Raw genomic sequence first — 57,671 nt, forward strand, 5'->3', positions numbered from 1 at the left:
GGCGCGGTTCACCAGCGCGCGGAGCTGCGTGTGGCGCGGCGGGTCTCTCGTGACGAGCGACTGTGCCACCGGGTTGGGCCCGAGCCACGGGGGCTCGGCCGTCACCGCGAGCGCCTCGGAGGAGAAGTGCTGCGAGTCCTTCTGAATCGCGCGCACGTCGTCGTAGCGGGCGGCGGCCCAGGCACCGAAGGGCTCGATGCGGCAGAGGCCGGGCTCGGCGCGCATGCGCGCGTACAGGTCCAGGCGCTCGGCGTCGGTGGTGGGGGCGAACAAGTCGTACGTCTGCAACGGTGTCTCCGCGAGAGAAGGGACTCCGTTGGGGATACGGACGATGGAGCGCGGGCTGGCTACGCGGGGTCCGAGTCGATGACCTTCTTCGCGATGCCGAAGGGGAAGCCCGCCCGTGCGAGGGAGGCGAGGTCTTTCTGGCGGTTCTCCTCGCGCGTCTGCGCGTTCTTCCGGAAGGGACCCAGGCGCTTCTTCCTCGCCCAGATGCGCGCGGCGTCCTCGTCGGAGACCTCGGACGTGGCGTCCGCCACCTTCCGGGCGACGAGCTCCGAGGAGACGCCCTTCATCCGGAGCTTCTGGGCAATCATCCGGGTGCTGCGGCCGGAGGCGCGCAGGGATGTGGCCTTCATCCGCGCGTAGGCCTCGTCATTGAGGAGCCCGTTGCGGACGAGCTTGGCCATGAGCGCGTCCATCCACCCGAGCGCCTCCGCGCGGTCTCCGCCGTGGAACTTGAGGGACTTGTCCACCCGGCGCATCAACACACGCTGGAGCTGGCTCTGTGTGGCTGCGTACCGCTTCAGGTAGTGCAGCGCGGCGTTCTCCAGGTACGTGGGCGACACCTTCCGGGGCCGCTTCTGCTTCAGTGGGCGCGCCGCCTTCCTGTCCTGGTCGTCCCGCGACTCGTCCATGACAGCGGGTCTACCACCCGGGTCTGACGGGCTGAAGCGCGGTTGCGAAACCGGGGAGGTGGGCTCGCGAGACGCCCCGTCATCCGCCCGCCCGGCCGCCCGCTCCACTCACGTGTCGGCGTGCCTTCCCGATGCGCGGCGCCGTCTCCACCCATGAGTGCACTCGCACCTTTCGCATCTTGTCGCGCCGCTGGAATGGCCGCTTCCACTCGCGTCCTCCCGGACGCCGCGAAGACGGCCATCCACCGCCACATGTCGGAGAAGGACCCGAAGGCCTCTCACGACTCGTGAACCGGCGTCAGTCCTTCTTCGCCGACTCGAACAGCGCGGACACCGCGCCGGACGGGTCCTCGATGAGGCAGAAGCGGCCCATGCCTCCGGCGGACCGCACCTGGCCGCGCACCTTGCCGCCCATCGCGGTGACGCGCTCCAGGCTGCGGTCCAGGTTCTCCACGGTGATGTAGACCACCCACCCGCCCGGCATGTCCGCGTTGGGGCCCCGCGCGTGGCACACGCCCCCGGCGGGTGTCTCGCTGCCGGCCGGAGTCATCACGAAGTCTTCGTACCCGCCCATGTCCAGGCCGCTCGCCGTCCAGCCCACCACGTCCCGGTAGAAGTCCTTCACCTTCACGGCGTCCTTCACCGTGAGGTCCATCCAACCCACGCTGCCCACCACCGCCGGCTTGCCTGTGTCGCTCATGTGCGTGCTCCTCCCGGCGGCGCACTCTACTTGTCCGCTCATGGAAGCGTAGACGCTGACAGGTCGTCGTCCTGTCAGCTTCGACTGGTATCCCTGGCGTGAGGGCCCGTCCTCCATGGGGGCTCGCGCTGGAGGATGCCAATGACGCTTCGATGGGCCGCGCCGCTGCCCCTGGTGCTCGTCGGCTCCGGCTGTTCGGGCGCTCAAATCGACTTGAGCGCCTCTGGGACTTCCCAGTCGGGCTTCAGCCGGGAGATGACCTTGGCGAGGTTCTCCTTGTCCTGCGCCTTCTCCAGCGCGGCCTCGGGCGTAACCACGTTGTCCTTCACCAGCCGCTCCAAGTGCATGTCCAGGGTCTGCATGCCCTGCCCCTGGCCGGCCTGCATCTTGGACGCAATCTGGAACACCTTGCCCTCGCGAATCATCGAGGCAATGGCGCTGCCACCCACCAGGATTTCCAGCGCCGCCACGCGGCCCTTGCCGTCCGCCGTCTTGAGGAGCTGCTGCGCGACGATGCCCGCGAGGCTCTCCGCCAGCATGCCGCGCACCTGGCCCTGCTCCTCGGCGGGGAAGGCGTTGATGATGCGGTCGATGGTGGCCGGCGCGCTGTTGGTGTGCACCGTGGCGAACACCAACACGCCGAAGCTCGCCAGCTGCAGCGCCAGCTTCATCGTCTCGTTGGTGCGAAGCTCGCCGATGAGGATGACGTTCGGGTCCTCGCGGCCCGCCGAGCGGATGGCCGTGGCGAAGCTGGACGCGTGCGGGCCCACCTCGCGGTGCGTCACCTGCGCCTTCTGCGACTCGTGCACGAATTCAACAGGGTCCTCGATGGTGAGGACGTGCGCCGGGCGCGTGTGGTTGATGTAGTTGATCATCCCCGCCAGCGTCGTGGACTTGCCGCTGCCCGTGGGGCCCGTCACCAGCACCAGCCCGCTGCGCCGGTCCGCCAGCTTGCGCACCACCTCCGGCGTCTTCAAATCCTCCAGCGACAGCACCTTGCTGGGAATGGTGCGGAACACCGCGCCCAGGCCCGTCATCTTGTAGAAGTAGTTGGCGCGGAAGCGGGCCTTGGTGCCGTAGCCGTAGGCGAAGTCCAGGTCCAGGTCCTCGGTAATCTGGCGCTTCTGCTCCGGGTTGATGAGCTCGAAGAGCAGCGACTCCATCTCCGGCACGCTGAGGGGCGCCTCGCGCAGCGGCACCAGCTCGCCGCGGATGCGGCCCAGGGGCGGGTAGCCCACGCTCATGTGCAAGTCACTGCCCTTCTGCTCCAGCAGCGAGTCGAACAGGGAGGCGATTCGGGGGGTGGCGTTCATCTCAGGAGCCCTTCCTGCCCATCAGCGAGCCCATCTTGCTCAACAGCCGCGCGCTGTCCTGCGACGTCTCCGGCGCCGCCACGGTGCCGGGGCGCTTGCCGGTGACGACGGCCTCCAGCTCGTCCGGGTTGTCCGCGAAGCCCTTCGCCACCTCCAGCTTCACCTTGCCGGAGCGCACCAGGTCCGCGAGCGAGTCCTCGAAGCGGACGATGCCCAGGCTCTTGCCGCGCTGCTGCAGCGACGGAATCTGGAACGTCTTGTTGTCGCGGATGAGGTTGCCCAGCGCGACGGAGCCCGGCAGCACCTCCGCCGCGGCCACCATGCCCTTACCGTCCGCGCCCGCCATCAGCCGCTGGCTGACGATGAGGCGCAGGCCGCTGGACAAGGACAGGCGCACCTGCTGCTGGTCCGCGGGCGGGAAGAGGTCGATGAGCCGGTCGATGGTCTTCGCCGCGCTCGGCGTGTTCATGGTGCTGATGAGCAGGTGGCCCGTCTCGCTGGCCGCCAGCGCCATGCGCACCGTCTCCGTGTCGCGCAATTCGCCCACCACGATGACGTCCGGGTCCTCGCGGAGGCTGCCCTTGAGCGCGCTGGCGAAGGTCTTCGTGTGGGAGCCGACCTCACGCTGGCTGATGAGCGCCTTCTTGCGCGGGTGGACGAACTCCACCGGGTCCTCCACGGTGAGCACGTGGTGCGTCGTCTCGCGGTTGATGATGTCCACGAGCGCCGTCAGCGTGCTCGTCTTGCCGTGGCCGGACGGGCCGGTGATGACGATGAGGCCCTGGTGGTGGTGCACCGCCTTGGCGATGTCCCCCGGCAGGCCCAGCGACTCCAGCGTGGGGATGTCGCGGGCAATCACGCGGAAGGTGCCCTTGAGGCCCGTGCGCTGCCGGCCCACGTTGACCCGGAAGCGCCCCATCTCCGGCGACTCCAGCGAGAAGTCACAGCTGCCCTCGCGCTCCAGCACCGCGCGCAGCCGCTCGGGCACCACCGGAAGCAGCAGCTCCTCCACGCGCGCCGCGTCCAGCACGCCACCCCGCGGCACCAGCTCGCCGGCGAGGCGGAAGAGGGGAGGGCGTTCCGCCACCACGTGCACGTCGCTGGCGCCCTGGCTCCGGGCCTCCTCGAGCAGCCCGGCCAGCTCGCGCCACATACCGCCCGACGCGCGGGGCATGGCACGAGCGGGGGGCGGCGCCACCGCTGGCGCCGGGGCCGCTGCTGCCGGGGCCTGCACCGGAGCTGGCCGGGTGGCGGGTGCGGCGGGTGCGGGTGCCGCCGCCGGAGGGACGGGCGCGCGCGCGACGGCGGGCGCTGGCGCTGCGGCGGGCGCTGGCGCTGCGGCGGGCTGCGCTGCGGCGGGCTGCGCTGCGGCGGCGGGCTGCGCGGCGGTGGCCGGCGCGGCGTCCGTCACCCGGGAGAGCCGCAGGTGGAGGAGGTCCCCCCGCCGCATGGCGGCAATGGAGAGCGCGCCAATCCCGTTGGCATTGACGGACCACTGCACCGGCGTCTCCGCCACGCTGGAGGCGCGGGCCAGGCCCACCATGGCCTGCAGCGCGCGGGTGACGTCTTCCGTCGTCACGGCCGCGGGGTCCACCGGTTCGTAGCCGTTGCTTCCACGGATCATCGGCGGGCGGCCGGTCGCCAGGGTCAGCTCCGTGACTCCGGGACGCGACAGGTGCCGCAACAGCTCTGCGAGGGGTTTCATGCGGTGTCGGTTCAGACCGCGACGGGCGCGGGGCGGCGGGGACCGCAGGATAGTCGACAATCCGCCGAAAGCGGTTCACCCCCGGAACGTCTGCCTCCTCGCGCCCGGCGCCGGAGCCGCGGGCGGCCAGGCCCACACCCGGGGTCCGGGCAGGCTTGCGCCCTGGCGCACGCGCCGCCGGCCGGTCCAACCGGGCCGGAAACGGGCGTTCCGATGAAAGGGAGTGAAGCGTGCTCCGGGGCCGGAAGGGGCCCGCGCGGAGCGGGGGGCGGGAGGAGCGACCTCCCGCCCGGGGGGTTGCGGGGCGACTACAGCTCGCGGGACATCAGGAGCCGGAGCTTGCCGGACTTCTTGGAAACCACCGTGGCCACGGTGGTGAAGCCTTCCTTCCGGTAGAAGCTCACCGCGGCCGAGTTGGACGGGTCCACCCGGAGGGCGATGGTCTTCCGGTACATGTCACGGGCCGCCTTGAGCGCCTGCTCCAGCAGCACCTTGCCCAGGCCCTTGCGGCGCACCTCGGGCTTCACCACGATGTTGCGCAGGTACGCCGCGCCCGGCACCGGGCCGTCCCGCTCGACAGTCACGTAGCCGACCAGCTGGTTCTGCACCTTCGCCACATGGACATAGGGCTTCAGCTGGGTGAGGGCCTTGAGGCTGTCCTCCTGCGTCTCACCCCGGCTCTTCCAGGGCTCGGAGCCAGCGCGCAGGGTCGCCACCGCCGTCATGTCCTCATCCGTGGGCAAGGAGAACTTTACCGCCGTCATCAGGTCGTTCGGCAGGCCCGCCACATCCAGCACCGGCGCTGGGGCCATCTCCACGCCCGGGTCCACCTGCTTCATCGTCATCGCCTTGCTCCTCCGTCGCGCTGCGATCCTAACCGCTCCCCCGGCACCCGTGCACGCGGTGATTCCGCGCACATTGTCCTCTCAAGTGAGGAGACTGCCTTCCCCAAGTGTGAGGAGCCGGACCCCGCCAAACCCTCCATGCGTCCGGCCCATTCCTCGAATGAGCCCCGCTTCCACGCCCGGAACCCGACCGGCCTTCCGCGCCGGACCGCTTCCCACTATAAAAACGGGCGTCGTGTGCCAGAGGTCTACCTGCTCACACGAAACGGTCAGCCCGAGCTCCCCCCTTGCAACTCAACCACGCCCAGCGAGAGCTGACGCTCAAGATCGTCTACTACGGGCCCGGGCTGAGCGGGAAGACGACGAACCTGCGCCATCTCCATGCCCGAGCCTCCGCGGAAGTGCGCGGCCGCCTGCTCACCGTGGAGACCCACGACGACCGCACCCTCTTCTTCGACCTGCTGCCCGTCTTCTTCTCCACCTCCTCCGGCTTCAAGGTGAAGGTGAAGCTGTTCACGGTGCCCGGCCAGGTCATCCACAACGCGACGCGCCGCATCGTGCTCCAGGGCGCCGACGCGGTCGCCTTCATCGCCGACAGCCGGCGCAGCGCCACCGCGGACAACAATGCCTACTGGCGCAACCTGCAGGAGAACATGAAGGAGAACGGCCTGGACGTGGACCAGGTGCCGGTGGTCATCCAGTTCAACAAGAGGGACTTGCCGGACGCCCGGTCGGACGCGGAGATGGAAGTGGCGCGCAAGCGGGGGAGCGAGGCGGTGGTGGGGGCGGTGGCGCTCAAGGGCGAAGGCGTGCTGGAGACCTTCCACGCGGTGGCGCAGGCGGCCTACCGACGGCTGGACGCTCGCGCCCACCTGGCGCGCAACGTGGGGCTGACGGAGGAAGAATTCCTGGAGCAGATCTTCCGGAGGATGGACGTCACGGGCACGGAGCTGGAGGCCCGCTATGGGCAGCCGGCCGGCGGTGAGCGCAGCGGCAGCGGGGGCGGACGATGAGCGCCACGAGCGGGCCTCCCGAGGGCTCCCAGCGGCGTGAGTCGGTGCTCCAGCGGCGGCTGTCGCTGGCGGACATGCTGGACCTGCCCTCCTTCACGGAGGTGGTGAAGAGCTTCAGCGAGCTGTACCGCGTGGGCATCAAGGTGCTGGACACGCGGGGCACCAAGCTGGCGGACGTGAAGGTGGGGCACGGGGACTTCTGCTCCTACGTCTTCACCTTCCCGGACGGGCGCTCGCGCTGCACGGCCACGGTGGCGCGGGTGAAGGACGGCCCGGTGGCGCCGGTGCACGGGGCGCGGCCCGCGGTGGGCGAGGGCGTGGAGGAGGCGGGCATCATCGCGCTGCCGTGCTTCACCGGCCTGCGCTACCTGGTGATGCCGGTGCGCTGGGAGGGAGACCCGCTGGGCCGGGTCATCCTGGGTCCCTTCTCGCCGGAGGAGCTGCGGGACTTCCCGCCCACGCTGACGGACATCGCCGGGGTGGACCTGGCGCGGGCTCACGAGCTGGTGGGCAAGGTGCGCCGGGCGCCCGAGCGCACGGCGGCACAGGTGCTCACGCACTTCGGGCAGGTGCTGGGCGCGCTGGTGGCCAGCGGGCAGCGGGCGTACCTGACGACGCAGCTGCACATCGAAGCGATGCTGGACACGCACCGCGAGCTGGAGGCGCACAACGCCCGGCTCGCGCAGGCCAACACGCGGCTGAAGGAGCTGGACCGGCTGAAGTCCACCTTCCTGGGCACGGTGAGCCACGAGCTGCGCACGCCGCTGGCGTCCATCATCGGCTACTCGGAGATGCTGGCCGAGGGGCTGGCCGGGGCGCTCAACCCGGAGCAGCTCCTGTACGTGCGGACGATTGTGGAGAAGGGCGAGTCGCTGCTCAACCTCATCTCCTCCATCCTGGACCTGAGCCAGATTGAAGCGGGCAAGCTGCGGCTGGCGATTGCGCCGGTGGACCTGACCGGCGTCATCCAGACGGCGGTGTCGAGCGTGGCGCCGCAGGCGCAGCGCAAGGGCGTGGAGCTGGAGGTGCGGCTGCCGCACCCGGCGCAGCCCCGGCTGGCGGCGGACGCGGACAAGCTGCGGCAGGTGGTGGTGAACCTGCTGGCCAACGCGGTGAAGTTCACCTCGTCCGGGGGCCGGGTGTCGGTGGTGCTGTCCGAGGCGGGCGCGCAGGCGGAGCTGGGCGCGCAGGGCTACCGCATCAGCGTGGAGGACACGGGCGTGGGCATCCGCCCGGACCAGTTCGAGAACATCTTCCAGAGCTTCTACCAGGTGGACGGCAGCTCCACGCGCGAGCACGGCGGCGCGGGGCTGGGACTGGCCATCGTGAAGAGCCTGGTGGAGGGACACGGCGGGCGCGTGTCCGTGGAGAGCGAGTTCGGCCGGGGCTCGCGCTTCACGGTGGTGCTGCCCCTGCACCCGCCCATGCCCGAGCACGGCGTGCTGTCCGCCGTGGCGCCGCTCCCCGAAGCGCCGTCCGGGCAGGACCGGTTCTGACGGTGCGAGTGCCGGAAGGAAGGTTCCTTCCGGCCCGCTCCACTGGCGTCAGGCCCGACGACGGCGCCCCATCCACGCGCTGAACACCAGCAGCAGCCACGGTGCGCCCATGCTGGTGGCGCCGCATCCGCAGCCACTCTCCGAAGCGTCGGGGCCAGGAAGCGGCGTGCCCGCGTCGGTGGTGACTCCGGCGTCGGCCGTGCCCGCGTCGTCGGCCGTGCCCGCATCGACCGTCGTTCCCGCGTCGACCGCCGAACCCGCGTCGTCGGGCGCTCCGGCGTCGTCGGCTGTGCCAGAGTCAACCGCCGTACCCGCATCGGCCTCGGTGCCGTCAGGCCCCGGGGCCACCAGCGCGGAGACCGGCACCTTCCACAGCTCGAAGCCGAGGGTCCCGTTGTCGGCCCCGAAATACACGTGGTCCCCCAGTCGCGAGAAGCCGTGGGGCGTGGAGCCCGGCGTGCCCGGGTACAGGTCCTGAAGGGGCCGGGTGCCCTCGGGCGTGCCGTCGGACACCCAGGGCTCCACGCCGGACGCGTCCGCCGCCGCGAAGATGAGCCGTCCCTCGGGCTCCACGGCCAGCATCTCCGACAGGGACGAGCGTTCGGGCCACCAGATGCGCGGCAGCTCCTTCACCCGCCACGTCCCCGCCTCCGTGCCATCCGTGCGCCACAGGGCCTGGGTGTCCAGGGGCTCCTCCTCGAAGAAGTACAGCACGCCCCCCATCGCCGTGGGCTGCTCCACCCGCAGCGCGGAGTGCACCTGCAGCGTGCCCTCGGGCGTGCCATCCGTCTTCCAGAGGTGGCCCGACGGAGGGACTCCGTACGTCACGGAGCCCCCCACGAGGAAGTAGAGCGTGGAGCCCACCACCACCGGCTTCATCGCCGTGCCCCGGCCGACGTCCTTCACGACGAGGGTGCCCGCGGGTGTGCCGTCCGACTTCCACAGCCGGCTCCCGTCGAAGAGGTAGAGCGTGTCCCCCACGGCGGCCAGGGGCCACGCGCCGCTCGACGCGGTCCCCGGTGCGAGGTCACCCAGCATGCGCGTCCCCTCGGGCGTTCCATCCGTGAGCCACGGTTCCTGGCCCGCGTCCGCGGTGGTGGCCTGGAAGTACACCGTGTTCCCCACCGCCAGCGCGGGAGGCCACGCCGCTCCGGAGCCCCCGGGCAGGAGCGTCCGCACCGGCCACGTGTTCTCGGGGGTGCCGTCCGTGCGCCACAGCTCGCTCGCGTTGGCCCCCTTCTCCTTGGCCCCGAAGTAGAGCGCGCCCCCCGTGAAGGTGAGCGGCTCCGGCCATGAGTTCCCCACTCCCGGCACGATGTCCTTCACCAGCCGCGTCCCTCCGGCCGTCCCGTCGGTGACCCACAGCTCCTGGCCCACGGCGGCATCCAGTGGCCGGAAGAACACCCGTCCCTCCGTGCCACCGAAGACGGGCAGCGGGACGAGGCGGGAGACCTCGGGATGCAGCGCCACGGTTCCCCCGGCCGTGCCGTCCGTGGTCCACACCCCGTACTGCGTCCCCGACCCGAGCCCGAGGAAGTAGAGGCGCGAGCCGATGACGGCGAGGTTCCTCGGCGCCGAGCTGTTCGTTCCCTGCGCATCCACGAGCGGCAGGGTGCCTTCCTCCGTGCCGTCGCTCCGCCAGGGTCCGAAGCGGTCCTCGGCGTCCCTGCCCCGGAAGACGAGCGTCCCATTCACCTCCGTGACGCTCGGCAGGTAGGGGCCCGTCTCGAAGTCGTCACCGAAAGCCAGGCGTCGCACCAACCGGGTGCCCTCGGCCGTGCCATCCGTCCGCCAGAGCTCCTGCTCAAGGCCGGACGTCAGGTGCTGGAAGAGGAACACGCCGCCGACCACCTGGCCGCCCTGGGGCGTTGGCGTCGCCTTCACGAACACGGTGCCGGTGGCGGTGCCGTCCGTGCGCCAGACGCCGAAGCCCTCGGGCGAGCCCGCCCAGAAGAGCGTGCTTTCCCCGAGCCGCACGAAGCCGGAGGGACTCGAGCTGGCCGTGCCGGGGACGAGGTCCTTCACGAACACGGTGCCCTCCGCCGTGCCGTCCGACTTCCACAGCTCCACGCCCGTCTCCGGGGTGTAATGCGGCATCCAGAGCGTGTCGCCCACGGGGAACAGCCCGCAGGCACAGGGGGCCTGCCCGGCGAGCTGTTTCACCCGGACGGTGCCGCCGGGTGTGCCATCCGTGCGCCAGAGGCTGGCGCGGTCCTCGGCCGCATCGCCGCCCCGGAAGTACTGCGTCCCCTGGAAGGACGTCAGTGAGCGGGCTCCGCTCGACAGCCCCGGCATCAGCTCCACGAAGAAGCGGGACGTGCCCTCGGGCGTGCCGTCCGTCCGCCAGCCCTCGTGCGACAGGCCCACGTCCACGTCGAAGTACGCCACCCCATCCAACACGCTGAGCGGGGAGAGGATGCTGTCGGTCAGCTGCTCCCAGGCGCCTGGGAGGCGCACCAGCTCCTGGGACGTCTGCCTTGCACAGAGAATCGCGTCCGCGCCCCCGAAGCCATGCGACACCAGCGACAGGCACAGCCCGTTTTGCGTGGGGAAGAGGGAGTCCACGAACCTCGTCACCCCCTGGCCTTCGGGCACGATGACCGCGTGCGGGAGCGTGCCAGCGGCCGTGCCGTCACTGACGTAGAGCGTGAGGCCACCCGACGGCAGGGAGACCACGAAGTACAGCCTGTCCCTCCACACCGTGAGCAGGGACGGGTTGGAGCTCCAGGGCCCCGGGAGGATGTCGCGCACGAGGGTGGTGCCCTCGGGTGTGCCATCCGTGCGCCACAGCTCCTGGCCCACGCCCGCCCCCGTCGCCGAGAAATAGACGGCGTCCCCCATGCGGGTGAACTGGTCCGCGAAGGAGAGCTGGCGTCCCAGCGGCGCGGGGTTGAGGTCCGTCACGAGGGTCACCGGGCCGGTGGCGGGCGCCATCCCCGCCGCCCGCGAGCGGGTGGGACCAGCGTCTGACGGAGCGGAGTCACAGCCGTGGAACGCGAGCAGGGTGAGTGCGGCCAGCGGGACGAGGACTGACAGTCGAACGGACAAGGGTGGTCTTCCTCCGGACTTCCGGCGTCAGGGAATGACGGCGATGAACACTCATCTGTACGGACTGAGCATCATGGTTGGGTCATGATTGGAGCATTCCTGAGACATCATTTCGGAGGGAGGGGCTGCTCAGGCGGAGAGCACCGTGCCGCGCAGCAGGTCCACGAGTGTGGCGAGCGCCGGGGCGAGTGGGCCGTGACGCTTGTGCACCGCGCTCCACTGTCGCCAGTAACCCTTGCGGCCGCGGGCGCGGGTGACGAGCCCCCCATGTGCCAGGTGCGGCCCGAGTGACCAGCGCGCGAGGAGGCACACCCCGTGCCCTCTCCGCACCCGCTCCACCATGCCCAGTACCAGCAGGGCGACCAGCACGGCTCCCAGAAGCTCGAGCGACATTCCCCGTGAGCATGGCCGTCCCCCATGTCTTCATCAATCGACCGGAGGTTCGCTCCCGGCGAACCGCTGGCCGCGCAGAAGTGCGATGGCAGTGTGACACGCCTTCGGTGCTTCACCCCGGAGACGTCAGGTCTGGCACCTCCGGACCGTCGGGCTGCCCGAAGCCTGGAGTGGAGGTCACCATGGAAGCAGTCATTGTCGAAGTGAGGGCGGGAGAGGGCGGGCAGGATGCCCGGCTCCTCGTTCGTGAGCAGTTCTCCGTCTACTGCGCGATGGGGGCTCGGAGGGGGCTTTGAGCTGGAGGTGCTGGACGAGCGCCCCGGCCTCCTCGTGTTCCGCGCCGAGGGCCCGCGCGCCGCGCACCTCTTCCGCAACGAGCCCGGCGGACACCGCTGGCAGCGCGTGCCCCCCAACGAGAAGCGCGACCGCATCCAGACCAGCACCGTGACGGTGGCCGTGCTGCGCGAACCCCGCGAGACGGAGCGGGTGCTGCGCCCGGCTGAGCTGGAATGGCGCACTACCAAGGGAAGCGGCCCCGGAGGCCAGCACTGCAACAAGACCGAGAGCGCCGTCGTCCTCACCCACCTGCCCTCCGGCCTCACCGTTCGCTGCGAGGCGGAGCGAAGCCAGCACCGCAATCGCGAGCTGGCGCTGCGGCTGCTCCGCGCGCGACTGCTGGAAGAGGCCGAGCGTGGCGTCGCCGCCCACGCCAACGCCGCGCGCCGGCAGCAGCTGGGCAGCGGCATGCGAGGCGACAAGGTGCGCACCGTGCGTGAGCGCGACGGCCAGGTGACGGACCACCGCACCGGCCACCGGCTCCGCATGGAGGACTACCGGCGCGGGGAGTGGGGACCGCTGGTCGACTGATTCATCGGCTACGGCTGATATGGACGTGCGCTCCGCAGGCAGCCAGGGATACGCCCCTGGCCGCCCGCTCGTCTTCACGACTGTCAGTCAACTGTGTTCAGCGCGGGCACTTGGGAGCTTCACATGGGGACGCAGCAGGGGCGACTCCCACCGCAGCCCGGTGCGCCAGCAGGAGTGCACCGGGCCACACTACCGCAGAGCTCGGTGCAGTCTGCATCTCCCGCAGCGCCAACCTGGCAGGTGGCAATGAAACAACTGAAGCTGCTTTCGTCCGGCAACGGCTTCAATTCAGCAGGCCCTTCTGCGGGTACTGCCATTTCCAACTGGCTCTCAGGAGACTCCTCGACAGGCCCACAGGCGGTGAGCGTCCCTGCAATTGCGACCATCCAGACAGTGAAGATTCGCAGTGACTTCTGCATACGGTGCATCCCCTCTCGCGTGAATGCGAGTTCCTCTGCGGTGAAGGGTGGAATTTACCAGCAGTCCTGGATGACAGAGTAAAGCACTTGGGTGGCGGAGTAGCCAATCACATCCAAGACCTTTTCGACGAGAACGGTCGCTACAAGAACAGCTTCCAGTCGTCGGGTGAGATCAACAAGAACTTCAACAAGACCTGCTCGCACGTCGACACGAGCGACCTCTTCACGCCCAACGCCAACCAGAGCAAGGCACCTCGGGCCTCGCGCCCTCTGTTTTTTCCCTGGCATACTCCCGCCATGACCATCGTAACCATGCAGGCGCTGTTGAGGGCCGGCGAGGTCGACAAGGCCCGGGCGCGCGCGGAGAGCGTCCTCTCCACGAACAAAAATCACCGTGACGCGCTGCTGACGCTCGCGAAGCTGGCGTCGATGGACGGCGACCAGGCGCGCGCCGAGGAGCTCCTCAACCGGGCCACGAAGGGCGGCGTGGAGGACACGAACTCGCGCCTGGTGCGGGCCGCGCTGGCCTCGGAGAAGGGCGACCTGGACGGCGCTCGCGCCCTCTACACGCAGGTCATCCTCGAGTCGACGCAGAACCCGCGCGCCGAGGCGCACTTCGGCCTGGGCTTCCTGCTCGCCGCCGAGGAGGACTTCCCGGGTGCCCGCAAGTCGCTGCAGAGGGCCGTGGAGCTGGAGCCGAAGGTCGCCGCGTACCGCTTCCACCTCGCGCGCATCCTGTTCGCGCTGGAGGAGCTGAAGCTCGCGCTGCCGCAGTTGGAGCGGGCGCTGGAGCTCAACCCGCTGCACCCGCCCACGTACGTCATCTGGAGCGTGGTGCTGCAGCAGCTGGGGGAGATGGAGACGGCGGAGGACCTGCTGCGCCAGGGGCTCAAGCTGATTCCGGACCACCCGGAGCTGCTCAACCAGCTGAGCGCCGTGCTCGCCGCGCGCGGCAAGGTGCCGGACAAGACGCTGGGCTGAATCGGCGCCTGCTTCCGGGTGGGGTGTGAGCATCATGGCTCGCGCCCCACACCGTGCGGGGCATTTCCCCGTCAGCGCACGCGGTTCTCGTGGTGGCCGTGCCCCGGCCTGCCGAAGGTGCCCGGCCACGGCTCGCTCGCGGGCAACAGGCCCGGCATGTCGAAGCGCAGGAAGTGGGCCTGACTGAAGGCGAACGGCGGGTCGCACTCGCCGCAGGTGGAGGCGCCCTCCATCATCAGCAGGGCCCCCGGTGCCAGCTCCAGCAACTGCGGCACCGTGCGCGGCGTGTACGCGAGCTGGCACTGGAAGGCTCTGCACGGGGCCCGCCCCAAGGGCAGTGGCTGCACTGAAGGGCAGAGGTCCCCGACACCTCGGTTTCAGCACCGCCGGCTGGGCCACACAGGGCGCCGGACAGGCAAGGAGTGCGCGCGCAGGCACGCGGCGGGGGGCCGCGCACCCCCTCAAGGGCCACGGCCCGCCAGCGTCCGAGGGGCGCGGGACCGAGGGTGGAGCCCGCCGCCCGGGCAGGACGGCTCCCCGTCACAGCGACGGGGAGCCTGCTTCGTGTACGCCCGGGATTCAGTAGTTGGTGGTGGTGCTCGACACCCTGTACATGCGCATCTGCGTGGTGCCACAGAACACCCTCCGAGCAGTTCGTCCTGGCCATCCCCATTGGTGTCACCGCCATTGCGCAGGTTGGACTGGTAGCCGTACAGGCTGTGCGACGAGACGTTGGGGCCCGTGCTCCAGACCCAATCCCAGCCGCCGCTCGCGTTGTGACGGAAGAGCGTGAGCCAGCCATTCGGAATCACTCCCAGGAACTCGTCCTTGTTGACGGCCGAGCTTCCGCTGTTGCCGGCGGTGTCGAAGTTGCCGGAGAGGAGGGCCCGGCGGGCCACAGAATGAGCGTCACCCGCTTCGGTGGGGGGACTCTCATTGCAAGGTGAACAGGGACTGGGTCAACTCAGGCCATGCCCACCCTCCGCTCCTCCATGAAGGCCGCCGTTCCGGCGCTGCTGTCCGTCCTGCTGCTTGCCTTGCCCGCTCAGGCCCGCGGGCCATCGGTGGTGGAGGAGAAGGGCAAGATCGTGCTCGTGGAGGCCAACGGGAAGAGGCGCTCGCTGACCTCCTCGGCGAAGGACTCGCAGCCGAGCCTCTCTCCGGACGGCAAGGCCGTCGTCTTTGTCCGCAATGGCTCCGGCAAGAAGCTGGAGTCCGCCGCGGGCGAGGTCGAGGCCAATGAGCTCTGGTGGGTGGACACCGCAGGCGGCAAGCCCAGGCGGCTTGTCGCCTCTGCTGCGAGCGATGATCCGAAGAAGTTCCTCGGAGCGCTCGAGGCGCCTCAGTTCTCTCCGGATGGGAGGACGGTCTTCTTCCTGAGCGTGGCCTGGACGACCTCGGGCGCCGTGCACAAGGTGGACGTGGCCATGGGCAAGGAGCAGTTCGTCTCTCCGGGCAACACCCTGGAGGTCATTCCCCGCGGCGAGCACCAGGGCAGGCTGATCGTCCAACTGCACAAGTACTTCCTGGGCGGCGGCAGCTACGACTGGTTCTGGCTGCTGGAGCCCGATGGGAAGGAAGTCGGCCCCATCGGTGAGGACGTGAGCAACTTCCGAGAGCTGTACCTCCAGGAGCCGGCCTCGCCCTGAATCAGCCCCTGGAAGGTGTGTCTGGCAGGTGAAACACAGTGTGTGCTAACCAGACGAATCGCTGGGCTGTCCATCTCTCTCTTCGAGGTGACGCAATGCAAAACAAGATCGTCTGGGGCGCTTGGGGTCTGATGGTGATGCTGGGCTCCGTGGGCTGCGGCGGTGTCGAGGAAGCGCAGCCGGAGAACGATGAGTTTCAGGGCTCGGTGGCGCAGCCTCTCTACCCCGCGCGTTGCCAGACGGACGCTCTCGGATATCAGACGGGGCGCTGCCTCGACCTGAACTCCCTCGCCACCTGCCAACTCGTCAATTCCACGCCCCGCGACACGGGGTGCCGCACCGGCTACAGATTTCCGGGCGGCCTGACGTACCTCTGCAACAAGACGTACATCAACAGCAACTACTGCCAGGACCCCATCATCATCGACTGAACGGGAGGCCGGAGGCGGGAGGCTCGACACTCCCCCTCCAGCCGCAGGCGGATGCTGACGCTGACGCTTGAATGAACCCCGGCACTGACCGCCTCCGGCTTCCACCTGGCGGTCAGGGCACGGCGCCTCGATGCACTATCGGCACCGAGCCGCGGCCAGAGGTGACCGCACCCGCGAGCTCGGCCCTTGCGCCGCGGGACGCGACGAGCCGGACGCCGGCGTGCCCCGTCCGTCGGAGCGGCGCTCGCGCCTGTCGCTGACATCCTCAACGACGGCACGGCCAACAACGCGCCCATCCTCGCCAGGAAGGCCCTCGTCTCCTGGCAACCGTGGAAGGTGGACCCGTGCTTCAGGCCGGGCCAGGCGTCAGACACATTCGCATCAAACCACCTATGACCAGGAGACACCGAATGCAACGCGGCCGATGGGAATGGATGAACAGGGTATTGGGAGTCTGCCTTGGAACCTGGCTGGCGGTTGGATGTGGCCAGCCCCGAGCCGAGCCACACGCGCAGGCTTCGCATCCCTCGACTCTCTCGGGTGCTCCGGCGCACGCCCACATTGAAGGGGGTGGAGGCCACTCCCTGGCATTGCGCCCGGATGGCACGGCGTGGGCGTGGGGCTCCAACGCCTACGGCCAGCTCGGCAATGGGGGACCCACCCTCTACACGACCACGCCCACTCTCTCCTTGCTGTATTGAGCTGAGGCCTCCCCTCAGGAGGAGTGCCGTGACGGCTGGCCAGAGGCGGGAGCCGGGTTGCTCACGCCCCTGGCCATGCGACAGCCCATGCTCCGGGAAGAGCGTCGCGCTCAGCAGAATTGATTGAACAACGCAACGCAGGCGAGCGAGGCCTGGAAGGAGGTGCACTGACCGTTGTTGATACAATGAGTGGTGCCCGAACACGAGACGAGGCCGACCTGGCAGTTGACCCCGGAGGCGGTGACGCGCCCCGCCTCGTCCTCCTGGATGGCAGGAGTGAGGCCTTCGCCGTCCGTGAGACTTCCGTCGGGCAGGGTGACGACCTCCTCCTGTCCCTCCAGCTCCGGCGAACCCTCGACCCCTCCACAACCCACGAGCGCAGCGGCGACCATCAACAGCAAGGCATGCTTTTTCACGAGGTGCTCTCCAGTGTTTGTTCGGCGCGTGTCTGTGTCTCAGTGGAGCCACGGGTCTTCCCTCCTTGGGGAGAACCGCGCATCCGATGAGGAGAGGCGCTAAGCCGAGAGCCGTCCCAGGAATGAATTTCGAGGGATTTCCGTGCCGGGGGTTCTACCGGTCAGGACGTGGGTTGGGTCGTGGTTCGCGTCAGGGGCGCTCGCGGAAGACGGGCAGGCCCTTGCGGATCCGGTCGAAGACCTCGCTGTTGTCGAGCTGGCCTGGTTCTTCCTCGTCGCCCTGCTCGAAGACGTCATCGACGAACACCGAGCGCAGGCGCTCGTTGACACCCTTTCCGTAGCCCTGCTGGTACGTGCTGATGTCGAAGTGGTGCTCGGCGTGGACCTCGGCGCTGATGGCGTGCTCGTCCTCGATGACCACGCGCGCGTGGATGGAGGCGGCCCACAGCAGATGGTCGTTGTAGTAGCCGAGGACGACGTCTCTCGCGTGGATGGCGCCTCGGACGCTGAACTCCCCGTCCGTGTGCAGCGCATGGCAGCGCACGTCTCCCAGCACGTTGACGAGCGAGTCGTTGCCGTTGTCCCTGAGCACGCCGTGCACGATGAGGTTGCCCGTCACCGCGAAGGGGCGGTCGATGTCGAGGTGGCCGTCCACCTCCAGGTCCCCGTGGTGGAAGAACGGGCGCTTCAGGATGAGCGGGCCCTGGAGGCGCACGTGCCGGGGCGGAGCGTCGAGCACGCTCCTCAGTGCCTCCAGGTGGGCCAGCGACTCCTCGGGCTCTCCGGAGCTGTGGAGCCCGGTGGCGAACTCCTGGGCGGAGGCGATTTCGTGCTCGAACGAGAGCTGGCCGTTGGGGGCCGCGGCTTTCAGCGCGGCGGTGTCGATGGGGAAGGGGGCGAAGGGGTCCTCGCTCCGGGCGAAGTCGACGCGGGGCTGGCCTCCCGCGCGCTCCAGCAGGGCGATGAGGGCGGCGTATTCCGGGGTGCGGCCGTGGGGCTTTCCCGAGTGGCCCACGCACTTGCGCAGCGCGGCGCCGAGCGGGGTGCGGCCGAGCCCGTCGAGCGCATTCACCTCGGCGCCCCGCGCGAGCAGCAGCTCGGCGATGGGCGCGAACCCGTTGGCGGCCGCCCGGTGGAGCGGGGTGGAGTCACTGTTGTCGCGCACGTCGATGGGGGCGCCCGCGTCGAGCAGCTGCTGGTAGAGGCGCTGGCTGCCCATGCGGAACGCGGCGGCGCGGGAGTCCTTCACGTCGGGTGGCACCTTCGCTCCCGCCGCGCGCAGCAGGTGGATGAGTTCGAGCGCGCGCTGCTCCTGCGCGGCGTCGTCGCGGGCGTCGGGCAGGGCTCGCAGCAGGGGCGTCTGGGCGTGGTCGTCGCGCGCGTTCGGGTCGGCCCCCGCGTCGAGCAGGGCCTTCACCCCGTCGATGTCGGGGAGCGGGCGGTCCTTCTGGTAGGGCGCGAGCACGGCGAAGTGCAGCGGAGTGGAGCCGTAGTTGCCTCGTGCGTTCACGTCGGCGCCCTGGGACAGCAGGTCGCGCACGGCGGTGCTCAGCTCCGCCTTCCGGCGCCCCTGGTCCTCGCAGAGGGAGAGCAGGGCCTGGGTCGCTTGCGCATTCGTGGACATGGCCGGGCATCTGAGCGTCCGGCATCAGGGGGAGGCAACTCCCATCTCTGGAGCGGCCCCGGCACGAGGGCCACCCCAGGCCGCGTGATACAGAGTCTCAAAACAGCCAAGAGGTCCAGGCCCGTGCCACGCACCTTGACTGTCGGCCCGGGCTCTCTCCGGTGATACCGTATTGCCAGTTCACAGAGGGGCAGGCATTGAAGCAAGACACGCAGGACACCGGAACCCGCACACCGTCAACGCTGGGGCGCGCGACGCTGTTCCTGCTGGCGGTCCTATCCATCTCCTCCGTCACCGTCCTTGCCGCACCTGGCGGGAAGGTGCCCATCGTCATCAATCCCTTCGACGGTGGTGGCAGCAACACGCCCGTTGCCATCAACGAGTTGGGTCAGGTGGTTGGCAGCTCACGGATTCCCTCCGGCTGGCTCCACCCCTATCTGTGGACGGAGGGCTCGATGACCGACCTGGGCTCGCTCGGCACCAACAACGAGAACTCCGGTGCCTATGGAATCAACGCCCTGGGGGAGGTGGCGGGCCAATACATCAGTGATACCGGCCAGGGCGGCGCGTTCCTCTGGCGCAACGGCGTGATGACCGACCTGGGCTCGCTCGGCCGCGGCAGCCACGCGAAGGACATCAACAACCTCGGTGAGATTGTCGGCGGCGCCGCTACTGCCAGCGGCGACTCCCACCTTGTGCTGTGGAAGAACGGGACGCTGATGGACCTCGGCATCATCGGTGGCCATGTCGTGGGTCTCAACGACTCGAGCCAGATCGCGCTCAACGTACCCGAAGCCGCCATCTGGGAGGATGGCGGCGTGACCAGCCTCGGCTCGCTTGACGGCGGCGTCAACACGCTGGGCTTTGACATCAACAACCGGGGCGAAGTGGTGGGAGAGACGTACGTCGGTTCGAAGTACCGCGCGTTCCTGTGGAGGAAGGGAAGGATGATCGACCTTGGCGACCTCGGCGGCGGCACCAGCCGCGCCCGGGCCATCAATGACTTCGGTCAGGTGGTTGGCACCTCCCTCAACGGCCAGAACAGAAACGTGCCCTTTGTCTGGAGCAACGGGAAGATGACGGAGCTTCAATCCCTGCTTGCCCCCGGTACCGGGTGGTTCCTGATGGAGGCGGCCTCCATCAACAATGCCGGGCAGATCGTCGGCTACGGCTCGCTCAGTAGTCGCCAGCAAGCCTTCCTGCTCGACCTCAACGCCTGTACCGACACCGACGGGAACGGCAACCCCGACAATGACGGTGATGGCCTGTGCGACGACTGGGAGACCGACGGCATCGACTTCGACAAGGACGGGGTCATCGACCTGCGGCTGGCCGATGTGAACAATGACGGCGTCATCGACGACGGTGAGCGGGCCGACCCCAACCACAAGGACCTCTACGTCGAAATCGACTGGATGGCACAGCACAGGCCGCTGGCTGGGCCGCTGAATCAGGTCGTCGCGACCTTCGCCAACGCCCCCGTCACGAATCCGGATGGTACGACCGGAGTCCGCCTGCACCTCCTGGTGGACGAGGAGGCGGTGGCGCACCAGCAGACGCTCGCCTTCCAGGGCAGCTCGCCCACGGGGCAGAGCTTCGACGACGTCAAGGCCACGAAGTTCGGGACCGCCAGCGAGCGGGCCGATGCCAACAACCTCATGCTCCTCGCCGCCAAGAGGCTGGTGTTCCGCTACACCCTCTACGTCCACGACCTGTTCGGCTCGGGCGCGAGCGGACAGGCCGAACTGCCGGGCAACGACATCGTCGTCTCGCTGGGCAGCTTCGCCGTCGTCCGTGGACACGGACAGGGCAACGCCGACCAGCAGGCCGCCACGTTCATGCACGAACTGGGGCACTCGCTGGGTCTGCGTCACGGCGGCGGCGACGACCTCAACTGCAAGCCCAACTACCTGAGCATCATGAGCTGGAGCCGCCAGTTCAACGGAGCGCCTGTCGTCGGACGCAAGCTGGACTTCTCGGGGCAGGCGCTACCCACGCTCGACGAGTCCAACCTGAACGAGCTCGCGGGCATCATGGGCCCGGCGGGGGAGAAGACCTCCTATGTCCCGCCGCCGGTTCCGCCGAGACAGGTCGTGGTCCCCACTCAGGGGGCCATCGACTGGAACCTGGATGGGGGTGCTGTCGACACGGGCGTGGCGGTGGACATCACCGGCCCGTGCTCGCCGGGCCTGACGATGCTGGTGGGGTACGAGGACTGGTCCAACCTTCAATACAACTTCCGCAAGAGCCCGGACTTCGCCGATGGCGTGCACCGGCTTCCGGAGGAACTGGAGGAACTCACCCTCGAGAAGGCGCTGGAGCTGAGCCCGGACGCGGACGGCGACGGCAGCTCCAACGTGCAGGACAACTGCATGCTCGTCGCCAATGCGGCGCAGGCGGATGGGGACGAAGATGGCGTGGGCGATGCGTGCGACAACTGCCCGACCGTGTTCAACGCGTCGCAGGAGGAAGTCGAGGCGTGTGTCCCCACCACGCAGGATGGCGGTACGGCGAGCGACTCGGGCACGGAAGCCCCCGACTCGGGCACGGAAGTTCCGGATGCGGGTACCGAAGGCCCGGACGCGGGCACGGAGGCGCCTGATGCGGGCACGCAGTCACCCGACGCGGGCACGGAGGCGCCTGATGCGGGCACGCAGTCACCCGACGCGGGCACGGAGGCGCCTGATGCGGGCACGCAGTCACCCGACGCGGGCCCCGGGGACCCGGAGCCCGGGTCGTCTTGTGGGTGTTCGTCGGGCGGCCTGCCCATGAACGGCCTGCTGGGGCTCATATTGATGCTCGCGGCGAGGCGCGGCCGGAGAGGGCGACGGTGGGGGCGGGAGCGCTCCGCATGACGGGCATCGAGGCACGCCCGCGTCATCCGGATTGGAGCATTCCTGATGCATCATTTCGGGGGGAGCGGTGGCGCCGTGGAGGCCCGGGCCGGCTTTCGGACCCGGGGCTTCACTGAGTCTCCCCGGACACCGAAGTGCCGCATATCCTGCCGGCCATGCTGACCGGACGCCCTCCCGCCGCCTCCTACGTACTCATCGACGCCGAGAACATCGACTGGGCCGTGTCCAACGTGGTGGGACGCAAGCCCGAGTCCCAGGACCGGGTGCAGTTCGACCGGTTGGTGGCCTTCTGTGAAACCAACTTCCCGGCGCCGGTGCGCTGCGTGGTGGTGCTCAACGCGCGCGGCGAGCAACTGCCGGATGTGATGATTGGCTTCGTGCGGGCGCTGAAGTCCGCCGGGTGCGAGGTGGCGCTGCTGTACGGGCGGCCGGACCAGAAGGTGGTGGACCTGGGCATCCTCAAGCTGCTGGAGAACATCCGCACGCAGCGTCCGGGCGCGGCGGTGGTGCTCGCCAGCCATGATGGGGCGGACTTCGCGGATGCCCTCAAGCCGATGCTGGCGGAGAAGCGACAGGTGGCGGTGCTGGGCCTGCGCGAGTACGTGAGCCAGAAGTTCCGGGAGCTCGTCCCCTCCGGGCTGAAGATTCTGGACCTGGAGCTGAACGCCCGCGTGTTCCAGCGGCCCCTGCCGCGCATGCTCCCCGTCAACGTGGACGAGTTCGACCCGACGATGTTCCTGTAGGCCCCGGCCGTCAGGCCGCCCACCGGCCAGCCATTCCATGAACTGTGCGCGAGGGAACACACTCGCGCCCGGTGCCCGGCGGGACGGGTGTGTTCCTGGTAGGGGAGACCTCCTGCGTCTCCCCCCGCAAGGACGCGCTCTTCATGACAGGTGTACTCCAGTATCCCGGGTGCGGATGGCACGTCCGCACAGTGCGCGCAGTCCGAGGCCCCACCTCCCGCAGTGAGTGGAGGAGGCCATGAGTCCGGCCACCAAGGAGGCAGCGACTTCGCGCGCCTCGCGCTTCGGGCCGCCGCTGCCTCCGGCGACCTTCGCGGGCTTCGTGGTGGCGGCGCTGGCGGTGCTGCTCATCGCCGTCCTGTCCTACAACTCGCTCAAGACGAACGCCGAGACGGGCGCGCTGGTCCGCCACACCCTGGAGGTGGCCGAGCAGCTGGAGGCGTTGCTCTCCACGTTGAAGGACGCGGAGACCGGCCAGCGCGGCTACCTGCTGACGGGCGAGGACTCGTACCTCGGGCCCTACTCCGATGCCAGCCGCGGGCTCGAGTCGCACTTCACCCGGCTCCGGGAGCTGCTGGACGACAACCCGAGTCAGCTTCAGCGGCTGGGCGCGCTGAAGGCGCTCGTCACCGACAAGCTGGCGGAGTTGCAGCGGACCATCGACCTGCGGCAGCGCGGGCAGGCCGAGGCCGCGCTCGCCGTGGTCCGCACCGACCAGGGCATCGTGCTGATGGACCGCATCCGGGCCCTCGTCGAGCAGATGCAGGGAGAGGAGCGGCAGCTGCTCGAGAGTCGCAGCGGAGACTTCCAGCGCTCGGCCACCACGTCCCTGGCCGTCACCTGGCTGGGCTCCGCGCTGCTGCTCGTGCTCATCACCATCTCCGGGGTCATGACCTCGCGCGACTTCCGGGCGCGCTCCATCCAGGCCTGGCTCCAGCAGGGACAGACGCTGCTGTCCACGCGGATGCAGGGCGACCAGCGCCTGGAGCAGCTCGGCGACAACGTGCTGCGCTTCCTCGCGGAGTACCTGGATGCACAGGTGGGCGCCATCTACCTGGCGGACGGCGCGCAGCAGTTCCACCGCTTCGCCGGCTACGCGCTGCCTCCCACCTCCCTCCAGCAGCACGTCGCCCCGCGCCCGGGGGAGGGGCTCGTCGGCCAGGCGCTCCAGCAGAACCGGGTCTTCCACCTCCGCGACGTCCCGGAAGGCTACCTGCCCATCAGCTCCGGCCTGGGGCAGGGCACTCCGAGGCACCTGCTCGTCGTCCCGTCCCAGGCGGACGGGAAGGTGAACGCCGTGGTGGAGCTGGGCTTCCTCCATCCCGTCCACCCGTCGGACCTGGAGCTGCTCCAGCGGGTGTCGGAGTCCGTCGGCATCGCCGTGCGCTCGGCCAATGACCGCACGCGCCTGGAGGTGCTGCTGGAAGAAACGCAGCGGCAGGCCGAGGAGCTGCAGACCCAGCAGGAGGAGCTGCGCGTCTCCAACGAGGAGATGGAGGAGCAGAGCCGCATCCTGAAGGAGTCCCAGCGCCGCCTGGAGCAACAGCAGGCGGAGCTGGAGCAGAGCAACTCCCAGCTGGAGGAGCAGACCCAGCTCCTGGAGAAGCAGAAGGACGTGCTCACCCAGGCGCAGGTGTCCCTGACGGAGAAGGCCACCGAGCTGGAGCGCACCAGCCGCTACAAGTCCGAGTTCCTGGCCAACATGAGCCACGAGCTGCGCACGCCGCTCAACAGCTCGCTCATCCTCGCGAAGCTGCTGGCCGACAACAAGGACGGCAACCTCACCGGGGAGCAGGTGAAGTTCGCGCAGACCATCTCCTCCGCGGGCAACGACTTGCTCGCGCTCATCAACGACATCCTGGACCTGTCGCGCATCGAGGCGGGGAAGGTGGAAATCCAGCCCGAGGTCGTCAGCCTCCCCCGCTTCGTGGAGAACCTCTCCCGGACGTTCCAGGCGCAGGCCCAGGAGAAGCGCATCGGCTTCTCCGCACGGCTGGAGCCGGGCGCCGCGGAGTCGCTGGAGACCGACCCCCAGCGGCTGGGCCAGGTGCTGAGGAACCTGCTCGCCAACGCCTTCAAGTTCACCGAGAAGGGCGAGGTCGATTTGCGCGTCTTCACCCCGTCCCCGGGACGGGTGGCGTTCGCCGTGCGGGACACCGGCATCGGCATTCCCGCCCAGCTCCATGGCGTCATCTTCGAGGCGTTCCGCCAGGCCGACGGCAGCACCCACCGCAAGTACGGAGGCTCGGGCCTGGGGCTGTCGATTTCTCGCGACCTGGCGCGGCTCCTGGGCGGCGATGTGTCCGTGGACAGCACTCCGGGCCAGGGCAGCACCTTCACCCTCACGCTGCCCGTGGCCCTGGCGGCATCCGCGTCCGGCCCCCTGCCCGGCGAGGCGCCCCATGCCTCCCGGTCCGCCCCGAGCTCCGTGGCACCGCCTCCGTCCGTGGCAGCCTCCGCCCCCCAGGCCGAGGCGCCCCGGCCGCCGATGCGCGCTTCCGTGGAGGACGACCGGGAGCGGCTCACTGCTGGAGCGCGGGTCATCCTCGTCGTCGAGGACGACCCCCGCTTCGCGGAAATCCTCCGGGACCTGGCGCGCGAGCTGGGCTTCTTGTGCATCGTCACCGACACCGGCTCGGACGCCTACCAGGCCGCGGACATCTACCGGCCGAGCGCCATCCTCCTGGACATGAACCTGCCGGACCACTCGGGCCTGGCGGTGCTGGACCAGCTCAAGCGCAACGCGAAGACGCGGCACATCCCCGTCCACGTCATCTCCGTGGCGGACTACTCGCGCGAGGCGCTGGAGTTGGGCGCGGTGGGCTACGCGCTCAAGCCGGTGAAGCGCGAGCAGCTCGTGGAGGCCGTGCGGAAGCTGGAGGTGAAGTTCTCCCCGGGCGAGCAGCACGTGCTGGTCGTCGAGGACGACGCCCGGCAGCGCGACAGCATCCAGCGACTGCTGGAGAGCGAGGACGTGCACATCCTCGGCGTGGCCACGGCGGGCGAGGCGCTCGAGCGGCTGCGGGAGCGGACCTTCGACTGCATGGTGATGGACCTGAGCCTGCCGGACCTCAGCGGCTACGAGCTGCTGGAGCAGATGGCGGAGCTGGAGAACGTCTCCTTCCCGCCCGTCATCGTCTACACGGGCCGCTCGCTGACGCGCGACGAGGAGCAGCGGCTGCGGCGTTTCTCCAAGTCCATCATCATCAAGGGCGCCCGCTCGCCGGAGCGCCTGGTGGACGAAGTCACCCTCTTCCTGCACCAGGTGGAGTCCAAGCTCCCGCCGGAGCGACAGCGGATGCTGCGGGTGGCGCGCGACAGGGAGGCTGCCCTGGACGGCCGGCGCATCCTCGTCGTGGAGGACGACGTGCGGAACATCTTCGCGCTCTCCAGCGTGCTGGAGCCCCGGGGCGCGAAGGTGGAAATCGCCCGCAACGGCCGCGAGGCCCTGGAGCGCCTGGCGAGCAGCCTCGCCCAGTCCGCGCAGGGGGTGGACCTGGTCCTGATGGACATCATGATGCCGGAGATGGACGGGCTGACGGCCATGCGCGAAATCCGCAAGCGCTCCGAGTGGAAGCGGCTGCCCATCATCGCCCTGACGGCGAAGGCCATGCGCGATGACCAGGAGAAGTGCCTGGCGGCGGGGGCCAACGACTACATCGCGAAGCCGCTGGACGTGGAGAAGCTCCTGTCGCTCATCCGCGTCTGGATGCCGAAGGCCTAGGGACGGGTTTCCGGCATGTCCATCAAGGAAGCGGACATCGAGCTGCGGCTCCTGCTCGATGCCATCTATCTGAAGTACCACTACGACTTCCGCGGCTATGCCATGGCGTCGCTCAAGCGGCGCATGACACTGGCCGCGAGCCACTTCGGCTGCCGCACCCTGTCTCAGCTCCAGGACCGGCTGCTGCACGAGCCCCCGCTCTTCCCGGCGCTGCTGGACTACCTCACCGTGCAGGTGAGCGAGATGTTCAGGGACCCGTCGTACTTCCGCGCGCTGCGCACCAGCGTCGTCCCGTTCCTGAGGACGTACCCGTCCCTGAAGGTCTGGGTTGCGGGGTGCAGCACCGGCGAGGAGGTGTACTCGCTGGCCATCCTCCTGCGGGAGGAGGGGCTCTTGGAGCGCACGCTCATCTACGCGACGGACATCAACACCAACGCGCTGCAGAAGGCGGAGGCCGGCGTCTACTCCGTGGACCGCATCGCCACCTTCACGCAGAACCACGCCGCGTCCGGCGCGAGCACGTCGCTGTCCGACTACTACACGGCCGCCTATGGCAACGCCGTCTTCGACAGGTCCCTGAAGAAGCACGTCGTCTTCTCGGACCACAGCCTCGCCACCGACAGCGTGTTCGCGGAGGTGCAGCTGCTCTCCTGCCGCAACGTGCTCATCTACTTCAACAGCGAGCTGCAGGAGCGCGCGCTGGGGTTGTTCACCGAGTCGCTCTGCCGCAAGGGGTTCCTGGGCCTGGGGGCTCGCGAGTCCCTGCGCTTCTCCCAACATGCCTCGTCCTTCTCGGCGGTTTCCCGCGAGGACCGCATCTTCCAGAAGGGGTAGGCCGTCGTGGACTCCGACAACCCCACCGGCCTCCGCCCCGAGTCGCTCCGCGGCCGCATCGACGCCGTGGTGGTGGGGACGTCCGCGGGAGGCGTGGAGGCGCTGGGCGTCCTGCTGCCCGCGCTGCCCCCGGGCTTCCGGCCCGCCGTCCTCGTCGTCGTCCACCAGCCGCGAGAGCGGCGCAGCCTGCTGGCCGACATCTTCGCGCCCCGGTGCGCGCTGCCGGTGTCCGAGGCGCAGGACAAGGAGCCGGTGCGGCCCGGCACCATCTGCTTCGCGCCGCCGGACTACCACCTGCTGGTGGACAAGGGGCCGAGCCTCGCGCTGTCGGCGGATGAGCCGGTGCACTTCTCCCGGCCCTCCATCGACGTGCTCTTCGAGTCGGCCGCGGACGTCTACGGCGAGCGCCTGGCGGGCGTCGTGCTCACGGGCGCCAATGCGGACGGGGCGCAGGGGCTGGTCGCCGTGCGCGAGGCGGGCGGCGTCACGCTGGTGCAGGCGCCCGCCACCGCCCAGGTCTCCACCATGCCGCTGGCGGCGCTGGCGCGCGGCCCGGCTGATTTCGTTCTCTCTCTGGAACAGCTGGCGCGCGTGCTCGCGGCCATGGGGGGCGCGCGTGAAGGCTGAAGCGACGGCTCTCGGGAAGGAATCCGTGTCCATGACTCCACGGGTGAAGTGCCTCCTCGTCGATGACCTCGACGAAAACCTCATCGCGCTCGGGGCGCTGCTGCGCCGGGACGACGTGGAGGTGCTCCAGGCGCGCTCGGGCGCCGCCGCGCTCGAGCTGCTGCTCGGGCACGACGACATCGCGCTGGCGTTCCTGGACGTGCAGATGCCGGAGATGGATGGCTTCGAGCTGGCGGAGCTGATGCGGGGCATGGAGCGCACCCGGCACATCCCCATCATCTTCGTCACCGCCGGGGCCAGCGACCAGCGGCGGCTCTTCAAGGGGTACGACGCCGGCGCGGTGGACTTCCTCTACAAGCCGCTGGAGCCGCACGTCCTGCGCAACAAGGCGGAGGTCTTCTTCCAGCTCCACCGGCAGAAGCAGCAACTGGCGCACCAGCTCCGGGAGCTGACCGAGACGCTGCGGCTCAACGAGATGTTCACCGCGGTGCTCGGGCACGACTTGCGCAACCCGCTGAGCGCCATCCTCACCGCGGCGGACCTGCTCCAGCGCCGCTCCGAGGACGAGGCCGTCCGCCGGAGCGCGGGGCGGATGCTGGCCAGCGGCAAGCGGATGGGGCGGATGATTGAGGACGTGCTCGACCTGGCGCGGGCACGGCTGGCGGGCGGCATCCCCCTGCGGCGCGCGGAGACGGACTTCGGGCAGCTCGTCCTGCGCATGGTGCAGGAGCACCAGACCTCCTTCCCCCAGCACCGCATCGACGTGCGGCAGGAGGGCAACCTGGTGGGCGACTGGGACGCGGACCGGCTGGCGCAGGTGGCGTCGAACCTCATCGGCAATGCGCTCCAGCACGGGGACGCCAGCGCGCCCGTCCAGTTGCGGCTCGACGGGATGGATGCGGAGTCGGTGACGTTCACCGTCGCCAACAAGGGCGTCATCCCCCGGGAGCTGCAGCCCTTCCTCTTCGACCCGTTCCGGGGCGGAGCGCAGCAGCGCGGGCGCACGGGAGGCCTGGGGCTGGGCCTCTACATCGTTCAGCAAATCATCCAGGCCCACCACGGCAGCGTGGACGTGGAGTCGGGGGCGGGGCCGCACACGGTGTTCCGGGTGGTGCTGCCCCGCCGGGGCAACGAGGTCGTCAGGCTCTGAGCGGTGGTTCAGCGGATGGAGGGGGTGAGCTGCAACGGTGTGTCGCGGCCCACCGAGATGAACGGCGCCCAGTAATAGGGGTGGGGGTGCGTCTCGCGCACCTCGCGCATGGCGAGGTGCAGTGCTTCCGTGCGGCCCCTTCCGGCGCGCAGGTGGCGGTAGTAGGCCCCCATGAGCAGGCGGGTGCTGTCGTCGTTCACCTTCCAGAGGCTCATCACGACGGTCTCCGCGCCGGCGATGAGGAAGGCGCGGCGCAGGCCCAGGATGCCTTCACCGAGCGTCACGTCGCCGCGGCCGCTTTCACACGCGGACATGACGACGAGCTGGGTGCCCCACAAGTCGAGCCCCGCCACCTCGAGGGCCGTGGCGCGTGAGCTGTCGCCCCTGCCGCCACGCACATCCGAGAGGATGAGGCTGGAGCGGAGCAGCGGGTCGTCGGGGAGCAGGCGGGGAGCGCCGCCATGGAGGCCACCGAAGTGGCCCAGGGCCCGCGTGCCTTCCGCCGCGCCTTCGTTCTGATTGAAGGAGCCATGGGCGGCGATATGGAGGATGCCGGGCGTGAGGAGCTGGAAGAGGTTCTGCTTCGTGGCTTCAGGTCCCAGGTAGAGCCGGGTCCCGGGGAACTGGCGCTGGATGGACAGGGCCTCCTCGCGGGTGCCGGGCAGGGAGGCCAGGACCTCCTCGCCAGCGCTCCGCGTGGAGGCGAAGCTGGGAGCGAAGACGGCCACGGAGCTCGCCGGAGAGACGCTCCGCGCGCGGGGCAGCAGGTCCCTGCCCGAGATGACGTAGGAGAGCTCGAAGCGGTCGAGGAGGTAGTGCTGGCCGTCGTGAAGCGCCTCGAAGGACACCTGGCCCAGCTGGCCGTCCGGTGCGAGGACGAGGCGCCGGACCTGCCCCGGGAGCGGCAGCAGCGGCTGGACGGTCAGCAGATAGAGGGCGCGCGAGGGAAGTCGGTATTCGCTGTCGCGCCAGGCCAGGGCCTCGTACAGCTTCGTGACGGCACTGTCGATGCGGTCCCCGGGGCCGAGGTCCACGGCGCGGATGCTCCCGTCCGGGAAGAGCAGCAGGGCCAGGTAGCGGAGCTGTCCGGGAGACTGGGACGGAAGGCCGCCCGTCACGCGCGGCAGGTCCCTGTACGCCACCCATTCCAGGAGCGCGCTGTCGAGGGGAAGCACGGCGGCGACCTGGTCGACGAGGTCCGCCGGGGCCACCCGAGCGGTCAGTGCACGCAGGGGCGCGGAGCGCGTCGCGAGCGCTGCTTCGAGCGCGTCTCCCCGGTTCGCGACGTCCTTCATCCGCTGCCGATACTCGTTGGGCGACAGCTTGCGGGGACCTCCGAACGACAGCTCGGCCAGCTCGCTTCGGAGCTCGCGCAGCCGCTGGAGGGCGTCGCGGTCCCCGGGGTCGAGGCTGTCGTGGATGGCGCGATAGCGGGCCGCGAGCTCCTCGGCGGAGCGGCCTTTTCTCAGCAGCACGGACGTGAAGGCCAGACGCTGCACGCTGGCGTCTGAGGGGTGCGCGCGCCGCAGGGCATGGAGGCGCTCCTCGTTCTCGCGGAGGCGCTGGAAGAAGGACGAGAGGTGTGACTCGGAGAGGTACGGTGCCTCGCGGCGCAAGAACTCCTCGGAGATTTCCAGCGAACGCAGGAGCAGCGGCACGGCCTCGGTGTGCCGGTCCTGGGCGACGAGGACCCAGGCGAGGTTGTCGAGCGCCTGGGCCACGTCGGGATGATTCGGCCCGAGCGCGGTCTGCTGGATGTCGAGCGCACGCCTGAGGAACGGCTCCGCCCGGTCGGGATGCCCCTGCTGCGCATGGAAGAGACCGAGATTGTTGAGCGTGCAGGTGAGGTCGGGATGCTCCTGCCCCAGCGCGGCCTCCTCGATGAGGAGCGCCTGCCAGAGCAGCGGACCGGCGAGCTCGTACCGGCCCTGGCGCGAGTAGAGGCTGCCGAGACTGTGGAGTGACCAGGCGACGTCGGGATGGTTCTCCCCGAAAGTGCTCAGCCGGATATCGAGCGCGCGCCGGTGCAGCGGCTCGGCTCGCGCATCCTGTCCCTGGCGGGAGTAGAGCCGCGCGAGGTTGCTGAGCGTGTCCGCCACTTCGGGGTGATTCGCGCCGAGCGCCGCCTGCTGGATGGCGAGTGCGCGCGCATGGAGCGGCTCGGCCTTCGTCTCCAGGCCCAGGGTTGCGTAGTGGCGGCCCAGCCTGTTGAGCGCCCGTGCCACCTCGGGATGATTCCTGCCGAGTGAGGTCTCCAGGATGGCGAGGGCCTGCTGATACAGCGGCTCGGCCCGCGCATGGAGTCCCTGGGCGGAGTAGACGCGCGCGAGGTTGCTGTATGCGCGAGCCACGTCCGGATGGTGGGGGCCGAGCTCCGCCTCGAGGATGGCGCGTGCGCGCAGATGCTCCCGCTCGGCCTGGGGGTAGCGGCGCTGGCTGGCGTGGAAGACCGCGAGGTTGTCGAGGGCGTTGGCGACCTGGATGGGGCTGGCGCCCTGGGTGGCTTCGAGGGCGCGCTCGAACAGTGACTCCGCTTGGGCCGTGTGTCCCTGGGTGTCGTGGAGGATGGCGAGGTGGGTGAGCGTCTGGGCGAGCTCGGGGTGGTGCTTCGCCAGCACCGCTTGCTGGATGTCGAGTGCGCGCTGGAGGAGGGGACCGGGGCGCACGGAGTCTCCGCTCAACATGAGCAGGTGGCCCAGTTGGTCCAGGCTGACGGCCACCTCCGGATGCGTGTCGCCGAGCGCCGCTGCTCGCAGCGCGAGCGCGTGCTCACTGGCTGGAATGGCTTCTATGTACCTGCCGTCCTGCTCGAGCCTCGCTGCCTCGTCGAAGACCGCACGGGCTTCGAGCAACCTCGCATCCGGCCGTGCCACGACAGCCGCCAGTCCCGCCAGACAGCACAGGATGACGACCACCGCCCCTCCGCGCACTCGCCACATGTGTCACCACTCCGTGAGCCCATGGCGGCGCAATGCGCCGCGGGCCATCGCGGGGCTGGCTGGCGGTGGCCTTGGGGCTGTCTTAAGCGCCGCCGGAGGGGGGCGCTGTTACGGAGTTCACACCCCTGTGACAGAGAGGGTCAGAGTTGCTCGTATGAGTGGTTGCGCAGCAGCACCGCGTCGGCACTCAAGCCCTCGCGCTGCACGGTGCAATGGTCGCCGGCACCGAGGTCCACCGCGCGGGCGACGTGGAAGCGTCCGGGGCACTCAGCGAGGATGGACGCCACCGAGCGCCCATCCCGTGTGCGGGCGAGGCAGGTCGCTCCGTCTGGTGCCCAGGCCGCTTCGAACGAGGCGCGCGAAAGGTCCCACGAGGCGGAGGACTTTGCCGTCCGGGAGAGCACGCCGAGCGCGTCGTACATGTCGATGGTGGTGTACTCGGGCGTGTGGCTGCGCCCGTCACCGCAGTAGTCCGCGCGGGCCATGCGCGTGCAGGCCTGGTGGAGGTCGGCCAGCGACCTGCCTTGGCGTACCTCCCACGGCTTGTAGCCCCAGTTGATGCACTTGCTGATGGCGCCGAGCTCGCACGCCAATGTCAGCCTTCCCGGCGCATCCTGGTGGTCCCCGCGGGTAGTCCAGAGGCCCTGCACCACCATGGCCCGAGGGTCTGGCACGTAGCCGTTGGAGATGCATGGGTTCTCCCACTCCCGCGCTCCCGGGTTCCACGCTTCGATGCGGTACCACATCACCTCGGGGTCCGAGGGAGCGGGCTCCGCGCCGCAGATGGCCACCTCCACCGGCCTGCCATCTCCGGAGGTGCCCTGGAACACGGTGCCCACGAGACCGCGAGTTTCATCCGGCGAGGTCACGAGACGACCTTCGAGCAGTCGTACGGCCTTCACGTGGGCGTTTGCCTGGAGGAGGTGCTCGCTGTCGATGGAAACGAGCACGCTGCGCCGCTCGTCTGTCTTCTGCCCGCCGTCCCACGCACGCTTCGTGCCCCACAGGAGCGTACCGACGGGAGCGAGGCCGCGCTCGGATGTCCGGGCCTGGCACCGGCGCGCGTAGTGGTCCGCGTCCGGTTTCGCGTTCCAGGACAGTGAGCCGACCGAGTCGGCGGCGAAGGCGGACGGGGTGAGCAGCAGGCAGAACACAGGAAACAAGGACAGCCTCGGCGCGTTCATGGGGAACCTCTCAATGGATGGGGAGACCGGCGCTGGCCGGCGCCATCAGCGGTGAAGAGCAGCTGAGACTGGGAGTTATGCAGGAATTCCTACCGGCCCCGGGACACGTCCCGAATGTTCGGGAGTGCCTCATCGCGGGGCCGGCGGACCCTCCGGGGCGGGAGTGAGGGATTGCAGCGGAGTGTCCCGACCCAGAGAGATGAAGGGCGCCCAGTAGTACGGATGTGCACCCCCATGAGTCGACCAAGAAAATGGGGACCCGCGAGCCGCTCGCAGGTCCCCACACGATGACTTGAAGCAGCGTCGGTTCAGTGGCCGTCGTACGAGCGGTTACGCAGCAGCACCGTCTCGGGGCTCATGCCTTCGCGCCGCACCGTGCAGCGGTCCTCGCCACCCAGGTCCACCGCTCCCGTGCTGAATCTGCCCGGGCACTCCTGAAGGATGGTCTCCAGCGGCTCGCCATACCGGGTGCGCGCCATGCACGTCGCGCCATCCGGCCCCCAGGCCGCCTCGAACGAGGCGAGCGCCGGGTCCCAGGACGACGAGGCCTTCGTCATCCGCGTCTGCATACCGAAGCTGTCGTACATGTCGATGACGGTGCCGTTCAACGTGCGGCTCCGGCCATTGCCGCAGTAGTCCGCACGAGCCATGCGCGTGCAGGCCTGATGCATGCCGGCCAGCGACTTCCCGTCACGTTCGCCCCACGGCTTGTAGCCCCAGTTGATGCACTTGCTGATGGCGCCGAGCTCGCACGCCAGCGTCACCTTCCCCGGCGCATCCTGGTGCGCCCCGCGCGTGTCCCAGATGCCGCCCACCGCCATGGCCCGAGGCGTCTGCGCCCCGCCTTTGGACTGACACGGGTTCTCCCACTCCTGCGCCACCGGGTTCCACGCCTCGATGCGGTACCACTCCACCGAGGGGTCATCCGCCGAGGGCTCCGCGCCGCAGATGGCCACCTCCACCGGGTTGCCGTCACTGTCGGCTCCCTGGAGCACCATCCCGACGACGTTGCTGGATGCATCCGGCCAGGCATGCAGGCGCCCTTCCCGCACCCGCACCGCCTTCACGTCGTCAGGGGCCTTCCGCACCGCGTCGCCGTCGATGAAGGTGAGCACGCTGTTCCGCTCGTCCGTCTTCTGCTCGACGTCCCACGCACGCTTCGTGCCCCACAGCTCGGTGCCCTGGATCTTGTCCGTCCGCTGGGGAGCCTGGCCCTTGCAGCGGAGGGCGTAGCGGTCGGCGACCGTCAGCGAGGCGACGACGCTGTCGGGCCGCGCCTGGGAGGCGGAGATGTGCGCCGGGGCGGCTGCGAACACCGGCGACGTGAGCAGCAGGCACACGGAGGTGAGCAGGGACTTCTTGAGCGCTTTCATCGGCATACCTCTTCCATTGGGTGGGGCGACCGGCACGAAGCCGGCGCCTTCAATGGAGAGGAGCCCCCGGAACAGAGGGTTATGCATGGATTCGTACAGGGCCTACCGGGAGGGAGCCGGGGCGCAGACGCGCATGCCTGTCATCGGCTCGCGAAGGACGGGGTCCCCCGTGCTGCGGTTGGACGCGAGCGCGCTGCCGGAATCGAAGTACCAGTTCCCACCCCTCACGACGATGCGTCCCATGTCCATGGTCACTGGCAGCGTGACCTCCAGGATGTTGCCCGCCATGTCCATGATGCCGAAGGGGCTCTCCGACGCCGGATGCTCACCGACCATGTCGGGGCCGTAGGCCAGGGGCAAACGGCCATAGGTCACGTCGATGTTGGCGTCGTCGGCCTCCAGGCGGTTGCCGTGGGGATAGCTGCGGCCGTCGGCACCGCGAGCGGCGTATTCCCACTCATGCTCGGTGCACAGGCGCGCATCGGGAAGGAGTCCTGATTGGATGAGCCAGTAGAGGTAGTACCGGAAATCTTCGGGGGAGACTCCGGACAAGGGGAGCTTCCGCCAGTCCGCGGTTTGACGCCGCGTCCGTTGGGGGTAGTCGAGCAGCTCGCCCTCTTTCGCGCAGAACGTGTCCTTGCTCGACAGAGACAGGCAGAACAACCAGCCCTTGACCGGATGGTATCGCAGCGAGACGGCCTTGCCGGCGCTGTTGGGCCGCGGCTTTTCGAGGATGCGCCTCGCCGAGGCATCTGGAGGAAGGGATTTCAGGTAGGCCAACCACTCGCCGAACGTCACCTCCGTCCGCCCGATGAGGAAGCCCTTCTCGAGGCAGCGACGATGGAGTGGCGCTGCGCGCAGGAACGACCGCATCTGCTCGGGGTCGGAGCTGCCCAGCAGAAAGCACCCCGGTGGCACGTACACGTAGCCTTCAGGCACGGAGGCGGGGAGCGTCAGCTCGAGCTTCTCATGCTCTCCGCGAGCGAGGAGCACCGGCATCTTCACGGGAGCGCGGCCCGGTAGGGTGATGCGGAGGAGATATGAGCCCGCACGCAGCCGCGCACCGGTGATGGGGGTGGTGCCGGGCAACGTCGTCCAGGAGTCGAGGTGCAGCACGTCCCGCTCGTTCTTCACATATTCGCTGACTTCGACGCGCGCGCCTGGAGGCTCCGTCACCACCCCGAGTTCTGCCTGGGCATTGAGTTGAGCCAGCCAGCCTTCCTCATCCGTTTCGTCTACCAGTCGCTCCAGTCGCTCCCGCAGCTCGGCGGCGAGCTCCTGCTGGTGGAAGTCCTCGGCGAGCCGCATCCGTTCGAAGACAACCTTCGACAGGAGCCGGCGTGTGTCTCCGTGGTCTCGCTGGCGATCGAACGCCTTCTCCAGCAGGTTGGTGGCACGGGCGAAGGCGCCATCGGCCTCCTTGCGCTGCTGGAGTGCCTGGTTCCAGAGCATCTCGGGACGACCCCAGAGGTCATGCCCCTCTGCGCTCTCAGGGGATGGAGAGACCTGTCCGTCGTACAGCGGGAACGCTGCCTTGCGGCTTGCCCGCGCATCCTCCGTGAATGCTAGAGCCGTCGTGAGATGCTCCTCGGCCTTCGTGAGCTGGCCGTCGACGAACCGCGCATCCTCCAGCGCTTCGTGCAGCCGAAGACCGCCGTACACGGCCACGAGCGCGAGCAGCACCCCGAGCGCGACGAAGGACCGCCACCATCGCTGGAGCCGCAGCGCCCGCTGCGACGCGGAGAGGAACGCCCGCTCGCGAGTCCCCAGCGTGGTCGGGTCCAGCGGGCGCGCCTCGTCGAGCTGCCGCTGCCCCCACAACGTCTCCGGGGCACGTGACAGCCGCGCCCACTCGGTGCTGGCCGCCTCCACGCGCTCGCGCACCGCGCGCTGGCCGATGTCCCGGTCCCTCCAGTTGCGCAGCGTGCCCCAGCTTCCAATCAGCGAGTCGTGCGCAATCACATACCGCGCGACACCGCCCACGGTGTGCGCGTGCAGCAGCCGCCCTTCCGTGAGCGCTCGCAGCGCCGTGCGCGGCGCTTCGTCCTGGGTCGTCAGCAGCTCCTCTTCGCCCAGCTCGATGCGCGTGCCTTCCTCCGTCACCAGGTGCAGCAGCAGCCGCCGCGCCGCCTGCTTCTCCGCGGGACTCAGCCACACCAGCACCCCGTCCGCGTGCCGCGAGAGCGCTCCGGCCACGCCGCCCATCTCTTCCAGGGCCTCGCGGGTGATGCGGCTGTGCGCGGGGTTTCGCCGCTCCCATAGCTCCGCGAGCGCGAACTGGAGGAGCGGCAGGCTGCCCGTGCCGTGCTCCATGGACTTCACCAGCGTCTGGATGAGCTCCTCGGACTCGAAGGCCACGCCCCGGCTTCTCGCCGGACCGACGATGGCCTCGCGCACTCCCGCGGGTGTCATCGGACGGAGGATGTAGAGCGCGCGCTCGGCCTCTTCCCCCAGGCCCGGTAGCGAGGAGATGCCCGTCAGGAAGTCGCCTCGCACCGACAGCAGCACGCGCAACCCGGGCGAGGGCAGGGTCAGCTCTCCCAACAACTGCGCGAAGCGCGCCGCCTGCAAGGGCTCGGATTGGGTGAGCAGCTCCTCCAACTGGTCGATGAAGATGAGGAGCCCGCGCCGCCCCTGGTGCGCCTTGCGCAGAGCGGGCCCCAGCCAGCCGTCCACCCCCGTGAGCGCGAGGACGACGTCCGCTTCCTTCATCTCCAGCCTCGGCGCGAGCGCCACCGCCAGCGCCTGGATGGGCCGGCCCCCGGGCCATAGCGTCACCGTGCCCATGTCCCGGTCCGCGTCCAGCTCCCCGGCCGCCACCCGGGGCAGCACGCCCGCCCGGCACAGCGAGGACTTGCCCACCCCCGAGTCCCCGGCGACAAGGACCATGGGCTGCTGACGCAGCCGCTCGATGACGGCGCGGATGTCCGCGTCACGGCCGAAGAACAGCGCCCGGTGCTCCGCCTCGAAGGGCGCCAGGCCCCGGTACGGATTGCCGGCCGCGAGCGGCGTCGCCGAGTGCAGCTGCTCCAGCCGCTCCAGCGCCTCGCGGACCAGCTCGGCCGAGGCGGGCCGCTCGGCGGGGGCTGCCGCGAGACAGTGCTGGATGACCGTGGCGAGCTCCGCGTCCACCTCCGGCGGCAGCGGCGGCGGCCCGCTCACCGTGTCCGAGCCCCCCGTGCCCTCGGGGCCGCTGGACAGCACCCGGGCCGGGGCTCCCGGCGGCACGCTGCCCGTGCACAGCTCGTACAGCGTGACGCCCAGCGAATAGAGGTCGCTCTGCGGGGACGCGGGCTCGCCCCGGAACAGCTCGGGCGCCATGTAGCGCGGCGTGCCCGCGTGCGCCTTCGAGCGCGGGGACGGCGCGAAGGTGTTCAGGTCGAAGTACTCGGCCAGCCCGAAGTCCAGCAGCTTCACCACGCCGTCATCCGTGACGAGCGCGTTGGATGGCTTCAAGTCCCGGTGCAGCACGCCCTGGCGGTGCGCCGCCGCGAGCCCTCGCGCCAGCCCGAGCCCCAGCGTCAGCACGCGCCGCCACGGCAGCGGCAGCGGCAGGTGCGCGAGGCTCCTCCCGAGGACGTACTCGGAGACGATGTACGGATGTCCTCCCGCCGTGCCGACGCGGAACACCGTGACGACGTTGGGGTGCTGCAGGCGCGCAATGGCCCGCGCCTCCGTCTCGAAGTGCGCGCGGACCCGGGGCCTGGGCTGCGAAGAGGCGATGAACTTCACCGCGACGCGCCGGTCCAGCGACGTGTCCTTCGCCAGGTACACGACGCCCATGCCGCCGCGCCCCAGCATCGGCCCGAGCTGGAACTCGTCGAACTCCGCGGGCGGCGTCCAGGGGCCCGGAGGGGCTGCCGGGGCTTCGGGCTCGGGCAGCGGCGCCGGCGGGACGCCGGGCAGTGTCTGGGTATGGTCCTCCGGGCGGACCTGCGACGCCTCGGGAGTCGCTGTCGCCGGGGCCACTCCGCCCCGGGCGAGAGCGGCCATCAGCGTCCGGCAAGGGTCACACCCGGCTGCGTGGTGATGGACTCGGGCCAGCATGTCCTCGGACAGCCGGCCCTCCATCAGTTCCACCAGGAGCTCGTCGGACAGACATGGGAGGACGGCCTCCCCCGCTTCACGGGCCGCGTTTGACGAAGTCATGGTGATTGGTGCCAGAGTCTCGCAAATAGACTGACGGAGTTTCAACACCCCTCCTCCGTGACTGGAATGCGAGGGGATGGGGCTCACATGGCAGACGCGCCGGAACTGGTTGCAACGCTTCTCACCCATGCCCGGGTGCGTTTGACACCACCCCGTGACGCCGCCGCGCTCGAAAGTCTGCTCAGCCGCGCGTGGGAGGCCGCGCGCTCGCAATGGAATCCCGTGGAGCTTCCCGCCGGACTCTTCGTGCGGCACCTCGCCGAGCGTCTGCCCGAGGCGCCTCCGGGGGCTTCCATCGAAGCGCTCCTCGAGCCGCTGTCCCTGTCCGAGCTCTACCTCGCCTGCGCCTGCGCACGGGGTCTTCCCTCCGCCGCGGAGGCCTTCGAGCAGCATTACCTGGCGAAGCTGCCCGCGCTGCTCGCCTACCTGAAGCAGCCCGCGGCGCTGGTCGATGATGTCTGTCAATTGACGCGGGTGCGGCTGCTGCTCCGCACGCCGGAGGGCGAGCCGCGAATCAATGACTATACGGGCCGGGGCGCGCTCTTGAGCTGGGTGCGCGTCACCGCCGTGCGCATCGCCCTCAAGCTCCAGGCCGCCGACAAGCCCGCGCCCGACGAGGACGTGGCCGACGTGCTCGACGCGCTCCCCGCGCCGGGCATCGACGCGGAGCTGGACCTCATCAAGCATCGCCACCAGTCGGAGCTGCGTCAGGCCCTCCGCGAGGCCTTCTCCACGCTGACCCCCGACGAGCGGCACCTGCTCCGGCTCTACTTCGTCGACCGGCTGTCCACCACCGAGCTGGGCGCGCTGATGCGCGTCAACCAGTCCACCATCTCCCGCTGGGTGAAGAGCGCGCGGCAGAGCATCTACGAGGAGACGCGCCGCCGCCTCCAGGCCCGGCTGAACCTCTCCGCGGGCGGCTTCCAGAGCTTCCTGTCCGTGCTCGACAGCCAGCTCGACGTGAGTCTCAGCCAGCTCTTCGGGGAGGAGGACCGGCCGCCCGGAGACTCCGTGATGAAACGATGATGGAGCGCTGAGCCTGCCATGCGGTGGGGCAGGCGGCTTCGGTGGGACAAGGACTCATTCCGATGACGGAGGTCTTCCCGGATGATGCCCTCGCCCCGAAGCGCCCTGCTGTGCGTCCTCTTCCTGCTTGCTCCGCCCGCCCTGGCGGATGACGGCTTCGGCACCGTCATGGGCACGGTGCTCAGCGCCGAGGACCGGGGGACGCTCTCCGACGTCGTCGTCACCATCACCTCACCGGCGATGATGGGCGAGCGGACCACCGTCACCGGAGAGGATGGCTTCTACTGGTTTCCCCAGCTGCCTCCGGGCATCTACCTCCTCCGCTTCGAGCTCGAGGGACTCCGGCCCTATGCCCGGCACATCGTGGTGCGGCTCAACCAGACGTACCGGATGAACGTGGACCTGCTTCCGGAGAGCCTCGGGGAGTGTGTCGAGATTGTCGGTGGCTCCTCCAGCGTTCCCTGGGGGGCCCGCCCGAGCCCCCGCAACCGCGCGGGCTCGCAGGGGGCCTCCGCCAGCTACACGCCGCCTCCGCCGCCGAGTCCGTACCAGCTCTCCCACATGAATGGCGAGTACGGGAGCGGCAGGACGGTGGCGCCGCCGCCGTCGTCCTCCACCGACAAGGCCTTCCTGGAGATGTACTTCCAGGGCTACGGCGTGAATCCCACCGTGGACACGGAGACAGAGCGCTTCTCCACCTTCGCCATGGAGGTGGACACCGCCTCCTACTCGCTGGCGCGCGGCTACCTGGAGCGCAGCCTGCTCCCCGACGCGCAGTCGGTGCGCGTGGAGGAGTTCGTCAACACCTTCGACTACGGCTACGAGAACGACACGGACGCGCCCTTCAGCATCCACGTGGAGGGCTTTCCGTCCCCCCACCGCCCCGGCTACCACGTGCTCCACGTGGGACTGAAGGCGCACGAGGTGCCCGCCGCCCAGCGCAAGCCGTCACACCTCGTCTTCACCATCGATACCTCCGGCTCGATGGACCAGCCCAACAAGCTCTCCCTGGTGAAGCAGTCGCTGCGGCTGCTGGTGGACGCGCTCGACGAGCGGGACCGGGTGTCCATCGTCGTCTACGGCAGCTCGGCCCGCCTGGTGCTGCCGCCCACCAGCGTGTTGCAGCGGGACGTGCTGCTGAGCGCCATCGACGGCCTGCGCACGGATGGCGCCACCAACGCCCAGGCGGGCCTGGACCTGGCGTACTCGCTCGCCTCGGCGAACAGGGTGGAGGGCGGCGTCAACCGCGTCATCCTCTGCTCGGACGGCGTGGCCAACAACGGCGTCACCGACGCGGACGGCATCTGGGCGCGGGTGAAGGGCTTTGCCGAGCGTGGCATCACCCTGTCGACCGTGGGCTTCGGCATGGGGCACTACAACGACGTCCTCATGGAGCGGCTGTCCCACGTGGGCGAGGGCAACTACGCGTACGTGGACCGGCTGGACGAGGCGCGCCGCATCTTCGTGCAGAACCTCAACGGCACGCTCCAGGTGGTGGCGAAGGACGCGAAGGTGCAGCTCGAGTTCGACCCGCGCGACGTCATCCGCTACCGGCTGGTGGGCTATGAGAACCGCATCCTCGCGAAGGAGCAGTTCGCGGATGACCGGGTGGACGCGGGCGAGGTGGGCTCGGGCCACACCGTCACGGCCCTCTACGAGGTGAAGCTGCGCGGCGAGCCCATGGACGCCTTCGCCACCCTGCGCCTGCGCTACAAGGCGCCGGAGGGCGGCAGCTCGCGCGAGGTGGTGAAGTCGCTGCCCGCCCGCATCCTGCGGCCGTCGTACGCCGACGCGTCGTCACCCTCGCGCCTGTCGTACGTGGCCGCCGCCTTCGCGGAGAAGCTGCGGGCGTCCTACTGGATGCGCCCGCTGACGTGGGAGCAGCTCATCTCCCTCCACGAGCAGGTGGGGCCGCCGCTGTCCCAGCGGCCCGAGGTGGTGGAATTGGGCAGCCTCATCCGCAAGGCCGCCTCGCTGGACCACCGCACGGACCGCTTCGAGGCGGTGGCCCCCGTGCGGCTCATGGACGGAGACCGCGTGCCGCGAATCGAGTAGCGCGCAGGGCCCGGGCTACATGTTCCCCAGGGCGTTACGCAGGCCGTCCTGGATGAGGTACTTGAGGTCCTCGGCCGTCATCTCGGGCTTGTTCGCGAGCTGGGTCCTGGCGTACGCCTCCCACTCGCGAATCTCGCGGTCGGTCGGCTTCCGGGGGTTGTTCGCGGGCTGGTTGCGGTACAGCTCGAACACCCACTGGTACGCTTCGGTGATGAAGCGCTTCAGGTCGGCCGACCCCGCCGGCCCGCCCACACCGCGCGCTTCGTCCCGCACCGCGTCCTGGATGGCGTACTTGAGCTGTGCGGGCGTCATGTCCGGCTTCTCGGCCAGCTTCTGGTCGGCGAACGCGCGCCAGCGGGACAGCTCACCCGTCGTCGCTTCGCGCGGGCCGCCCCCGTAGCACGTGGCCACCCAGCTCACCGCGTCGTTGATGAACTTGTCGATGTCCGGCTTGCCGTTGGCGCCCACCTCCATGCCGGTGGCGCGCGCGCGCACCGCATCCTGGATGGCGTACTTGAGCTGCTCGGGCGTCATGTCCGGCTTCTCGGCCAGCTTCTGCTCGGCGAACTGGCGCCAGTCATTGAGCTCGTTCGTCGTCGCATCCCGCGGGGCGCCCTGGTAGCACTGGGCCACCCAGCTCACCGCGTCGTTGATGAACTTGTCGATGTCCGGCCGGCCATTGGCGCCCACCTCCATGCCGGTGGCGCGCGCACGCACCGCGTCCTGGATGGCGTACTTGAGCTGCTCGGGCGTCATGTCCGGCTTCTCGGCCTGCTTCTGCGCGGCGAACTGGCGCCAGTGAGCCAGCTCGCCCTGCGTCGCGTCCCGCGGGCCGCCCTGGTAGCACTGGGCCACCCAGCTGACCGCGTCGTTGATGAACTTGTCGACGTTGGGGGCGCCGCCGGGCCCGGCCGTCATGCCGGTCATCTTCGCGCGCACCGCGTCCTGGATGGCGTACTTCAGCTTCTCCGGCGTGATGTCCGGATTCTCGGCCAGCGTCTTCTGTGCGAAGGCCGACCACTCCGCGATTTCCGCGGGGGACGCGTTGCGTGGGGTGCCTTCGTAGCACTGGGACGTCCAGCTCACCGCGTCCTGGATGTACTTGTTGATGCTGTCCGGGGTGATGGCGTCCAGCCCGGCTTGCTGCTTGCGCAGCTCGCTGGCGATGACGGACCGGAGCTTCTCGGCGGAAATCGTCGGGTCCTTGGCGCGCACGTCCTTGGCGAAGGTCATCCAGCTGTCGCGCTCCTGCCAGTTGGGGACATGCTCCCCCTGGAAGACTTGGTTGAACGCCTGGTTGATGCACTCGTACATCTTCGTCTCGGGCAGCGGGGCCAGCAGGACGGGCAGCACCTCCTGCGGGGCCGCCATGGGCTGGGCCAGGGCCGCCGTCATCGCCGGGGTGGCGCTGACCGCGGTGGTCTTGGTTGCCACGGGAGGCGTTGGCACCGCCGCGGACGCAAACGTGCCAAACATGGACGAGAGCTGCTGGGCGGAGACCTGCTTCCCAGTCGTTGCCTTGGACTGTGCAGGCTGCGGCTTCGGCGCGGAATTGACAGACGGACCCTTACCGACCTTCGACATGGCTGCTTCCCCCGGGGGCAAGAAACCCCCCAACTCTTTGATTCTCATTAAATCGAGAAATAAGTTGCGCCATTTGCAATCGCATTGCCCACGGACTCCGAGTGGTCTTTTCTCCACGGCGATGCCCGGTGAGTTCGACTTCATCCGCAGCTTCCTGCGTCATTTCCCCCGGGCCCGCGTCCCGGTGGGGCCCGGTGATGACTGCGCCGTGCTCGCGCCGCAGCGCGGCGCCCTGTGCGTCACCACCGATGCCGTGGTGGAGGACGTGCACTTCACCCGCGCCGCGTTTTCACCGGCGGATATCGGCCACAAGGCACTGGCGGTGAATCTCTCGGACCTCGCGTCCATGGGCGCCACGCCGCGCTGGTTCGTCTGCGCGCTCGCGTTGCCTAGGGGGTTTCCACCACGCGAGCTGGACGGCCTCGCGCGCGGCATGGCGGCGCTGGCGCGTGAGCACCGCATCTCCCTGGTCGGCGGCAACTTCACCTCCGCCCGTGAGCTGTCCGTCACCCTCACCGCCGCGGGAGAGCTGTCGCGCCCGCCGCTCACGCGCGCCGGTGCCCGGCCCGGAGACGTCCTCTACGTGTCCGGCACGCTCGGCGACGCGCGCCTGGGCCTGCAGCGGCTGCTCGCGGGCGTGAAGCGCGGTGCCGCCGTGCGCCGCCAGCGACGTCCCGAGCCCCGCGTGGCGCTGGGACGGCTCGCCGCGCGCTTCGCCTCCGCGGCGCTCGACGTTTCCGACGGGCTGGCGCAGGACCTGGGGCACCTGTGCGACGCGTCCCGCGTGCACGCCACGCTGGAGCTGGAGCGCCTGCCGATGACGGCCGCGGTGCGCGACGCGCTCGGCGCCGAGGGCGCGCTGGCCGGCGGCGAGGACTACGAGCTGCTCATGTCCGTTCCCTCGTCACGCAGCCGGGCATTCGAGCGCGCGTGCGCCAGGGCGGGGCATTCCGTCACGCGAATTGGCGGCCTCTCAGAGGGAAGAGGGTGGGTTTGCCGGGACATGACAGGCCGCGTTCTCCCACCGCCGAGGGGGTTCGACCACTTCCGGTAGTCCTTCGCCGGATTGACCCTGCGGTACAGCAAGGCTAAACCCGTGACGCTTCTTATCCCCTGAAAGCAACCCGTGCGCCGTCCCCTTCGCGACGACACATCCCCCGGACTCACTCCCCGCCGCGAGCCCGTGCAGCGACTGCTCCGGGCCGTGGACAGCCCCCGTGCCACGCGTGAGGTCTCCCTCCACCGGAAGATCCTCAACGGGTACGTGGTGCTCGGACTGCTCCTCACGGTGTGGATGTTCTCCTCGGACATCATCTTCCGTGAGCTGAGCCCCGGGCCCGCCATCTGGAAGGACCTGGTGCGCGGCGGCGTCTCCATCTTCATCACCGGTGCGGCCGCGGCACTGCTGCCGTCGCTGCTCGCGCGCGTCACCCGCGTGAAGGTGCTCAGCCGTTCCGCGTACGAAATCTCCCAGGGAGACCTGTCCAAGCCGGTGGCCGCCGAGGGCGGCAGCACGCGCGACGAAATCGACGAGCTGACCGGCGCCATCACCCGCATGCAGGAGAACCTGCGCGAGCTGGTGGGCAAGATCCAGGAGACGGCCAAGAGCGTGGCCGACACCGCCATCGACCTGCAGCGCTCGGCGGAGAACGTCAACGGCTCCACCGAAGAGGTGGGCTCGTCGATGAACAAGATTGCCTCCGGCGCCGAGTCGCAGTCGCAGCTCGTCTCCAAGGCGTCCAAGGTCATCACCGAGATGGCCGGCAGCATCCAGCGCACCACGGCCAGCGCCGAGGACGCCGCGAAGACGGCGGCCGAGACGAGCGGCGCGGCCGAGGACGGCTCCAAGGCGGCGCGGCTGGCCGGCGACAAGGTGAAGAAGGTCTTCAACCGCATCGAGTCCGCCAGCCAGCAGGTGTTCGCCTTCGGCGAGAAGACGCAGGAAATCTCCAAGATCGTCGACGCGATTACCCAGGTGGCGCAGCAGACGAACCTGCTCGCGCTCAACGCCACCATCGAGGCGGCGCGCGCGGGTGAGTACGGCCGCGGCTTCGCGGTGGTGGCCGACGAGGTCCGCAAGCTGGCGGAGAGCGCCGGCCGGTCCGCGGAGCAGATTTCCAAGCTGGCGCGCGACATCTCCGGCCAGTCCACCTCCGTGGTGAGCGCCATGAAGGAGGGCATCGCGGAGCTGGCCGAGGGCCGCGAGGACCTGGGCAACATCGTCCGCTCCATGGGCGCCATCACCGACACCGTCCGCAAGGGCGCGGAGAAGGTGCACCTCATCTCCGAGAGCACCCGCGAGCAGCTCAAGGGCAGCGAGGAGATGGTGAAGGCCATCGAGGAAATCAAGCTGGTGGCGCGCAACAACGCGTCCTCCACCGAGGCCATCCAGGAGGTCATCCAGGAGCAGACGGCCGCCGTGTCGCGGATGACGTCGCTGGCCAGCGAGCTGACCAACCTCTCCGTCGAGCTGCAGAGCGTCGTGCGCAGCTTCCGCCTGAGCCCATGACCACCCTTCCCGCCACGAACGCGGACCCGAAGCTGAAGGCCGCCGAGGACCGCCTGCGCGAGGTGATGCTCGCGCTGCCCGAAGCCACCGAGGACTTTCCCTGGGGCCACCGCAGCGGCAAGGTGAAGGGGAAGATGTTCGCCATCCTCGTGCTCGAGGACAGCGGGCTCACCGTCACCACCAAGCTGCCCGACTCCAACGAAGCGGCGCTGATGCTCCCCTTCACCGCGCCCACCGGCTACGGCATGGGCAAGAGCGGCTGGGTGACGGCCACCTTCAAGCCCGGTGACTCCGTCCCCGTGGAATTGCTCAGCCAGTGGATCCACGAGAGCTTCCGCGCCGTGGCGCCCCAGAAGGTGCTCAAGGCGATGGCCGCGGGCGGTGCGGCGGCTCCGGCTCCGAAGAAGGCTCCGGCGAAGAAGGCCGTTGCGAAGGCCGGTGCCGTGAAGAAGGCGGCGGTGGCGAAGGCCGGCGCCGTGAAGAAGGCGGCGAAGAACGTGGTGGCGAAGGCCGGCGCCGTGAAGAAGGCGGCGGTGGCGAAGGCCGGTGCGGTGAAGAAGGCGGCGGTGGCGAAGGCTGGCGCCGTGAAGAAGGCGGCGGCGAAGAAGGCGGCTCCCGGGAAGTCCTCCACGGCGCGGCGCGGCGCGGCACCCACGTCTCCGTCGAAGCGTTAGCTCCCATGCACTGGCCGCTCCGGCCATTTCAAAGCTGATAGAACGTTACCTCTGTGCGGCACGTCATCTTCCGGGTGGAGAAGGAGCGCTACGGACTGCCGCTGTCGGCGGTGCGGGAGGTCGTCGTGCCTCCGGAGCGCTTCACCCGGGTCCCCCGTGCACCCTCGGCGATTACCGGGGTGATGAACCTTCGCGGCCGGGTGGTGACGGTGGTGGAATTGAGACAGCTCCTGAGCCTGCCAGAGGGGCCCACGCCCTCGGCGCGGGTGGTGTTGCTGGACCGCGGGCGGCGGGACCTGGGCCTGCTGGTGACGGATGTGGACGGTATCGAGGCGGTGGAGAGGGTCAGCGCGGCGCCCGGGAAGTTGACGCCGGCAGTCCGGGGAGTCGCCCGGCTGGGTGGCCTGGGAGTAACCGTCCTGGACCCCGAAGGGCTGGATGCCGCGGTGGTTGCCTTGTTCACCCATTCCAAGTGAGTAGCCCCCTGGAAAGCGCGGATGCTAGTGTCCGCGCTCCTCTAGGTGATTCGGAGGCGGAGTTCTTCACATGGCTAAGCGGGTCCTGGTCGTCGACGACGCCATCTTCATGCGCAACATGATCAAGGACATCTTTGCGTCTGGAGGTTTCGAGGTCGTCGGCGAGGCCGCCAACGGGCTGGAAGCTGTCGAGAAGTACAAGGAGCTCAAGCCCGACCTCACCACGATGGACATCGTGATGCCGTTCAAGAGCGGCATCGAGGCGACGCGGGAAATCATCAAGGCCGACAGCAGCGCCGTGGTCATCATGTGCTCGGCGCTCGGTCAGGAGAGCCTGGTGATGGAGGCCATCGAGGCGGGTGCGTCCGACTTCATCGTCAAGCCGTTCCGCGCCGAGGACGTGCTCGCGGTGGTGAAGAAGGTATTGGGAGAGACGTGAGCGGACTCGCCCAACGGCGGCCGTTCCCTTCGTCCTGACGAGGCCGGGCCATGACCATGGACATGTCCCGCTACCTCGGCCTCTTCATCTCGGAGGCCACCGACCACCTGGAAGCGCTGGGACGCGACCTCGTGCAGTTGGAGCGCGAGAGCAGTGCCGGCGTGGTGGACTCCATGTTCCGCCATGCGCACTCGGTGAAGGGCATGGCGTCGTCCATGGGCTTCGAGTCCATCGCCATCCTCGCGCACCGCGTGGAGGACCTGGTGGACGCCGTCCGGCAGGACCGCGGCCGCCTGGACCGGGACGTCGTGGACCTGCTGCTCACCGCCGCGGACACCATGCTGGCGCAGGTGCGGGCCGTGGCGGAGAACACGCCGCCGGAGGATGCCTCGGCGCTGTTGACGCAGCTCGGCAACCGCGTCACCGCGATGACGGGCCAGGCCCTGGCCGCCACCCGCGTCGCCAGGGTCACCGCGCTGAAGCCGGCCGGTGGGGCCTCCGAGGAAGGGGACGGCAGCGTCGTCTCGGTTCCGGCGCGGACCGGTGGCGCGGCATCTCCGGCTCCCCCGGCGGGCACGGACTCCTCCGGCGGTGCCGGAGCCGCGACGACCCAGGTCGGTGGTGCGAAGACTCCCGGGGAGACGCCCCCGGAGGCTTCCGGCGCTTCGTCCGCCCCCCGTCCGCAGAGCGTGGTGGGGATGGCGGGAGCCTCCGTGGCGGTGGCGGGCCTGGACCTGCCGCCGGACCTGCTCGCGCCGGTGGTTCCCTCCCCGGACGCGGCCGGTTCCCCGGTGGGCGAGCTCTCGGTGGGGGCCGCCCCGGGCGCGGTGGCCGTCGTCGCCGCGGCGATGGGGCTGGTGGCTCCGGCCGCGACGGACCTCGGTGACGGGCTGAAGGCGTCCGCGAGCGCGCTGACGGTGGCGACTGCGCCGGCCCCCCAGGCGCCGGCCGTGCCGGACGCGCGCGTCGCGTCGCAGCGCTGGGCGGTGCGGCTGCGAATCGCCCCCACCTGCCAGGTGCCTGGCGTGCGCGCGTTCCTGGTGCACAAGCGGCTCACCAACCTGGGCACGCTGGTGGAGCTGCGGCCCGCGCTGGAGGAGCTGAAGGCCGGCCGCATTCCCGACGGCTACATCCAGCTCGAGCTGGAGACGGCGGCGGGCGACTCCGGCATCCACGCGTCGCTGAAGAACGTGGCCGAGGTGGAGGTCATCTCGGTGAAGCCGGCGGTGGCCGCGCCCGCCCCGGTGGTCGCCCCGCTACCGATGGCCGAGGGCAACCGCCCCGCCAATGACTCCTCGTCGCGCACGGTGCGCGTGCGCACGGAGCTGCTCGACTACTTCCTCGACACGGTGGGCGAGCTGATGCTCGCCACGGCCCGCCTGCGCGAGGTGGGCAAGGTGCTGCCGGAGAACACCCGCCCCGCGCTGGAGGAGGGTGTCTACCGGCTGCACACGCTGGTGAAGGACCTGCACGACAAGGTGATGACGGCGCGCATGACGCCGCTGTCGCTCATCACCGACCGGCTGCCCCGCGCCGCGCGCGACATCGCCCGCCGCAAGGAGCGCGAGGTCGACCTGGTCATCACCGGCGCGGAAATCGAGCTGGACCGGGCCATCCTCGACGAGCTCGCCGACCCGCTGATGCACCTGCTGCGCAACTGCATCGACCACGGGTTGGAGTCCCCCGAGGAGCGCGCCGCCGCGAAGAAGGGCCCGCGCGGGCGCGTGCTGGTGGCGGTGAAGCGCGCCAGAGACCGGGTCATCGTCGAAATCGAGGACGACGGCCGCGGGATGGACCCGGCGAAGCTGAAGACCTCGGCGGTGGCCAAGGGGCTGCTCTCCGTGGAGAACGCGTCGCGCCTGACGGACCGCGAGGCCTTCCTGCTGTCGTGCCTGCCGGGCGTCTCCACCGCCAAGGACATCACCGACATCTCCGGCCGTGGCGTGGGCATGGACGCGGTGAAGCGTGTGGTGGAGAACGTCGGCGGCACGCTGGAAATCGACAGCGAGAAGGGCCGGGGCACCCGCTTCACGCTGCGCCTGCCGCTGACGGTGGCGGTGGTGCACCTGCTGCTGGTGGAGGTGGGCGAGGAAGTGTTCGGCCTGCCCATCGCCAAGGTGGTGGGGGCGACGGAGGCGGACGGCGACACGCTCAGCCGCAGCCGGGAGACGGCGCTGCTGCCCCATGGCAACTCGCTGTTGCCCGTGCACTCGCTGGACTCGCTGCTGGGCGTCCCCGCCCCGGCGCGGCAGGGGGCCAGGCCCTTCGTGGTGATGGACGCGGACTCCGGGCGCGTGGCGCTGGCGGTGGACCGGCTGCTGGGCCAGGAAGAGGTGGTGCTCAAGCCGCTGTCCCGGCCGCTCGACTTGCTGCCCGGGCTGTCCGGCATCACCATCCTCGGAAGTGGCCGGCCGGTGTTCATCCTGGACGTGCCGAGGTTACTGTCCGCGTGAGCCTGCCCCTTCCCAACGACCCGCGGGTGGACACCCTGCGCGAGGTGGCCAACATCGGCTGCGGCCACGCGGCCAATGCGCTCTCCCGGCTGTTGGGCGGGCGGCAGGTGGACCTCTCCATCCCCCGCGTGCTGATGACGGGGGCGATGGCCGCCGCGGGGCTGTTGGACGCCAACGCCCCGGTGGTGTCGGCGTCGCTCGGCATCCAGGGCGATGCACTGAATGGCGAGCTGCTGCTGGTGTTGCCCCGCGCGGACGGGGGCTCGCTGGAGTCACTGCTGCTGGGCAGTCAGCCCGTGGAGCAGGCCGAGCGCGACAGCGTGATGGCCGAGGTCGCCAACATCGCGGCGAGCGCCTGCCTGTCCGCCATGGGGCGGCTGACGGGGTGGAAGCTGATGCCCACGGTGCCGTCCCTGCACCGCGGCGGCGCGCGCGAGGCGCTGGAGGCGGCCGTGCGTGGCAGGCCCGGCGCCAGCGGCATGGTGGTGCTGGAGGCCCGCTTCCAGGCGGCCTCGGTGCCGCCGGTGGGTGGACAGTTGCTGCTGCTGCTGGAGCGCGAGAGCGCCGAAGCCCTGCTGGCGCGACTGGGCGTGTAGCCCGTTTCGCGGTAGACGGGCGCCCATGGACGAGAAGGCGCTGAAGCAGCTCCTCGGGAGCGTCAAGTCGGGCCGCGTGTCGGTGGATGACGCCGTCGGCAAGCTGAAGGACCTCCCCTTCGCCGAGCTGGGTTACGCGACGCTCGACACGCACCGCAACCTGCGCTTCGGCTTCCCGGAGGTGGTGCTGGGCGAGCCGAAGACGGTGGAGCAGTTGCTGGGCATCGTCGGTGCGCTGGTGGAGCGCAAGCAGACGGTGCTGGTGACGCGGCTGCAGCCGGACAAGGCGGAGGCGCTGGTGGCCCGCTTCCCCAAGGGCACGTACCACTCCGTGGCGCGCATCTTCCACCTCAAGCAGGGCAAGGTGCGCGCGGGGAAGGTGGCGGTGGTGACGGCCGGCACCAGCGACATCCCCGTGGCGGAGGAGGCGGCCATCACCGCCGAGGCCATGGGCGCGGAGGTGCGGCGCGTCTACGACGTGGGCGTGGCGGGCATCCACCGGCTGCTGCGGCGGCGGGAGGAAATCCAGGAGTGCCACGCCGCCGTCGTCGTGGCGGGCATGGAGGGCGCGCTGGGGAGCGCGCTGGGCGGGCTGGTGGGCATTCCCGTGGTGGCGGTGCCCACGTCCGTGGGCTACGGCGCCAACTTCGGGGGCGTGTCCGCGCTGCTGGCCATGGTGAACTCGTGCGCCTCCAACGTGGCCACCGTGAATATCGACAACGGCTTCGGCGGCGGCTTCTACGCGGCGCTGATTTCCCGCACGAAGGGACGGCGGTGACATGCGGCGCATCCTCTACCTGGAGCCGGTGGGTGGCATCGCCGGGGACATGTTCCTGGCGGCCGGCGTGGACCTGGGGCTCTCGCCCTCGGAGCTCGAGCACGCGCTGAGCGGGCTGAGCGTGCCGGGGTGGAAGCTGGCGGTGCAGCGCGCGGTGCGCCACGCCATCAGCGGCACGCACCTGGACGTGGTGCTGGACGCGCGCGAGGCGCACCCGCACCGGGCCTACTCGGACATCCGCAAGCTGATTGAGGCCGCGCCCACGCTGCCGGCCCGCGCGAAGGAGCGGGCGCTGGCGGTGTTCCGCGCCATCGGCGAGGCCGAGGCGAAGGTGCACGGCGTGTCCATCGACGACATCCACTTCCACGAGGTGGGGGCGGTGGACTCCATCGTCGACATCTGCGGCGCGGCGGTGGTGCTGGAGCTGCTGGGCAACCCGGAGGTGTACGCGGCGCCGCCGCCGCTGGGCAGCGGAACCATCCGCGTGGCCCACGGCAACATGCCCATTCCCGTGCCCGCCACGCTGGAGCTGCTGCGCGACGTGCCCGTGCGCTTCGAGGGCGTGGGTGAATTGACGACGCCCACCGGCGCGGCGCTGCTCAAGGTGCTCGCGCACATCGGCCACCCTCCGGACTTCATCGTGGAGAAGGTGGGCTACGGCGTGGGGACGAAGGACTTCAAGGACCGGCCCAACGTGCTGCGCGCCTCGCTGGGGCGCATGGAGGAGGAGCGCACGGAAGGGCTGTGGGTGGTGGAGGCCAACCTGGACGACTCCACGCCGCAGCTCCTGGGGTACCTGGTGGAGAAGCTGCTCGCGGTGGGCGCGCTGGACGCGTGGGTGGCGCCGGTGGTGATGAAGAAGAGCCGGCCCGGGCACCTGCTGAGCGCGGTGGTGGAGGGCGGCAAGCGCGAAGTGGTGATGGGCACGGTGCTGCGCGAGTCCACCACGCTGGGCGTGCGCTACCACCGCGTGGAGCGGCAGGCGCTGGAGCGCGACTGGGTGGAGGTGGAGACGCCGTGGGGGAAGGTCCGCGTGAAGCGCGGGCTGCGCGGCGGCGCCGTGCTGAATGCCCACCCGGAGTTCGAGGACTGCCGCAAGGTGGCCGAGGCCGCCGGCGTGCCCGTGAAGCAGGTGATGGCCGCGGCGGTGGCGGCGCTCGGCCGCGCGGGCTGAAGGCTCAGTACCGTCTCAGGGCCTTGGGGGGCAGGAACATGAGGAGCAGCAGGAAGAACAGGCCGCCCCCTACCCACTGCGCCCGTCCGTGCCCGTAGCGCCAGAGCCCCACCGCCAGGCCCACGGCTCCGGCGAAGGTCAGCCACCGGACGAGCGGGTGGGGGATGAGCGACAGCAGCGCGGTGCCTGGCGTCGAGTGCTGGGAGAAGGCGCGCACCCAGCGGGGCGCCCCTTCCTCCGCGCGCAATTGCGCCAGCTGGCGGGTGAGCTGCTCCGCGTTGTCCTGCCGCCGCTGGGCCTCGAACTGGCGCAGCGCCTCGGCTTCGTCCTCGCGCGTCCGCGTCAGCTCCTTGCGCCGCTCCTGCCAGAGCCGCTCGTTGAACTCGAGCTGCTGAGGCGTGCCCAGGTCCGCGCCGCACATGCGGCACGTCTTGGCGAAGCGGCCATTCTCGGACTCGCACAGCATGCAGCGGGGGAAGCGCCGTGCGTCCTCCTCGGGCGCGTCCGCGAGTGAGATGGGCTCCTGGGCCCTGAAGCGCTCCAGGTGCGCGTCGGGCACGCCGGCCTCCTGGTGCTCCTTGCGCTCCTCCATGGACTCGAAGCGGTTGCCGCTCTGGAGCTGGGAGGACGTCTCGGACTCGGGGCGCTCGACGCGCGCGCGCTCCAGGTGGAGGAAGCGGGAGAGCTTGGACGTCATCTCGGGCTCCCGGGCGGCACGCTGCTCGAGGCCGGGCGGGTGCGGCCCCGGGCCCACTCGCGCAGCCGGCCAATCTCGTCACCCATCGTTACCGACAGGGGGAAGGTGTCCTGGATGACGCGCACCAGGTGCTGCTGGGCGAGCTCCATGCCCTCGGCGAAGGCCTCGTACAGGCCCGCGATGACCACCTGCTCGATTTCCGCGCCGCTGAAGCCGTCGGTGAGCGTGGCCAGCTCCTCCAGGCCGAACGCCGCGGGCTCGCGCTTCCTGCGGTGCAGGTGGATGCGGAAGATGTCCTGCCGCTCGGCCTGCTCCGGCAAATCAATGAAGAAGATTTCGTCGAAGCGCCCCTTGCGGAGCACCTCCGGGGGCAGGCCGTCGATGCGGTTGGCGGTGGCCACCACGAAGACGGGCGCCGTCTTCTCCTGCAGCCAGGTGAGCAGCGTGCCGAACACGCGCGCCGACACGCCGCTGTCCCCCGTGCTGGAGGAGGCCACACCCGACAGGCCCTTCTCGATTTCGTCCACCCACAGCACCACCGGCGCCACGCTCTCCGCCACGCGGATGGCCTTGCGCAGGTTCTCCTCGGACGAGCCAATCAGCCCGCTGAAGATGCGTCCCATGTCCAGCCGCAAGAGCGGCAGGTTCCAGTGCGCGGAGACGGCCTTCGCGGTGAGGCTCTTGCCGCAGCCCTGCACGCCCAGCAGCAGCAGGCCCCGGGGCTCGGGCAGGCCGAACTGGCGGGCGCGCTCTCCGAAGGCGGCGGTGCGCTGGCTCAGCCAGGCCTTGAGGTTCGTCAGCCCGCCCACGTTCCCCAGGCTCTCCTCGGGCGGGTAGTACTCCAGCAGGCCGCTCTTGCGAATCACCTGCCGCTTCTCGTCCTGGATGCGCTTGATGTCCTCCGGGCCCAGCTTCCCGTCCGCGGCGATGGCCTTGGCGAAGGCGTTCTCCGCCTCCGACAGCGTCAGCCCGAGCGCCGCCTTGATGAGCTGGTCGGCATGCTCGCGCGACAGCTCGATGGTGGCCGAGTTGCTCCTGCGCACCAGCGCGACGATTTCCTTCAGGAGTCGCAGCAAATCGTTGTACCCGGGCAGGGGCACGTCGACGACGGAGACTTCCTTCTCCAGCTCGATGGGGATGTTGAGCGCGGGGGACAGGAGGATGACGGTGGTGAAGGTGCTCTTGAGGAAGTGGGCCAATTCCCTCAGCGCCCGCACCACGCCCTTCTCCTCCAGGTAGGGGTGGAAGTCCTTGAGCACCACCAGCGCGGGCTCGCCCAGCTTTTCGATTGCGGCCAGCGCGTCCACGGGGTTGCGCGTGTCCTCGGGCAGGGGCGCGGTGCGCGAGGTGCCCACGCTGCGCAGGCCCTTGGTGATGGACCAGGTGAAGAGCGCCTTGCCGTGCGCGCGGGCCAGCTCCGTGAGGATGGCGTCCACGCGGTGCTCTTCCCAGGACACGAGGTAGAGCAGCGGGTAGCGGGCCCGCACGAGGATGTCGAGCTCCTCGAGCCAGGGCTCGGCGAGACGGGCTGCGCGGGCAGGGTCGGCGGGGGTGGACGACATGTCGGCTCGCGTTCGTGGGGCGCTACGTCAGGGGCCATCACGCAACGAATGGGGCTGAGACGCAAGGCGGGCGCCCGCTGGGATAAGCGGGCGGGAGCGGGGGCGAAAGCGGCCGGGTGCAGGACAGGCGGGGAAGCCCGGGCCGGCGAGGCCACCCCGTGGCGCCCGCCGGCTCCTGGAGGCTGCCGAGGACTACATGCTCTGCGCGAACGGGGACAGCTTGATGACGGTGAAGGCCGCGCCGGCCGGGTCCGTGACGGTCGCCATGCGGCCGTAGGGCGTGTCCATGGCCGGGACGTGCACCTTGCCGCCCATCTCGGTGACTTTCTTCACCGCCGCGTCCGTGTCCGTCACGGCGAAGTAGTTCATCCAGTGCGCGGGCACGCCCGAGGGCCACTTGCTGTCCATCTGGAACACGCCGCCCACGGTCTGCGGGCCCTTGTGCAGCGTCCAGTACTCCATGCCCTCCATCTTCTTCGGCTCCAGTCCGAAGACGGCGGCGTAGAAGTCACGCGCGCGGGCGGCATCGCGCGTGTTCACCTCGTGCCACGCCATGCTGCCGGGCTCGCCCACCAGCTTCGCGCCCTGGTGCTTCTTCGACTGCCACATCCCGAAGTGCGCGCCCGTGGGGTCCGAGCAGAACGCGAGCCGCCCTTCCTCCATGACGTCCATGGGGCCCATGCCCACGTGGCCGCCGTGCTTGCGCACGCGCGCGGCGTACGCGTCGATGTCGTCCACCTCGAAGTAGAGGCTCCACGCGGGAGGGAAGGGTGCGTCCGCCGGCCGCTGGCCCATGCCGGCGACGTTGCGGCCGTCGAGCTGGCACATCGTGTAGTAGCCCGTCTCCTTCGGGCCGATGAGGAACTTCCATCCGAAGAGCGCACCGTAGAAGGCGCGGGCCTTCTCCAGGTCCGTCGTCATCAGGTCCATCCAGGTGGGGGTTCCGACGTTGTGCTTGTCCACCACGGGCATCGTGCGCTCCTCGGGAAAGGGAAAGGTGCCCGGCGACTTCGGGCGCGCGGAAACTACCAAGCCCCTTCTCCACGTGGTGCGCGATGCGCCTGTGTCGCGAGTGCCGGATGGTTGGCGTCGCTGGACGGCGTTCATGCCCCGGAGCGCGATTCCAGGTGGACCCGCCGACCTGTCTCCTCGGACACCATGGCCGCCGCGAGCACCTCCTGCACGGTGGCACCGTCGTCCAGTGTGGCCAGTCCGTCCCGGGGCTCGCCTCGCAGCAGTCCGAGGAACCTTCGCGCGCCTTCTACATGCGCCTGGGCCCACGGCTCCCGCTCGCCGGGGCGCGGCTCCAGGCCCGGCGCGACGTCCCTCCACGTGCCGTGCTCGAAGCCGCGCACCGGGGACACGCACCAGCCCTCGCGCAAGGGCACGTAGCCGCCCGAGAAGCCGGCCTCCCAGCCGCGTCCGAGCAGCGTCCAGCCACCATGAATGCCCGGCTCCGGACAGGCGGCATGGGTGAGCACCAGCACCGCCCCGGAGGACAGCCCCACGTGCAGCGCGGCGGTGTGGACGGGGCGTCCGGACAGTGACGCCTGCACCCAGACTGGAGCGGCGCCCGCGAGCCACAGCGCCGCGTCGATGACATGGGACATGCCGCCCCAGTCGCCGGAAGCGCCGAGCAGGGGCCCGGCGCTGTCGCCTTCATCCACCGCGAAGCCGTTGCGCAGCGTGAGCGCGAGGTGGCGCACCGGCCGCTCCGAGAGCCAGGCCTTCAGCGCGCGCAGCGAAGGCAGCATGCGGTAGGGGAAGTTCACCGCGACGGGGCCCGCGTGGACCTGGAGCGCGCGCGCCTCCTCGGCGGTGCGGGGCAGCGGCTTCTCGCGGGCGAAGGGACTCGTAGCGGAGCGAGCGTGGGCGAGCAGGGCGCGTGCCTGCTCGGCGGTGCGGGTCAGTGGCTTCTCGCACAGGACGGGGCGGCCCGCGTTCAGCGCCATCTCCATGTGAGCACGGTGGGCCGCATCGGAAGAGGCCACCACCACCGCGTCCACGGCAGCGCACAATTCACGCACGTCCGTGGTGGCCAGGGGGATGCCCTCTCGCGCCGCCACCGCGCGCGTGTTGTCGGGATTCTGCCCGCAGAGAGCCGTCACCTCCGCGCCCGCCGCGCGGAAGGCGCCCACGTGCATGAGGCCCCACTTCGTTCCGATGACGCCGATGCGCACCATGGACGGGGAGCCTGCCAGAGCGGGCGCCCGCGTCACATCCAGCGCAGCGAGAAGCGCCGCGTGCCGCCTCGGGTCGTCACCCTGGCCTCCGTGACAATCTTCCCGAAGCCCATGAGCAGGCCCCGGAAGGTGCCCACGAGGAGCGAGGTGGGCAGGCGCGACTGCGTCTCCAATTCCGCCGCCAGGGGCGTGAAGGACACGGTGCGCGTGGAGTCCGCCGCCGGCAGGTCCCTCACCATGGCGTGCAGGAGCGCGTCGAAGTTGCCGAACACCTTCTCCACCGAGTCGAAGCCCAGGGTGCGCGCCAGCGGCAGCGTGCGCATCGCCGAGCGCTGCGCAATCGCCTCCACCGCCCGGTCCCCCAGCGCCGCCTGCAATTCGCCCGTCATCCGGACGTAGTCCTCCCACGCGTACCAGGTGTCGTCGCGCATGCTGTTGATGCGCTGCTGGTGCTGCGGGAAGCGCGAGGACGCCGCGGTCATCGAGCCGAGGATGGCCTTGAACCAGGCGCCCTGAATCTCACCGGACATGCGAGCCTCCTTCCGCGATGAAGCGGGCGCCGCGACTCCACCAGTGTACACGCGGGCCAGCGGCACACGGGGGCGCGGAGGAGTCCACGCCTCCAGCGCGCGGCGGACCATCCGCCCACGGGCCTTGCGTGAAGCGGGTGACGCTCCAAGCCCGCTGGCACGCCGCATCCGTCACCGGCTGGATGCCGCGCCCGTGCTCCGTCGGACATCCGGACACCTGTCCCGGGTTTCCCTCTACACCGGGAGGCGCACCTGGACGCGGGTGCCGCCGGGCTCGGACAGGACGCGGAGGTCTCCGCCGTGCCGCTCGACGACACGGCGGCAGACGTCCAGCCCCAGGCCCGCCGCGTGCGGCTTCGTGCTGAAGAAGGGCTCGAAGATGCGCGGCATCAGGTCCTTCGGAATGCCCGGTCCATCGTCCGACACCTCCACCACCGCGCGCCCACTCTCGGCCCACGTGCGCAGGCGCAGGTGGCCGCCGCGCTCGCCCAGCGCCTGCAGCGCGTTGAGCACCAATTGCGTCCACACCTCCTCGAGCGCGCCGTCCTCCGCCTTCAGCCGCGGCAGGCTCCGCTCGTACTGGCGCTCCACCGTGACGCGGCCGTCGGACATGCGGTGGCCCAGCACCGACAGCGTCCGCTCCAGGCCCTCGTGCAGGTCCACTTCCTGCGCCGGCATCGGGTCCAGGAAGCTGTAGGCCTTCATCGCCTCCACCAGCGTGGACACGCGCGCCGTGCCGCGCTCCACCTCGGCCAGCAACACGTCACACGTCACCGCGGCCACCAGCCACGCGAGCACGTCACCCAGCAGCCCCTCGCCCACGCGCGTCGACACCGACT

General features: G+C 69.9%; 46 protein-coding genes (2 of these 46 only partly in view). 24 read left to right on the forward strand and 22 right to left on the reverse strand.

From position 1 onward, the window contains the following. The 6 genes from OV427_RS27060 to OV427_RS27085 form a co-directional block, all read right to left on the reverse strand. Window positions 1-288 carry the 5' end (the start) of a cytochrome P450 gene (locus tag OV427_RS27060; RefSeq protein ID WP_267859066.1) on the reverse strand. It extends 897 nt beyond the left edge of the window, so 288 of the gene's 1,185 nt are visible here — the first part of the coding sequence; its start codon is at window positions 286-288; the stop codon falls past the left edge of the window. A 59-nt stretch (window positions 289-347) separates the two neighbouring features. Then, window positions 348-917: a regulatory protein RecX gene (locus OV427_RS27065; RefSeq protein WP_267859067.1), complete on the reverse strand. Its 570-nt coding sequence runs from the start codon at window positions 915-917 to the stop codon at window positions 348-350. A 298-nt stretch (window positions 918-1,215) separates the two neighbouring features. Further along, a complete protein-coding gene (locus OV427_RS27070; RefSeq protein WP_267859068.1) occupies window positions 1,216-1,617 on the reverse strand; it encodes a VOC family protein in 402 nt (133 codons plus the stop codon). A gap of 203 nt (window positions 1,618-1,820) precedes the next feature. Further along, the gene (locus tag OV427_RS27075; RefSeq protein WP_267859069.1) at window positions 1,821-2,930 is read right to left on the reverse strand and encodes a type IV pilus twitching motility protein PilT; all 1,110 of its coding nucleotides are present in this window, start codon (window positions 2,928-2,930) and stop codon (window positions 1,821-1,823) included. 1 nt (window position 2,931) lies between these two features. Next, a complete protein-coding gene (locus tag OV427_RS27080; RefSeq protein WP_267859070.1) occupies window positions 2,932-4,635 on the reverse strand; it encodes a type IV pilus twitching motility protein PilT in 1,704 nt (567 codons plus the stop codon). 308 nt (window positions 4,636-4,943) lie between these two features. Then, window positions 4,944-5,480: a GNAT family N-acetyltransferase gene (locus OV427_RS27085; RefSeq protein WP_267859071.1), complete on the reverse strand. Its 537-nt coding sequence runs from the start codon at window positions 5,478-5,480 to the stop codon at window positions 4,944-4,946. A gap of 287 nt (window positions 5,481-5,767) precedes the next feature. On the opposite strand from OV427_RS27085, the gene OV427_RS27090 reads away from it, so the two are divergent. Beyond that, window positions 5,768-6,493, forward strand: a complete 726-nt coding sequence (locus tag OV427_RS27090; RefSeq protein ID WP_267859072.1) for a GTP-binding protein — start codon at window positions 5,768-5,770, stop codon at window positions 6,491-6,493. Continuing rightward, window positions 6,490-7,989, forward strand: a complete 1,500-nt coding sequence (locus OV427_RS27095; protein WP_267859073.1) for an ATP-binding protein — start codon at window positions 6,490-6,492, stop codon at window positions 7,987-7,989. The genes OV427_RS27090 and OV427_RS27095 overlap by 4 nt, the downstream gene beginning before the upstream one ends. 48 nt (window positions 7,990-8,037) lie before the next feature. Here the strand turns inward: OV427_RS27095 and OV427_RS27100 are convergent, their stop codons facing one another. Together OV427_RS27100 and OV427_RS27105 are read right to left on the reverse strand one after the other, a co-directional pair. Continuing rightward, window positions 8,038-11,037, reverse strand: coding sequence for a hypothetical protein (locus tag OV427_RS27100; RefSeq protein WP_267859074.1), 3,000 nt, complete (start codon window positions 11,035-11,037; stop codon window positions 8,038-8,040). A 129-nt stretch (window positions 11,038-11,166) separates the two neighbouring features. After that, the gene (locus tag OV427_RS27105) at window positions 11,167-11,430 is read right to left on the reverse strand and encodes a LysR substrate-binding domain-containing protein (RefSeq protein ID WP_267859075.1); all 264 of its coding nucleotides are present in this window, start codon (window positions 11,428-11,430) and stop codon (window positions 11,167-11,169) included. 303 nt (window positions 11,431-11,733) lie between these two features. Between OV427_RS27105 and OV427_RS27110 the strand changes: the two genes are divergently transcribed. Further along, window positions 11,734-12,297 carry a peptide chain release factor-like protein gene (locus tag OV427_RS27110; RefSeq protein WP_267859076.1) on the forward strand — a complete coding sequence of 188 codons (564 nt, stop codon included), beginning with the start codon at window positions 11,734-11,736 and terminating at the stop codon, window positions 12,295-12,297. 506 nt (window positions 12,298-12,803) lie between these two features. Then, window positions 12,804-13,697, forward strand: a complete 894-nt coding sequence (locus OV427_RS27115; protein WP_267859077.1) for a tetratricopeptide repeat protein — start codon at window positions 12,804-12,806, stop codon at window positions 13,695-13,697. A 71-nt stretch (window positions 13,698-13,768) separates the two neighbouring features. On the opposite strand, the gene OV427_RS27120 is transcribed toward OV427_RS27115, so the two are convergent. Then, entirely contained in the window at window positions 13,769-14,029 is a 261-nt protein-coding gene (locus OV427_RS27120; RefSeq protein ID WP_267859078.1) for a hypothetical protein, read from the reverse strand. 639 nt (window positions 14,030-14,668) lie between these two features. Between OV427_RS27120 and OV427_RS27125 the strand changes: the two genes are divergently transcribed. From OV427_RS27125 to OV427_RS27135, 3 genes are all read left to right on the forward strand, one after another. Then, window positions 14,669-15,346 (forward strand): TolB family protein, encoded by a 678-nt coding sequence (locus OV427_RS27125; RefSeq protein WP_267859079.1) that lies wholly within the window; start codon window positions 14,669-14,671, stop codon window positions 15,344-15,346. Window positions 15,347-15,441: 95 nt separating this feature from the next. Continuing rightward, complete coding sequence (locus tag OV427_RS27130; RefSeq protein ID WP_267859080.1) at window positions 15,442-15,777, forward strand: hypothetical protein; 336 nt, start codon at window positions 15,442-15,444, stop codon at window positions 15,775-15,777. Window positions 15,778-16,211: 434 nt separating this feature from the next. After that, complete coding sequence (locus OV427_RS27135; protein WP_267863483.1) at window positions 16,212-16,478, forward strand: RCC1 domain-containing protein; 267 nt, start codon at window positions 16,212-16,214, stop codon at window positions 16,476-16,478. Between the two features lie 110 nt (window positions 16,479-16,588). On the opposite strand, the gene OV427_RS27140 is transcribed toward OV427_RS27135, so the two are convergent. Beyond that, window positions 16,589-16,894 carry a hypothetical protein gene (locus OV427_RS27140; protein ID WP_267859081.1) on the reverse strand — a complete coding sequence of 102 codons (306 nt, stop codon included), beginning with the start codon at window positions 16,892-16,894 and terminating at the stop codon, window positions 16,589-16,591. A 190-nt stretch (window positions 16,895-17,084) separates the two neighbouring features. After that, entirely contained in the window at window positions 17,085-18,518 is a 1,434-nt protein-coding gene (locus OV427_RS27145) for an ankyrin repeat domain-containing protein (RefSeq protein WP_267859082.1), read from the reverse strand. 197 nt (window positions 18,519-18,715) lie between these two features. Here OV427_RS27145 and OV427_RS27150 point away from each other — a divergent pair, with 197 nt between their 5' ends. The 6 genes from OV427_RS27150 to OV427_RS27175 all read left to right on the forward strand — a co-directional run bounded on the left by OV427_RS27150 (window position 18,716) and on the right by OV427_RS27175 (window position 28,451). Further along, window positions 18,716-21,373: a zinc-dependent metalloprotease family protein gene (locus OV427_RS27150; protein WP_267859083.1), complete on the forward strand. Its 2,658-nt coding sequence runs from the start codon at window positions 18,716-18,718 to the stop codon at window positions 21,371-21,373. Window positions 21,374-21,528: 155 nt separating this feature from the next. After that, a complete protein-coding gene (locus tag OV427_RS27155; protein WP_267859084.1) occupies window positions 21,529-22,116 on the forward strand; it encodes an NYN domain-containing protein in 588 nt (195 codons plus the stop codon). Between the two features lie 238 nt (window positions 22,117-22,354). Beyond that, window positions 22,355-25,840, forward strand: a complete 3,486-nt coding sequence (locus OV427_RS27160; protein WP_267859085.1) for a response regulator — start codon at window positions 22,355-22,357, stop codon at window positions 25,838-25,840. Window positions 25,841-25,855: 15 nt separating this feature from the next. Beyond that, the gene (locus OV427_RS27165) at window positions 25,856-26,674 is read left to right on the forward strand and encodes a CheR family methyltransferase (RefSeq protein WP_267859086.1); all 819 of its coding nucleotides are present in this window, start codon (window positions 25,856-25,858) and stop codon (window positions 26,672-26,674) included. A 6-nt stretch (window positions 26,675-26,680) separates the two neighbouring features. Continuing rightward, window positions 26,681-27,301 (forward strand): chemotaxis protein CheB, encoded by a 621-nt coding sequence (locus OV427_RS27170; RefSeq protein ID WP_267859087.1) that lies wholly within the window; start codon window positions 26,681-26,683, stop codon window positions 27,299-27,301. A 31-nt stretch (window positions 27,302-27,332) separates the two neighbouring features. Continuing rightward, window positions 27,333-28,451 (forward strand): hybrid sensor histidine kinase/response regulator, encoded by a 1,119-nt coding sequence (locus OV427_RS27175; protein WP_267859088.1) that lies wholly within the window; start codon window positions 27,333-27,335, stop codon window positions 28,449-28,451. Window positions 28,452-28,459: 8 nt separating this feature from the next. On the opposite strand, the gene OV427_RS27180 is transcribed toward OV427_RS27175, so the two are convergent. The 4 genes from OV427_RS27180 to OV427_RS27195 form a co-directional block, all read right to left on the reverse strand. Further along, window positions 28,460-31,390 (reverse strand): CHAT domain-containing tetratricopeptide repeat protein, encoded by a 2,931-nt coding sequence (locus OV427_RS27180; RefSeq protein WP_267859089.1) that lies wholly within the window; start codon window positions 31,388-31,390, stop codon window positions 28,460-28,462. Window positions 31,391-31,530: 140 nt separating this feature from the next. Beyond that, window positions 31,531-32,574 (reverse strand): ADYC domain-containing protein, encoded by a 1,044-nt coding sequence (locus tag OV427_RS27185; RefSeq protein ID WP_267859090.1) that lies wholly within the window; start codon window positions 32,572-32,574, stop codon window positions 31,531-31,533. Window positions 32,575-32,882: 308 nt separating this feature from the next. Further along, window positions 32,883-33,947 carry an ADYC domain-containing protein gene (locus OV427_RS27190; protein ID WP_267859091.1) on the reverse strand — a complete coding sequence of 355 codons (1,065 nt, stop codon included), beginning with the start codon at window positions 33,945-33,947 and terminating at the stop codon, window positions 32,883-32,885. Between the two features lie 102 nt (window positions 33,948-34,049). After that, a complete protein-coding gene (locus OV427_RS27195; protein WP_267859092.1) occupies window positions 34,050-38,096 on the reverse strand; it encodes a bifunctional serine/threonine-protein kinase/formylglycine-generating enzyme family protein in 4,047 nt (1,348 codons plus the stop codon). 87 nt (window positions 38,097-38,183) lie between these two features. Between OV427_RS27195 and OV427_RS27200 the strand changes: the two genes are divergently transcribed. Together OV427_RS27200 and OV427_RS27205 are read left to right on the forward strand one after the other, a co-directional pair. Beyond that, window positions 38,184-39,122 carry a sigma-70 family RNA polymerase sigma factor gene (locus OV427_RS27200; protein ID WP_267859093.1) on the forward strand — a complete coding sequence of 313 codons (939 nt, stop codon included), beginning with the start codon at window positions 38,184-38,186 and terminating at the stop codon, window positions 39,120-39,122. Between the two features lie 81 nt (window positions 39,123-39,203). Continuing rightward, window positions 39,204-41,177, forward strand: a complete 1,974-nt coding sequence (locus OV427_RS27205; RefSeq protein WP_267859094.1) for a YfbK domain-containing protein — start codon at window positions 39,204-39,206, stop codon at window positions 41,175-41,177. Between the two features lie 15 nt (window positions 41,178-41,192). On the opposite strand, the gene OV427_RS27210 is transcribed toward OV427_RS27205, so the two are convergent. Continuing rightward, window positions 41,193-42,611 (reverse strand): hypothetical protein, encoded by a 1,419-nt coding sequence (locus OV427_RS27210; protein WP_267859095.1) that lies wholly within the window; start codon window positions 42,609-42,611, stop codon window positions 41,193-41,195. Between the two features lie 271 nt (window positions 42,612-42,882). Between OV427_RS27210 and thiL the strand changes: the two genes are divergently transcribed. The 9 genes from thiL to larC all read left to right on the forward strand — a co-directional run bounded on the left by thiL (window position 42,883) and on the right by larC (window position 51,860). Beyond that, window positions 42,883-43,815: a thiamine-phosphate kinase gene (gene thiL / locus OV427_RS27215; protein ID WP_267859096.1), complete on the forward strand. Its 933-nt coding sequence runs from the start codon at window positions 42,883-42,885 to the stop codon at window positions 43,813-43,815. Window positions 43,816-43,887: 72 nt separating this feature from the next. Further along, the gene (locus tag OV427_RS27220; RefSeq protein WP_267859097.1) at window positions 43,888-45,270 is read left to right on the forward strand and encodes a methyl-accepting chemotaxis protein; all 1,383 of its coding nucleotides are present in this window, start codon (window positions 43,888-43,890) and stop codon (window positions 45,268-45,270) included. Further along, window positions 45,267-45,944 (forward strand): MmcQ/YjbR family DNA-binding protein, encoded by a 678-nt coding sequence (locus OV427_RS27225; protein WP_267859098.1) that lies wholly within the window; start codon window positions 45,267-45,269, stop codon window positions 45,942-45,944. Before OV427_RS27220 ends, OV427_RS27225 begins: the two co-directional genes overlap by 4 nt. A 53-nt stretch (window positions 45,945-45,997) precedes the next feature. Then, window positions 45,998-46,420 carry a chemotaxis protein CheW gene (locus OV427_RS27230; RefSeq protein WP_267859099.1) on the forward strand — a complete coding sequence of 141 codons (423 nt, stop codon included), beginning with the start codon at window positions 45,998-46,000 and terminating at the stop codon, window positions 46,418-46,420. 70 nt (window positions 46,421-46,490) lie between these two features. After that, window positions 46,491-46,859: a response regulator gene (locus OV427_RS27235; protein WP_011556618.1), complete on the forward strand. Its 369-nt coding sequence runs from the start codon at window positions 46,491-46,493 to the stop codon at window positions 46,857-46,859. Between the two features lie 50 nt (window positions 46,860-46,909). Next, complete coding sequence (locus tag OV427_RS27240) at window positions 46,910-49,312, forward strand: chemotaxis protein CheA (protein WP_267859100.1); 2,403 nt, start codon at window positions 46,910-46,912, stop codon at window positions 49,310-49,312. Beyond that, window positions 49,309-49,908, forward strand: a complete 600-nt coding sequence (locus OV427_RS27245; protein ID WP_267859101.1) for a chemotaxis protein CheC — start codon at window positions 49,309-49,311, stop codon at window positions 49,906-49,908. The genes OV427_RS27240 and OV427_RS27245 overlap by 4 nt, the downstream gene beginning before the upstream one ends. A 25-nt stretch (window positions 49,909-49,933) precedes the next feature. Beyond that, window positions 49,934-50,686, forward strand: coding sequence for a nickel pincer cofactor biosynthesis protein LarB (gene larB, locus OV427_RS27250; RefSeq protein ID WP_267859102.1), 753 nt, complete (start codon window positions 49,934-49,936; stop codon window positions 50,684-50,686). Window position 50,687: 1 nt separating this feature from the next. Continuing rightward, window positions 50,688-51,860, forward strand: a complete 1,173-nt coding sequence (larC, locus tag OV427_RS27255) for a nickel pincer cofactor biosynthesis protein LarC (protein WP_267859103.1) — start codon at window positions 50,688-50,690, stop codon at window positions 51,858-51,860. 4 nt (window positions 51,861-51,864) lie between these two features. Here larC and OV427_RS27260 read toward each other — a convergent pair whose 3' ends face one another. The 6 genes from OV427_RS27260 to OV427_RS27285 all read right to left on the reverse strand — a co-directional run. After that, complete coding sequence (locus OV427_RS27260; protein ID WP_267859104.1) at window positions 51,865-52,557, reverse strand: hypothetical protein; 693 nt, start codon at window positions 52,555-52,557, stop codon at window positions 51,865-51,867. Further along, window positions 52,554-54,119 (reverse strand): AAA family ATPase, encoded by a 1,566-nt coding sequence (locus OV427_RS27265; protein WP_267859105.1) that lies wholly within the window; start codon window positions 54,117-54,119, stop codon window positions 52,554-52,556. The genes OV427_RS27260 and OV427_RS27265 overlap by 4 nt, the downstream gene beginning before the upstream one ends. Before the next feature lie 192 nt (window positions 54,120-54,311). Further along, window positions 54,312-55,151, reverse strand: coding sequence for a VOC family protein (locus OV427_RS27270; RefSeq protein WP_267859106.1), 840 nt, complete (start codon window positions 55,149-55,151; stop codon window positions 54,312-54,314). A 71-nt stretch (window positions 55,152-55,222) separates the two neighbouring features. After that, a complete protein-coding gene (locus tag OV427_RS27275) occupies window positions 55,223-56,302 on the reverse strand; it encodes a Gfo/Idh/MocA family protein (RefSeq protein ID WP_267859107.1) in 1,080 nt (359 codons plus the stop codon). A gap of 32 nt (window positions 56,303-56,334) precedes the next feature. Then, window positions 56,335-56,832, reverse strand: coding sequence for a hypothetical protein (locus OV427_RS27280; RefSeq protein WP_267859108.1), 498 nt, complete (start codon window positions 56,830-56,832; stop codon window positions 56,335-56,337). Between the two features lie 234 nt (window positions 56,833-57,066). Continuing rightward, window positions 57,067-57,671 carry the 3' end of an ATP-binding protein gene (locus OV427_RS27285; RefSeq protein WP_267859109.1) on the reverse strand. 784 nt of this gene lie beyond the right edge of the window, so 605 of the gene's 1,389 nt are visible here — the last part of the coding sequence; its start codon lies beyond the right edge, outside the window — the gene reads right to left on this strand; its stop codon occupies window positions 57,067-57,069.

This window comes from Pyxidicoccus sp. MSG2 (assembly GCF_026626705.1).
Classification (GTDB): Bacteria; Myxococcota; Myxococcia; order Myxococcales; family Myxococcaceae; genus Myxococcus.

Excerpts from the sequence above, each read along its gene's own strand:
- OV427_RS27145 (WP_267859082.1), bottom strand. The coding sequence starts at position 18,518 with ATGTCCACGAATGCGCAAGCGACCCAGGCCCTGCTCTCCCTCTGCGAG.
- OV427_RS27070 (WP_267859068.1), bottom strand. The coding sequence starts at position 1,617 with ATGAGCGACACAGGCAAGCCGGCGGTGGTGGGCAGCGTGGGTTGGATG.
- OV427_RS27105 (WP_267859075.1), bottom strand. The coding sequence starts at position 11,430 with ATGTCGCTCGAGCTTCTGGGAGCCGTGCTGGTCGCCCTGCTGGTACTG.
- OV427_RS27135 (WP_267863483.1), top strand. The coding sequence starts at position 16,212 with ATGAACAGGGTATTGGGAGTCTGCCTTGGAACCTGGCTGGCGGTTGGA.
- OV427_RS27075 (WP_267859069.1), bottom strand. The coding sequence starts at position 2,930 with ATGAACGCCACCCCCCGAATCGCCTCCCTGTTCGACTCGCTGCTGGAG.
- OV427_RS27160 (WP_267859085.1), top strand. The coding sequence starts at position 22,355 with ATGAGTCCGGCCACCAAGGAGGCAGCGACTTCGCGCGCCTCGCGCTTC.
- OV427_RS27200 (WP_267859093.1), top strand. The coding sequence starts at position 38,184 with ATGGCAGACGCGCCGGAACTGGTTGCAACGCTTCTCACCCATGCCCGG.
- OV427_RS27280 (WP_267859108.1), bottom strand. The coding sequence starts at position 56,832 with ATGTCCGGTGAGATTCAGGGCGCCTGGTTCAAGGCCATCCTCGGCTCG.
- OV427_RS27130 (WP_267859080.1), top strand. The coding sequence starts at position 15,442 with ATGCAAAACAAGATCGTCTGGGGCGCTTGGGGTCTGATGGTGATGCTG.
- OV427_RS27065 (WP_267859067.1), bottom strand. The coding sequence starts at position 917 with ATGGACGAGTCGCGGGACGACCAGGACAGGAAGGCGGCGCGCCCACTG.
- OV427_RS27095 (WP_267859073.1), top strand. The coding sequence starts at position 6,490 with ATGAGCGCCACGAGCGGGCCTCCCGAGGGCTCCCAGCGGCGTGAGTCG.
- OV427_RS27125 (WP_267859079.1), top strand. The coding sequence starts at position 14,669 with ATGCCCACCCTCCGCTCCTCCATGAAGGCCGCCGTTCCGGCGCTGCTG.
- OV427_RS27225 (WP_267859098.1), top strand. The coding sequence starts at position 45,267 with ATGACCACCCTTCCCGCCACGAACGCGGACCCGAAGCTGAAGGCCGCC.
- OV427_RS27260 (WP_267859104.1), bottom strand. The coding sequence starts at position 52,557 with ATGACGTCCAAGCTCTCCCGCTTCCTCCACCTGGAGCGCGCGCGCGTC.
- OV427_RS27235 (WP_011556618.1), top strand. The coding sequence starts at position 46,491 with ATGGCTAAGCGGGTCCTGGTCGTCGACGACGCCATCTTCATGCGCAAC.
- OV427_RS27175 (WP_267859088.1), top strand. The coding sequence starts at position 27,333 with ATGACTCCACGGGTGAAGTGCCTCCTCGTCGATGACCTCGACGAAAAC.
- larC (WP_267859103.1), top strand. The coding sequence starts at position 50,688 with ATGCGGCGCATCCTCTACCTGGAGCCGGTGGGTGGCATCGCCGGGGAC.
- OV427_RS27275 (WP_267859107.1), bottom strand. The coding sequence starts at position 56,302 with ATGGTGCGCATCGGCGTCATCGGAACGAAGTGGGGCCTCATGCACGTG.
- OV427_RS27165 (WP_267859086.1), top strand. The coding sequence starts at position 25,856 with ATGTCCATCAAGGAAGCGGACATCGAGCTGCGGCTCCTGCTCGATGCC.
- OV427_RS27190 (WP_267859091.1), bottom strand. The coding sequence starts at position 33,947 with ATGAAAGCGCTCAAGAAGTCCCTGCTCACCTCCGTGTGCCTGCTGCTC.
- OV427_RS27205 (WP_267859094.1), top strand. The coding sequence starts at position 39,204 with ATGATGCCCTCGCCCCGAAGCGCCCTGCTGTGCGTCCTCTTCCTGCTT.
- OV427_RS27085 (WP_267859071.1), bottom strand. The coding sequence starts at position 5,480 with ATGACGATGAAGCAGGTGGACCCGGGCGTGGAGATGGCCCCAGCGCCG.
- OV427_RS27240 (WP_267859100.1), top strand. The coding sequence starts at position 46,910 with ATGACCATGGACATGTCCCGCTACCTCGGCCTCTTCATCTCGGAGGCC.
- OV427_RS27080 (WP_267859070.1), bottom strand. The coding sequence starts at position 4,635 with ATGAAACCCCTCGCAGAGCTGTTGCGGCACCTGTCGCGTCCCGGAGTC.
- thiL (WP_267859096.1), top strand. The coding sequence starts at position 42,883 with ATGCCCGGTGAGTTCGACTTCATCCGCAGCTTCCTGCGTCATTTCCCC.
- OV427_RS27180 (WP_267859089.1), bottom strand. The coding sequence starts at position 31,390 with ATGTGGCGAGTGCGCGGAGGGGCGGTGGTCGTCATCCTGTGCTGTCTG.
- larB (WP_267859102.1), top strand. The coding sequence starts at position 49,934 with ATGGACGAGAAGGCGCTGAAGCAGCTCCTCGGGAGCGTCAAGTCGGGC.
- OV427_RS27155 (WP_267859084.1), top strand. The coding sequence starts at position 21,529 with ATGCTGACCGGACGCCCTCCCGCCGCCTCCTACGTACTCATCGACGCC.
- OV427_RS27195 (WP_267859092.1), bottom strand. The coding sequence starts at position 38,096 with ATGACTTCGTCAAACGCGGCCCGTGAAGCGGGGGAGGCCGTCCTCCCA.
- OV427_RS27185 (WP_267859090.1), bottom strand. The coding sequence starts at position 32,574 with ATGAACGCGCCGAGGCTGTCCTTGTTTCCTGTGTTCTGCCTGCTGCTC.
- OV427_RS27265 (WP_267859105.1), bottom strand. The coding sequence starts at position 54,119 with ATGTCGTCCACCCCCGCCGACCCTGCCCGCGCAGCCCGTCTCGCCGAG.